Origin of the sequence: Mongoliimonas terrestris (assembly GCF_001927285.1) — a bacterium.
Classification (GTDB): domain Bacteria; phylum Pseudomonadota; class Alphaproteobacteria; order Rhizobiales; family Pleomorphomonadaceae; genus Chthonobacter; species Chthonobacter terrestris.
Window position 1 is genome coordinate 1 of the sequence record NZ_MSIG01000024.1, and the last position, 45,781, is coordinate 45,781.

Genomic DNA, 45,781 nt, shown 5'->3' on the forward strand with positions numbered 1-45,781 from the left:
GACCATGACGAGCGAGGAGGAGGGGAGGGGAGGGGAGGGGCTGTGTTCGGGCTGGGCTCTGGTGATGGCTCGGCGATCGGCGCCGCTTTACGGGGCCGGCGGGGTCGTCTAGAGGCGGGGTTGGCCGGGGCGCGCCGGGTGGTAGCCCCAGGTCCAGACGTCGCGACTGCCATTCTTCGATCCGCAACCCACACCCATCGGGAGCCTTCATGGGACCGCCGCTCGACTTCGTTCCGTCCGACGACACGCTGCCCGCGTCCGCCGATGTGGTGGTGATCGGCGCGGGGATCGTCGGGATCGGGACCGCGCTGGCGTTGGCCGAGAGCGGGGTGGACGTGCTGGTGCTGGAGAAGGGTGTCGTCGCGGGCGAGCAGTCCAGCCGGAACTGGGGCTGGATCCGCGTGATGGGGCGCGATCTCCGGGAGGTGCCGCTCATGCTGGAGGCCCAGCGCCTCTGGGATCATCTGGCGCCCCGGCTCGACGTCGACATCGGCTACCGCCGGTCCGGCATCCTCTACGTGTCGGCGACCGAGGCGGAGGTGGCGAACCGGGAGGCCTGGGTGGCGGCGGCGCGGCCGTTCGGCGTCTCCAGCCGGCAGATCGGGGCGGACGCCGTGCTGGCCCTCATGCCGGGCCTGGCGCGCCGGCCGATGGGCGCGCTCCACACGCCGACCGATGCCCGCGCCGAACCTCAGAAGGCGGCCCCGGCGCTCGCACGGCTGGCGCGCAGTCTGGGCGCGCGCATCGTCACGGGCTGCGCCGTGCGCGGCTTCGACCGCATGGGGGGGCGGATCGCCGGCGTGGTCACCGAGCGCGGTGTCGTCCGCGCCGGTGCGGTGGTGGTGGCGGGCGGCGCCTGGTCGCGGCTGCTCCTCAAAGGCGTCGGCGTAACGCTGCCGCAGCTGAAGGTGCGCAACAGCGTCGCCCGCACCCGGCCGGTCGCCGGCGGGCCGGACGGGGCGGCGGCGCTCGCCGGGTTTGCCTATCGGCGCCGGCTCGACGGCGGCTTCACCGTGGCGGACGGCGACCGCAACGTCCACACCCTGGTGCCGGACAGCTTTCGATTCCTTCGCGCCTTCGTGCCGGCCTTCCGGGCCGAGGGCGAGAGCGTGCAGATCGGCTTTGGCCGTCGCTTCCTCGACGAGCTGCGCGAGATCCGCCCAGTGCCGCTCGACCGGCCGGGTGTCTTCGAGCGCACGCGCGTGCTCGATCCGGAGCCCGACATCGGCGCCGCCAACCGGGCGGTGGCGGCGATGGCGCGCGCCTTCCCGGGCCTCGGTCCGCTCGCGGTGGAGCAGATCTGGGCGGGTCTCATCGACGTCACGCCGGACGCGATGCCGGCGATCGGCACCGTGGAGGCCGTGCCGGGGCTGGTGGTCGCCACGGGCTTTTCCGGCCACGGCTTCGGCATCGGGCCAGGCGCCGGCCGGCTCGCCGCCGACCTCGTCACCGGCGCGCCGCCGGTGGTCGACCCGGCGCCCTTCCGCCTGTCGCGCTTCCTCGACGGCACGCCGGTCACCCTGGCGCCGCCGGTCTGAGGCCGGAGACACGACGTGCGTGTCGCCGGGCCGTCGTGGACCGGACGGCAGGGTTGAGGCCGCCCTCCGCCGCGGTGGCTCCTGGACGCGGCGCGTGCTCAGCGACGCGGGATCGGATAGGCCCGGGAGAGGGCGTGGGTGACGACGGCCGCGAGAGCGATCTTGATGAGGTCGCCCGGGATGAACACCGCCATGCCGAGGGTGGTCTTCACCAACCGCTCGCCGAGCGGCAGGCCCGCCTCGTTGGGCGCGACCGCCAGCAGCCATGCGATGCCCGCCGCGTAGTCGAGCACGATGGCGCCGAGAATGCCGCCGAGGCCGACGCCGAGGAGGGTCCGCCCCAGGCTGCTGCCGGCCGGGGCGATCCGCTCCGCCACGAGGCCGGTGACGAAGGCGGCAAGGATCCAGCCGAAGATGAAGCCGCCGGTCGGTCCGAGGAGCACGCCGAGGCCGCCGCGTCCGCCGGAGAGCACCGGCAGGCCGATCGCCACCAGGATCACCAGGAGCATCGCCACCGCGGCCCCCCGCCGGGCGCCGAGGATGGCGCCGGCGAGCACGATGCCGAGGTTCTGCAGCACGATCGGCACCGGCAGGGCGGCGACCGGGATGCCGGGGATGACCCCGAGGGCCACCACCAGGGCGGTGAAGAGGGCGACGAGCACGAGGTCGCGGGTGGTCATGAAGCAGGGTCCTTGCGGGGTTCAGGGAGGGGAGGGGACGAAGGGCCGGCGGCCGGCGTCGGCGGTGCCGGGTGAACCGGCGCGCGCGACGGGCCGGTGCCCGGATAGCCGCGGGCGTCGAGCGCCTCGGCGACCGCGTCGGCGGTGCGCAAGGTGCGCACCAGGAGCGGCACCAGCAGGCGCGGCGCGGAGGCCTTGAGGCCGCGCGCCTTGCGCGCCTCGTCGAGGGCGCCCGCGTGGGCGACGAGTTCCGGCACGAAGCGGATCACCAGCGCGATGGCAAGGCCGAGCCGCTCGGCCCCACGACGGCCGGCCGGTCCGAACCGCGTGAGGCCGTCCTCGATCAGGTCCTGGATGGCGCTGGTGCGCGTGGTCACGGTCACGGCGGTGGCGAGCGACACGAGGGCGACGACCCTCAGAACGAAGATCACGCCGTCGCGCCAGACGCCCGCAAGGGCCGAGAGCGCGAGGATCAGTGCCGTCACGAAGGCAAGGCCGATCGCCTGGCTGCGGATGAGGCCGGCCGGCGGGCGGGCGACAGCCAGGATCGCGAGGGCGAGAAGCGCCGCCGCGCCGAGCCAGCCGAGCCCGGTGGTGAGCGTCACCGCGACGCCGGCGACGAGGAGCGCGGCGAGCTTCGGCCCCGCGCCCAAGCGGTGCAGCACCGTGTCGCCCGGCTGGTAGAGCGAGATCACGCGTAGCGCTCCCGGTAGAAGGCGACCGCCGGGCCGGGCGGTCCGTCGAACGCCAGCCCGCCGTCCGCCATCACCAGGCAACGGTCAAAATCCGCCACCAGGGGCAGGTCGTGGGTGATCACCAGGGCGGCGGCGTCCATCGCGGCGATCGCCCGGGCGACGGTGTTGCGGTTGCGCAGGTCGAGCTGTGTCGTCGGCTCGTCGAACACCACCAGGGCGGGTTCCGTGACAAGGACGGCGGCCAGCGCCACCAGCTGGCGCTGGCCGCCGCTGAGGGTATGGCTGGACCGGTCGTGGAGGGCGCCGAGGCCGAAGCGCTCCAGCGCCGCCCGGGCGCCGGCTTCCGCCGCCTTGCGGCCGTGGCCGCGCATCTTCAGGCCGAGCGCCACGTCCTCGCCGACGATCGGCAGCACGATCTGGTTCTCCGGCGCCTGGAAGACGAACCCCACGGTGCGGCGGACGGCGGCGCCCTCGCGCGCCGTATCGAGGCCGTCCACGGTCACCTGGCCGCGGGTCGGCGTCACCAGGCCGTTCACCAGCCGGCCGAGGGTGCTCTTGCCGGATCCGTTCAGGCCGAGCACGCCGATGCGGCGCTCCCTCAGCGTCAGGGTGAGGTCGCGGATGACCGTCGCGCCGCCGAGGTCCACCGAGACCGCGTCGAAATGCACGATCGGGGGCGGCCGTCCGGATTCGGACGGCGCGTCCGGCGCCCCGTCTGCCGGCATTCCGCGTCCCTTGGTGTGCAACCCGTGTCCTCCCCACCCGCCGACGGGCGAACCGGGCGCGGGATAGCAGCGCGCCCGGCGCTTGTCCATCGGGAGTGTCGGCGCAAGGGACGGCGGCTCCCCGGCCGGCGGGCGGTCGCCGTCACCAGGCGAGCGGCGTCGCCTCCATCCGTTCGCCGCGGATCACCCCGCGCCCGACGGGAAGCGCGCGCGCCGGGCCGAGCGGCCGGGTGCCCGGAAGGACGACGGAGCGGTTGGGCGCGGTCACCAGGAGGCCCGGCGACGGCCGGTCCACGTCGAACGGGCGGGTCATCTCGTAGTGGTCGAGCGGCGGCCGGGTCGGGTCGCGCTCCACCGCGATGGCAAGGTCGCTGTCGCGGAGATAGTAGAGCACCGCCGCCACGTCGGAGCGTCGGTCGAGCACCACCGTGCGGCTGCCGGTCTCCACCGCCGCCTGCCGCACCGCCTCGGCGAAGGCGCGCCAGCCGAGCACCCGCTCGAACGGCCGCGCGCCCGTCGGCAGGCGGATCTCCGGCGCGAAGGCGGGCGCCACCAGGAGCACCAGCGCCACCGCCCCGTGGAGGGCCGTGGAGGCCTTCAGCAGCCGCTGCCGGCCATAGATCAGCAGCGCCACCGCCAGCACCGTGGCGCCTGGGTAGGCGGTCGCGGCCCAGTTGGCGTTCGCCCGCGAGATCAGCGCCTGGGCGGTGAAGATCAGGATGATGGGCACCGAGGTCGCGATCAGCAGCCGGTCGGCGAGCGGCCGGTCCGTGCGCCAGCGGCCGAGCGCGGCGATCAGCAGCACCCCGAACAGGATGGGCCCGAACACCCCCGCCTGGGCGGCGAAGAAGGCCAGCGCCTCGTCCGGATTGAACAGCGACCCCGACCATTTGGCGTTGTCGCGGGTGTGCATCAGCGTCACGAAGTCGTTCTGCGCGTTCCAGACGGCGTTCGGCACGAGGCCGACGACGCCGCCGGCGAGCCCCACCCAGACGGGCGGGGCGGCAAGGCGCCCGCGGGCCGCGGGGGTTGCGAGGAGGAAGAGGAAGAGGAGCCCCGGCAGGAGCAGCATCGGGTACTTGGCGTTCACGCCCACCGCCACCGCCGCCGCCAGACCGAGCGCCGGACCGTAGGCGGGCCGGTCGATCAGCCGCACGGCGAAGAGGAGGCCGGCGGCCCAGGCGAGCAGCAGCGGCACGTCGGTGGAGACGAGCGTCGCCGACAGGCTCACCGCCGGCAGGGTGGCGAAGGCGAGGGCGCTCCACGCGCCCACCCGGTCGCCGTAGAGCCGGGCGCCGAGCCGCCAGAGCACCAGCGCGGTCAAGGTGTGCAGGATGGGGCTCGACAGGCGCACCGCCCACTCGGCGCTCCCGAACACGTCGGTGGTCGCGCGGATCAGGAGGGCGACCAGCGGCGGCTTGGAATAATAGCCCCAGTCCAGCGCCTGCGACCACGTCCAGTACTGCGCCTCGTCGAAATAGAGGTCGGTCCGGTTGAAGACGAGCGCCGCCACCCGCAGCGCCCCGAGCGCCACCACCGCCAGGATCAGGCGGCGGACGAGCGGCGCATCGGCTTCGGACGTGGGCGGCAGGGCGAACAGCATGATGGCTCCGGCTTGCGCATTCTCTCACCGATCAAGTTGCACGAGCTGATCGATGAGAGAATGCTCCAGGCTTTTGAATCTGGGGCGATTTCCTGTCGACCTGACAATGCCGTCAGGTCGACAGGAAATCGCTCTAGCGGGAAAACCGCGGCATTCTCCGCTTTCCACAGCGTCCCACTCGCATGCAAGCTTGAGATGACAAAAAAATGTCGCCGCAGGGGTTTCAATCGCGATCTCAAGAAGCTATATGAGCCTCGTCGCCGCGAAACACCGGCGACTGTGACGCGGGGTGGAGCAGCCCGGTAGCTCGTCAGGCTCATAACCTGAAGGTCGTCAGTTCAAATCTGGCCCCCGCAACCAAAACTTTTACGTCGATCGTAGAAAAAGTCCTGACCGCAAGGTCTGGGCTTTTTCGCGTTCTTATCGGCTACTTTGGCTGATCTCCGCGAGGACGCCGCCAAAAACACCGCGACGCGGCCCGGATGCCGGCTTCACCTTGGCCGCAGCGGACCACGCGGCCCGATCCGCCCGCCCTCCGATCCCGCCCAGCTGCCCGATCCGCCCGCCCGGCGGGTCCCAGCCGCCACGCCCCGGCTTGACCTTGGCGGCGGCGCGGCTTAGGTCCCCCGCGATGCCGCAGCGCCGGAGGGCCCGTTGATCCGCCACATCGTCTTCTTCACGGCCCGCGATCCGGCCGATGTGGGGCGCATCGTCGAGGGGCTCTCCATCCTCAGGGACATCCCCCACGCGCGTGTCCTGGAGGTCGCCCCGAACGGCCGCATGGATCAGATCCTCAACGCGGTCGACGTGGTGGTCTACGGCGAGTTCGACGACGAGGCGGCGCTCGCCGCCTACAAGGCCCACCCGCTCTACGCGGAGGCGATCCGCCGGGTCCGGCCGCTCCGGGACCTTCGCTACGCGGCCGACTACGCCGTCACCGCCGCGCACGCCGGCCGCTAGCGCCTGCAAAGGAGCCTGACCGGTCTGCGCCCGCTCGGGCTTGACGTCATCCTGCCGTCGCGCGTCCCCGCGTCACTTCCTGAACGCCTCGCACGGGTCGCCCCGCTCCGGCGGGGGGCCGGTGCGCACCGTGCCGTCGAAGGCAGCGTCGCCCGGATCCGCCCCGTCGGCGGCCAGCGCGAAGGCCCGCACGGTCAGCGTCGGCGCCTGCCGGGCGAGCACCGCCGGCACGCCCCAGTCCCGGCGTGCGTGCCCCTGGCCGGCGATCAGCACCACCGGCCCCTCGGCGGCCGCTGCCATCACGGCGGCCGCCATGGCGCCATCGCGCGCCCGCTGCACCCGGATCATGGGCGCGATGGCGGTCTCCGGCAGCATTCCGCAGTGGGAGACCCGGAGCGTCTCGGCAAGGTCCGCCTCCGCGGCCGGGTCGAGGTCCTGGTCGAGGCCGAGCGCGGCGGCCCGGGCCGGGTCCAGCCCGTCCGCGCCCGTGCGCCCTGCCGCCCGCTTCTCCGCGTCCTCAAGGTCGCCCGCCCGGATCGGCAGGCCCGCCGAAACAGCAGCGCCGAACACCGGCGCGAAGAGGGCGAAGTCGCCCCAGCCCCGGTCGGTCCAGCGCAGCACGGCGCTGAGCCCGTCCACGTCCTCGGGCGCCGCCGCCCGGTGCGCGTCGAGGGCCGGCTGCAGGTCGGCCGGGATCATCTCGAACACCACTGTCGGGCGCCGGCCGAGCGCCACCATGTGGTCGATGGCGGCGGCCTGCAGCGCATGATGCGCCGGATCGTCGTGGATCTCGCCGAGCACCACCACGTCGGCGCCGGCGAGCGCGTCGGCAAGCGCGCTGCCGGGCGGGATCGGCTCCGGCGGTGTCGCCGCGAGCGCGCCGCCGGCAAGCGCCAGGGCGACCAGGCCGGCCAGCCAGCCCGCCAGCGCCGGCCGCGGCCCGCGAACCAACCGGCCCGCGTCCGCGCGGCCGGTTCCGCCCGGCACCGTCCCTGGGCGTCCGATCGCCGTCACGCGCGGAGCCGTCCGGTCTGTCCAATTTCCTGATTCCACCGCCATGCCGTCCGTCCTTTTCGTTCGCGACAGACATCGGCCGCGGCAAGCCTCGATCAAGCCCGCCGTCGCAATTTGGCGTGTAATGTCCTGTCTTCAACCGATTTAGGATTGCCATATAGATTTTTTAACAGGGTCGTGGCTTGATTATCCGGCTGGAGGAACGATGCCGTCCGAATCGCCGATCGAAGAGCGCAGGCTGAAGGAACTCTATCGGTTCCAGATCCTCGACACGCGCCGGGAGTCGACGTTCGACGACCTTTGCGAACTCGCGCGCGCGGCGCTCGACGTTCCGGTCGCCGGCATCGCCTTCGCCGATCGGAACCGGATCTGGTTCAAGTCCGTGATCGGCCTCTCCCTCGTGGAAATCCCGCGCGAGGGCTCCCTGGTGGATGCCGCCGTTCGGGCCGGCCACGCCACCGAGGTGGAGGACGCCTCGGTTCATCCGGATTTCGCCGGGCACCCGCTCGTGACCGGGCCGGAGCGGCTGCGCTTCTTCGCCGCCATGCCGCTCATGGTGCGCGATGGGCTGGTGATCGGCGTCCTCGCCGTCGGCGGACCCGTGCCGCATCGGCTGACCGAAAACCAGCGCTTCGTGCTGGAGCGGATCGCCGAGACGGTGGTCGACAAGCTCCGCCTGCACCGGCTCAGCCTGGAGCGCACCCGCGACAACGTCCGCAAGAAGGCCCGCAACGCCAAGATCGCCGAGCAGAAGTCGGAGATCGGCAAGCAGCGGCGCCTCCTGGAGCAGACCTCCCGCATCGCCCGCATCGGCGGCTGGGAGTATGACGTGCGCAACCGCCGTCTGGTCTGGTCCGACGAGATCTTCCGCCTTCTCGACATGCCGGTCGGCGCCCCGCCGGAGTTCGACGAGGTGGCGCGCTTCTACCGCGCGGACGTGCGCGACCATGTGATCGCCCACATGCGCGGCGCCTTGAAGCACGGCACCGCCTTCGAGATCGAATATCCGGTGACCACCGAGGAAGGGCGCGAACGCTGGGTCCGCTGCCTCTGCGAGGCGGAGTGCGACCGGGGCGGCGTCGCCCGCCTGATCGGCACCATCCAGGACGTGACCGAGCAGCGCGCCACCGAGCACGAGGTGCAGTACATCGCCACCCACGACGTGCTGACGCGCCTGCCGAACCGGGCGGTGTTCCAGGACCGGCTGGAGGCCGTCCTGGCGCCTGCCGCCAAGAGCGCCGACCACGGGCTGCTCCTCATCGACATCGACCATTTCAAGGACGTCAACGACACCCTCGGCCACCACGCCGGCGACGCCCTCCTCTCCGAGGTCGCGCGCCGGCTCGTCGGCGCCGTCGGTCCCGGCGTGATGGTGGCCCGCCTCGGCGGCGACGAGTTCGCCGTGCTCATTCCCAACCTGTCGGATCCGTCCGACCTCACGGCGGCGGCGGACCACATCATCGCCTCCCTCGGCGCGGTGGTGCTCTACGAGGACGAGTCCATCCCGGTCACCGGCAGCATCGGCGCCGCCATCGGGCGGAGCGGCGAGGCCGCCGAACAGCTCCTGAAGGACGCCGACATCGCCCTCTACGAGGCGAAGGCCGCCGGCCGCAACCGCATCGTCCGCTTCGACCGCTCCATGCGCGACGAGATGGAGCTCCGCCAGTCCATCCTGCGGGCCATGCGCCAAGCCATCATCCGCCGGGAGCTCCTGCTCTACTACCAGCCGAAGGTCTCCCTGGGCACCGGCGCGCTGGTCGGGTTCGAGGCGCTGATCCGCTGGAAGCGGCCGGACGGCTTCGTGGCCGGGCCGAGCTTCTTCGGCGTCGCGCTGGAGGACATGCAGCTCAGCCAGACCATCGGCGACATCGTGCTGGAGCAGGCGCTCGACCAGGCGGCGGAATGGCGGAGCGCCGGGCTGCCGTTCGGCACCATCGCCATCAACGTGGCCACCAGCCAGTTCCGCCGTGGCAATCTGGCCGAGCAGGTGCTCGCCGGCCTTGCCGCGCGGAACCTGCCGCCGTCGAGCCTCACCGTGGAGGTGACGGAGAACGTCCTTCTTGCCAAGGACATCCGCAACGTGGCCGAGACCCTTGAGGCGCTGTCGTCCGCCGGCGTCCGGATCGCGCTCGACGACTTCGGCACCGGCTACGCGTCGCTCACCCACCTCAAGGACTTCCCCGTCGATCTTCTGAAGATCGACCGGTCCTTCGTCAGCAACCTGGTCACCAGTCCGGAAAGCCACGCCATCGTGCGGGCGATGATCGGCCTTGCGCACGACCTCGGCGTGGAGGTGGTCTGCGAGGGCGTCGAGACCCAGCAGCAGCGCGACATCCTCTCCGGCCTCGGCGGCGACTACGCCCAGGGCTATCTCTACGCCCGCCCCATGCCGCCCGCCCAGGCGGAGGCGCTCTTCCAGGCAGAGCCCGCCCGCCGCGTCGGCGCCGCCTGACCGGGTCGACCGGCCGGACGGCACCCGCGGGGCCCGATGCCGCGCCTCAGCCCTTGAGGCCGGTCGCCTCGCGGGCGAGCGCCTCGATGCGGCCCCAGTCGCCCGCCTTCACGGCGTCGCCGGGCGCCACCCAGGAGCCGCCCACGCACACCACGTTCGGCAGCTTCAGGTAGTCGCGGGCGTTCTCCGCCGTCACGCCGCCGGTCGGGCAGAACATCACGTCGGCGATCGGCGAGGCGAGCGCCTTCAGGTAGGTCGGGCCGCCCGCCGGGCCGGCGGGGAAGAACTTCAGGATCTTGAAGCCGCGCTCGCGGGCCATCAGGGCCTCCGACGCGGTGGCGACGCCCGGCAGGATCGGCACGCCGAGGTCGAGCGCCGCGTCGAGGATGGCCGGCGTGGTGCCCGGGCTGACGAGGAACTTCGCCCCGGCCGCCACCGCCTCGCGCGCCTGCGACGGGTCCAGGATGGTGCCGGCCCCCACAACGCCGCCGTCGATCGCGCTCATGGCCTCCACGGCCTTCATCGCGCAGTCGGTGCGCAGCGTCACCTCCAGCGCCGGCAGCCCGCCCTTGACGAGCGCGGTGCCGAGCGGCACGGCGTCCTCCAGGCGGTCGACGATCAGCACCGGCACCACCGGGGCCCGGCGGAGGACGGCGAGAAGAGCCTCGGTATCGGTCATGGCGGGGAACTCGCGGGCGTTGGCCGGCCCTCGCGCGGCGGGCGCGGGGCGGGCGGGGAGGGGATCCCCGCACGGGTATCGCCGTTGAACTTTCGGCGCAAGGCCGATTTGCCGCAGCGCAAAGCGGCGATCGCCGCTCAGCCGTCGAGAAGGCGCAGGAAAGCGTTGGCCCAGTTGCGCGCGTCCCCTTCCACCAGCCGCGCATAGAGCGCGTCGTGCCGCGCCCGGCGTTCGTCGAGCGGCATGTCGAAGGCGGACTTGATGGCGAGCGCCACCTCGTCGGCCGCATAGGGGTTCACGATCAGCGCCTCGCCCATGGTCTCCGCCGCCCCGGCGAAGCGGGAGAGGAGGAGCACGCCCGGGTCCTCGTGGTCCTGCGCCGCCACATACTCCTTGGCGACGAGGTTCATCCCGTCGCGGAGCGGCGTGACGAGCGCAAGCCGGCTCGCCCGGTAGACGCCGGCGAGCGCCCGGCGCGGGAAGCCGCGGGTGATGAAGCGGATCGGCGTCCAGTCCACGTCGGCGAAACGGCCGTTGACGTGCCCGGCGAGGTGTTCCAGCTCCCGGCGGATGTCCATGTAGGCGTCCACCTCCGAGCGGGACGGCGGCGCCACCTGGAGCAGGCTCACCTTGCCGCGGTGCTCCGGATACTCCTCGAAGAAGCGCTCCACCGCGCGGAAGCGATGCGGGATGCCCTTGGAATAGTCGATGCGATCGACCCCGACGATCTGCCGGCGGCCGTTGAGGTGGCGCTCCAGGCGGGTGCGCTCGCGCTTGGCCTCGGGGCCTTCGGCGAAGCCGTGGAAACCCTCCGTGTCGATGCCGATCGGAAAGGCCGCCACGGTCACCTCCCGGTCGAAGGCGCGGACCCGGTGGCCGCCGAGGTCGACCCCGTTCGCCTCCTCCTTCAGGTAGTCGATGAAGTGCCGCCGGTCCCGGTCGGTCTGCAGGCCGATCACGTCGTAGGCGAGCAGCGAGCGCACGAGGTCCCGGTGACGGGGGAGGGCGCTCAGCATGTCCGGCGGCGGGAAGGGGATGTGCAGGAAGAAGCCGATCCGGTTCTCCACCCCCATCCGGCGCAGCTCCGCGCCGAGGTGGAAGAAGTGGTAGTCGTGCACCCAGATCTGGTCCTCGGCCCGCAGCAGCGGCAGGAGCCGGGCGGCGAAGCGCTCGTTCACCCGCCGGTAGCCCGCCTCGAAGGCCGGTGAGAACTCCGCGATGTCGAGCCGGTAGTGGAGCACCGGCCAGAGCGTCCGGTTGGCATAGCCCGCGTAGAACTCCGCGTTGTCGGCCGGATCGATGTCGATGGTGGCCAGATCCACCGTCTTCGATCGCTCCCGGTGCAGCTCGGAGAAGGTGCCGGCGTCCGTCACCTGGCCGGACCAGCCGAACCACACGCCGCCGCGCTCGCGCAGCATGTCGACGAGCGCGACCGCGAGGCCGCCCGCCTTGCCGGTGTCCTTCAGCGGACCGACCCGGTTCGACACCACCACGAGCCGCTTGGTCTTGGCCGCGTCCGCCATCATGCCGCCCCGTCCGCCAGTCGGGCGAGGAAGCGGTGCACGTCCGAAACGGTGCCGAGGCGGACCGGCGCCACCGTCGGCCCTTCGCCCACCTTGATGGCCGCGCCGCCGCGCGCGAGCGCCGCGCGCATGCCGTCCTCGTCGGTCACGTCGTCGCCGACGAACAGCGGCCGCCGACCCGCGAAGGCCGGCAGGGTCAGGCAGTGCTCCACCGCGGTCGCCTTGGAAAAGCCGGAGGGCTTCACCTCCACCACCATCTTGCCGGCGAGCACCGCAAGGTCTGCGTGCGGGGCGGCGAGGTCGTGGAGGAGGGTCAGCACCGCCTCCTGGGCGTCCGGCGCCTGGCGGTAGTGCACCGCCAGCGTCAGCGCCTTGTCCTCCACCAGCACCCCGTCGGTAGCGGCGATCCCGCTCGCCGCGATCCCCTGGCGCACCCGGTCGAGCGAGGCCGGCGGGGCCCGGCGCACCACCGCCCCGTCCGGCGCGTCGCGCGCCTCCAGCCCGTGCAGGCCGTTGGCGACGAAGCGGAAGGGGGCGAGGAAACCGTCCAGATCCGCCACCGGCCGGCCGCTCACCACCGCAGCCGCGCCGGCGAACAGGGCCTGGACGCGGGCGAGGATCGCCGGCAGGGCGGGGGAGACCGTCACCGCCTCGGGACGGGGCGCCAGGTCCACCAGCGTGCCGTCGAAATCGAGGAAAAGCGCAGTCTCGTCAGGCTTCAGGTCAAGCATCATCAAGGCGGCAACGCGGCGCCGCCGTGATGGTTCCGAGGCCGGACGGCCATTTGTCTGATTCTATCGGCCTCAGCCGCCGCGTGTGAACCGGGCCGGCACGGGCGTCTCCGGCACCGGCGTCAGCGGCCCACGCCCGTCGAACCAGGCGAGGAGGTTGTCCACCTGCAGCTGGCCCATGGCCTCCCGGGTCGGCACCGAAGCGCTGCCCACGTGGGGGAGAAGCACCACGTCGTCGCGGGTCATCAGGCCCGGGTGGATCCGCGGCTCCGCCTCGAACACGTCGAGCCCGGCGCCCAGAAGCCGCCCGGCCTCCAGAGCCGCCACTAGGGCGGCCTCGTCCACCACGGTGCCGCGGCCGATGTTGACGAGCACACCCTCCGGCCCGAGCGCCTCCAGGACGGCGGCGTTCACCGCGTGCCGGGTCGCGGCGCCACCGGGCGCCACCACCATCAGCGTGTCGACCGCCGCGGCGAGCCCCACCAGCGTGTCGTGGTAGGCATAGGGCGCGTCCGCCACCTTGCGCCGGTTGTGATAGGCGATGGAAAGCCCGAACGCTTCCGCCCGCCGGGCGATCGCAAGGCCGATGCGCCCCAGCCCGAAGATGCCGAGCCGGCGCCCCTTCAGCGAGCCGCGGGTCAGCCGATAGGCACCGTCGCGCTCCCAGCGGCCGGCGCGCACCCAGCGCTCAGCGGCGGACAACTCGCGCACCGCCATCAGGAGCAGCCCCATGGCGGTGTCGGCCACCTCCTCGGTCAGAACGTCCGGCGTGTTGGTCACCACCACCCCGGCGCCGGCCGCATGGTTCACGTCCACCGGGTCGTAGCCGACCCCGAAGTGGGCCACGATCTCCAGCGCTGGCAGCCGCCCCATCAGGGCGGCGTCGACCCCGGCGCTGCCGGCCGTCGCCACCGCGCGGATCGCTGGCCCCACCTTTTCCAGGAACGCGGCCTTGTCGTCGGCTCCATGCAGGTCGTGCACCTGGAACCGGGCCTCTAGCTGGTGCCGGACGAACGGCATGGAGGGGCCGGTGAGAAGCAGCGGAATGGCCATGAAAACCTCGACGGACGGGATTGCGGCGGGCGCGGATGATGATGACGCACTCATATCACGGCGCCGCTGTAGCGGAACCGGGATCCCCCGGCGTGTCGCCGAAGGCCGCCGTCGTCCCGCAGGCGACCGATGTCGTCCGTCAGCCGCCGGTGCTGGAGGCCCGCACTTCCAGGCGCGGCGGGATCAGCAGGCGCTGGAACGGCGGCTCGTCGCCCTCGATCAGCGCCTTGATGGCGCGGGCGGCCTGCAGGCCGATCTCGTCGGAGCCGTTCTTCACCGTCGTCAGCGCGGGCGCCCAGCTGGCCGAACCGTCCACGTCGTCATAGCCGGTCACGGCCATGTCCACGCCAGGCTTCAGGCCGGCCTTGGAGAGGCCCGCCATCACGCCGAAGGCGATCAGGTCGTTGAAGCACACGACGGCGGTCGGCCGCGGCGTCAGCGCCAGCAGCTGGTCGACGATGTTGCGGCCGTCTGTCAGCGTCATCAGCTCGGGAATGTCGGCCACCGGCGTCAGCCCGGCCTCGCGCATGGCGGCCAGGAAACCGCCGTGCCGGTCGCGGCCGGCGGAGGTCATGCGCCGTCCGCCCACGATGGCGAGCGACTTGTGGCCCTCGCCGATCAGGTGGGTGGCGATCTCGTACATGCCGCGGAAGTCGTCGCCGCGCACGCTTGGCGCGGTGGCGCCGTCCACGTCGCGGCAGATCACCGTCACCGGCGTGCCGGAGCGCACGATGGCGTCGATGTCGGCCGAGGTGGTGCCGAGCGAGGGGCAGATCACCAGCCCGTCGGCGTTCTGCTGCTGCAGGACCTGCACGAAGTTCCGCTGCCGGTGGATCTCGTCCCGGTGGTTGCAGATCAGGATGGTGAAGCCCTGCGCCTCCAGCTCCGCCTCCACGGCCCGGAAGACCTCGGCGAAATAGGGGTTCAGCACGTCATGGACGACCACGCCGACGATGTCGGTGCGCGACGTCCTGAGGCTCGCCGCCTGGCGGTTGTAGATGTAGCCGAGCTCCTGCGCGAGCGCCTGAACCTTCTTGCGGGTTTCCTGCGACACGGCGGGGTTGTCGCGCAGCGCAAGCGACACCGTCGCGGTGGACACGTCGAGCTGTGCTGCGAGCTGGCTCAACGTGATGCGCCGGCGGCGTGATCTCCGGACGTCGTCCGGACTGGGGGCCACCATGGTCCGTCCCTTGTTGGGATGTGTTCGGATGGTGATGGCAGGGAAGATGCGCAGTCGTCAAGACATATGGACAGGGAGGGTTGACGGAACTCCCAAGGGTGGACGTGCCTGAGGCCTGCCGTGCGGCCCTCAGGCCACCCGTCCGGTCTCCGAGCCGTGGGCTTTGCGCACCCGCTCCCGGTGCAGCAGGTAGAGCCCTGAGGCCACCACGATGCCGCCGCCGATCAGCGTGTTCGCCTGCGGCACGTCGCCGAACACCAGGAAGCCGGACAGCACCATGTAGACGATCTGGATGTAGTTGAACGGCGCCAGCGTCGCCGCGGTGGCGTAGCGGTGGGCGAGGATCACCAGGAAGTGGCCGAGCCCGCCGCAGACGCCGGTGAGGAGCAGGAGCCCCAGCATCAGCCCGCTGTCCGGCGTCACCCACACCGCCGGCACGAACGGCGCGAGCAGGAGGGTCGGCACCCCGGCGAGCACCAGGATCATGCTGCCGGGCGATTCCGTGCCGGCGAGTGCGCGGGTCATCAGCGCGTAGACCGAATAGCTGAGGACCGAGAGGAGCGAGAAGACCATCGCCGGATGGAAGGCGGCCGAGCCCGGCTGGGTCACCACCAGGATGCCGCCGAAGCCCACCAGGATGGCGGCGAGGCGCTTCGGCCCGACGCTTTCCCGGAACAGCACGAAGGAGATGCCGGCGATGAAGAGCGGCGCCAGGAAGGAGATGGTCACCGTCTGGGCGAGCTGAAGATGATTGAGCGCCACGAAGTTGAACGCCGTGCAGGCGGTCAGCGCCAGCGCCCGGATCGTCTGAAGCAGGGGCTTGCCGGTCCGCCAGGCGGTCGGCGCCAGCACCGGGTTGAGGATGAGGGCCGCCAGCACGAAGTGGATCGCATAGCGGATCCACACCACCTCCAGCACCGGCACGCCCATGGTGGAGACCACCTTGGCGGCGGTGTCGAGCCCGGTGAAGAGCAGCACCGACACCATGATGAGGCCGATGCCCTTCAGCCGCGCGCCGGCGTCGTCGTCCCGGTGAAGCGACGGAGCGCTCCGGCCACCGGAACCGCCGGCCTGGATGGGCTCGTCGTCGCTGGAAATGGTCTTCACCTCGATCGTCCCTGGCCGGAGTGTCCCCACCGACCCCTATGCTATGTCTCCCTTATGAACCAGGACGCGGTCCGCCTACAGCCGTCTGCCGCCCGAAAGGCGCCGGACAGCCATGCGCGGCGAGCATGGCTGCGGCGTTCCGGACGGGGCGCCGGCGCGGTCCAACGATCGGCTGGCGCTCCGCCGCTCAGGCGTCCACCGGGTCGGCGGACGCCACGACGGCCTTCTCGGCTGCCGCGGGGGCGGTCTCCGCGGCCGGCGGGACGGCGGCCGGCAGACCCTCCGGCTCCAGGTCCTCGTCGTCCGTCCCGGCCAGATCGTCGATGCCCGACCCCAGCGAGAGGTTGCGCTCCACGGCCCGGAGCAGCTTGCGCAGCCGCTTGCGGTCCTTGTCGTCGAGCCCGGCCAGCGCCTCCTTCTCCACCCGCTTCCAGGCGGTGTCGACGGCGGCCACGCGCTCGCGGCCGACCTCGGTCAGGTAGACGCGGGCGAGTCGCCCGTCGGAGGCGGACACCTGGCGGGTCACGAGGCCCTGGGCGCCGAGGCGCGCGATCATCTTGGTGACGGTCGGCGGCTGGACGCCGAGCGCGCCCGCGAGTTCGGACATCGACTGCCCGTCCTCGGTCTCCAGCGCCTTCAGCACGGCCTCCTGGCCCGCGTGCAGTCCGATCCGGCCGAGGTGCACGCCGGATCGCGTGCGATGGGCACGGGCGGCCTGCGCGAGCCGGAAGGTCACGCTCTTGCGGTGGTTGAAGCTCATCTCTTCCCCTCGTCGGGCTGATAGCGATGCACCCCTTCTCGCACGTCTCCATGTCACTTATTTAGGTGGTGAACAGCGGCCCGTCGGAACCGTCGTCCACCTGCCTTGCGCCGTGTCCGGGACCCTCCCGGCCCGGCGGCGCACGGGCCGGCGTGACGGCGGCGCCCGGGCCGTGCTAAGTCCGGTCCCAAAGTTGCCGGAGGGGCCCTCCAGGCGGCGCGGCGCCCGTCGGCGTCAGAAGCCCACCGGCTTTCCCAGTCTCAAGGTGATTCCATGACCGCTCAGTCCACCGGCGCCCTGGTGCCCGTCACCGTCCTCACCGGCTATCTGGGGGCGGGCAAGACCACCCTCCTCAATCGGATCCTCACCGAGGACCACGGCAAGCGCTACGCCGTCATCGTCAACGAGTTCGGCGAGATCGGCATCGACAACGACCTCATCGTCGACACCGACGAGGAGGTGTTCGAGATGAACAACGGCTGCATCTGCTGCACGGTGCGCGGCGACCTGATCCGCGTCGTCGAAAACCTCGCCAAGCGCAAAGGCAGCTTCGACGCCATCATCGTGGAGACGACCGGCCTCGCCGACCCAGCCCCGGTGGCGCAGACCTTCTTCATGGACGAGGAGGTCCGCAAGATGTCGCGGCTCGACGCGGTCATCACCGTGGTCGACGCCAAGCATCTCCTCGACCGTCTCGCCGACGCCCCGGAGGCGGAGGACCAGGTGGCCTTCGCCGACGTCATCCTCCTCAACAAGACCGACCTCGTCACGCCCGAGCATCTGGCCGAGGTGGAGGCGACGATCCGCCAGCTGAACCCCTATGCGCGCATCCACCGCACCACCCGCTCGGCGGTGCCGCTCGACGCCATCCTCGACAAGGGCGCGTTCGACCTCGACCGCATCCTCAGCCTCGACCCGCACTTCCTCGACGCCGACGACCACGGCCACGACGACCACGTGTGCGGCCCCGACTGCGACCACGACCACCATCATCACGACCACGCGCACGACCACCACCACGGTCACGACCACGCCCACCACCACCGCCACGACACGGAGGTCACCTCCATCTCGCTGAAGGGCGGCGAAGTGGATCCGGAGCGCTTCATCCGCTGGATCGGCGAGGTCACCCAGGCGCAAGGCCCGAACATCCTCCGCCTCAAGGGCATCATGGCGTTTGCCGACGAACCCAAGCGCTACGTGGTGCAGGGCGTCCACATGATCGTGGAGGGCGACCTGCAGCGCGACTGGCGCGCCGACGAGCCGCGCGAGAGCCGTCTCGTCTTCATCGGCCGCAAGCTCGACCGGGCCGCCCTGGAGGCCGCCTTCCGCGCCTGCCTCGCCTGACGGCGCTCCACCCCGCCCGCCTTCACGAGGACCTTGCCTCTTGCCCACCGTCACGCCCGTCACCGCCGCCGGCTACGTGCTCTACGCCGGCTATCTCGCCGACGCCCCGGTCTTCCTGTCCGCCGACGGCTCGGTGGTGCTCGGCACCGAGGGCCAGAGCGGCCAAGAGGGCCAGAGCCGCCCGGAGGGCCAGAGCGGCCCGGAGGGCCAGGGCGGCCCGCAGGGCCGCCGCGAGAGCATCGGCGGCGGCGTGCTGGCGGCGGTCCGCGACCTCGACGGCCGCTCCCTCGTCACCGGCGGCGACGACGGCCGGGTCTGCCGGCTCCATGCCGACGGCACGGTCACGGTGATCGCCGAGAAGCCCCGCAAGTGGATCGACCAGGTGGCCGTAGGCCCGTCCGGCGCGGTCGCCTTCGCGTCCGGCCGCACGGTCTGGGTGCGCGAGGCGTCGGCCAAGGAGCACGAGCTCGTCCGCCCGCGCGCCGTCGGCGGCCTCGCCTTCTTTCCCAAGGGCCTGCGCGTCGCCATCGCCGGCTACAACGGCGTCGGCCTCTGGTTCCCCGGCGCCACGGCACCGCCGCAGGAGCTGGAGTGGAAGGGCTCGCACATCGCCGTCACCCTGTCGCCGGACGGCGCCAACGTGGTCACCTCCATGCAGGAGAACGCCCTCCACGGCTGGCGCCTGAAGGACGGCCAGCACATGCGCATGTCCGGCTATCCGGTGAAGGTGAAGTCGCTCTCCTGGTCCATGAAGGGCCGCTACCTCGCCTCGTCCGGCGCCGGCGCCGCCATCTGCTGGCCCTTCCACTACAAGGACGGCCCCATGGGCAAGCGCCCGCTGGAGCTCGGCCCCCGCCAGGAGCTCGTCACCCAGGTCGCCTGCCACCCGTCCGAGGAGATCGCCGCCCTCGGCTACGAGGACGGCATGGTGCTCCTCGTCCGCTTCTCCGACGGCGAGGAGGTGCTGATGCGCCGCCCCGGCGACGGCGGTCCCGTCACCGCGCTCGGCTGGAACCGCACCGGCCTGGAGCTCGCCTTCGGCACCGAGGCGGGCGCCGCCGGCGTCATCGACCTCGCCGGCTGACATGTCCGCCCTTCCGTCCGCCATCGCCAACGCCCCCCCGGGCACCAGCCCGGCGCCCCCGGGCACCAGCCCGGCGGAGCAGGCCGCGCTCGACGCCCGCTACGACGCGCTCGCCCGGGCCGAGCGCCTGCTCCCCATCAAGATCACCGGCTTCTACGCCCGCAAGCTCGACGCCGAGGTCGCCGCCCTCGGCCACACGGACGGCCCGCTCAACCGCGCCGCCCGGCCGCCGCGCGAGCGGTTCGATCTTGCCGCCGGCCACGAGGTCGCCGACTGGGTGGACGACCGCTCCAACATGCCGGTGCCGGGCTCGACCGCCATCATCCACAAGTACCCGGACCGGGTGCTCTTCATGCCGACGTCCGTCTGCGCCGGCCACTGCCAGTACTGCTTCCGCCAGGACGTGCTCACCGACCAGCACGAGGCCGGCCGCACGCGCGTTCCCGCCGAGCTCGACGCCCTCGTCGCCTACCTCGCCACCCGGCCGCTGGTGCGCGAGGTCATCCTCTCCGGCGGCGACCCGATGACGCTGCCGACCCGCGACCTCGCCCTCATCCTCCGCACCCTCAAAGCCCTGCCGCGCCCCCCGGCGATCCGCATCCACACCCGCACCCCGGTGTTCGCCCCGAAGGCCGTCGCCGATCCGGAGCGCGTCGCGCTCCTCGCCGAGGCCGACGTGCGGCTCGTCCTCCACGTCATCCACCCCTACGAGATCTGCGCCGAGGTGGAGGCCGCCCTTCTGGCCCTCCGCCGGGCGGACGTGCGGCTCTACAACCACTTCCCGCTCCTTCGCGGCGTCAACGACGACCCGGACCTCCTCGTCGACCTCATCACCCGCCTCGACGACAACCGGGTGCGCACCCTCTCGGTCTACGTGCCGGAGCCGATCCGCTTCTCCGCCCCCTACCGGATCGGCCTCAAACGCCTGTTCGCCCTTCAGGACGCGTTCGTGGCGGCGGCGCCGAGCTGGGTCAACGCCGTCCGCTTCACCCTCGACTCGCCGCTCGGCAAGGTCCGGCGCGAGCATATCGAGGCTTGGGACGAGGCTCGCGGCCTCGTCACCTTCGCCCGCGAGGGGCGGCGCTTCGTCTACCCGGACTTTCCCGCCCACCTGGACGTGCCGGGCGATCCGGACGTCATGCGGTGGAGGCAACCCGGCCGACCGGCGGGGTGAGCGCCGCGCGCGCCGGGCGGAACACCGTCACGGCGAACAGGATGGCCGCCACGAAGGCCGCGATCGACGCGAGCGCCACCAGCGGCTCCAGGGCGGTGTTGCCGAGGAGGAGGAAGCTGAGCGCCGGGAAGAACACCACGATGGCGGCGGTGTGCAGGCCCCAGATCGCCTTCGGCACGAGGCCCACCGCCTTCTCCGGCACCAGCGCGAAATAGGTGCCGTAGCCCACCGACAGCACGAAGCCGAGCAGGATCAGGTGCGCATGCGCCGGTGCGATCGCGTGGTTGTGGCTGGCCGACATGCCGATGCCGGTCGCCATGCCGGCCAGCAGGAAGACGGCCCCTGACTTGAAGAACAGGTTGGACACAGTATTCATAGCGTTATCCCTCACAATCGACCCCGTCGTCGATCGACGAAGTCTATCACAGCCTCCACACTGACTGGATCCGGTCAGGTCTGCTGTGCGAATTCGCACATCACGTGGAAACATGTCGGGACTATCGGCTGAAAACGGTCTAACGCTTTGCTATCCAATGAAAAAGGCCGGTCGCAAGACCGGCCTTCATGGATGGACGCGGGCAGCGTGCCGGTCAGCGGACCAGCACGTTGCGGAAGCTCCAGGGCTCGTCGAGATCCAGGTCCTCGGGGAAGAAGCCCGGCCGGTCGGTCAGCGGCGTCCAGTCGGTGTAGATGGCTTCCACCGAACCGAGGTAGGGCTTCTGCACCTCCAGGCAGCGGGCGTGGTCCATCTCGTCCGCCTCCACGATGCCGGCCTCGGGGTTCTCCAGCGCCCAGACGATACCGGCGAGCACCGCCGACGACACCTGCAGGCCGGTGGCGTTCTGGTAGGGGGCGAGCGTGCGCGCCTCCTCGATGGTCAGGCGCGAGCCGTACCAGAGGGCGTTGCGCGCATGGCCGTAGAGAAGCACGCCCAGTTCGTCCCGCCCGTCCACGATCTCGTGCTCGTCCAGCACGCGCTGGGTCGCCTGGGCGACGCCGGCGCGGCCGAACATCTCGTGCAGCGACAGCACCGCCACGTCCGAGGGGTGGTAGGCATAGTGGCAGGTCGGCCGGAATTCCGGCGTCTCGCCCGATCCGACCGTGTAGTAGTCCGAAATCGAGATCGCCTCGTTGTGGGTCACCAGAAAGCCGAACTGCGGGCCCGGCGTCGGGCACCAGGTGCGCACCCGCGTGTCCGCGCCCGGCTGCAGCAGGTAGATGCCCGCCTTGTTTCCGGTGGCATGGCCGCGGGCGTTCTCCGGCTTCCACGTCTCGAAGCTGCCCCAGCCGAGTTCGGCCGGCTGCAGGCCCTCGGAGATGAAGCCTTCCACCGACCAGGTGTTCCAGAAGGTGTCGCGCGGCTTCGGCGCCTTGACGCGCTGGGTGTCGCGCTCGGCCACGTGAACGCCCTTCACGCCCACCGCCTGCATCAGCGCCGCCCAGCCGGCCCGGTCCACCGGCACGGCGTCGACCGCCACGCCGGTGTCACGCGCGATGGTGAGAAGCGCCTCCTTGACGAACCAGGAGACCATGCCCGGGTTGGCGCCGCAGCACGACACCGCCGTGATGCCGCCCGGGTTCGAGCGCTTCTCCGCCAGCACGGTCTCGCGCAGCGCATAATTGGTGCGCGCGCCGGCATCGGCCGACTTGTCGAAGTAGAAGCCGGGCCACGGCTCCGTGACCGTGTCGATGTAGAGCACGCCGAGCTCGCGGCAGAGCCGCATGATGTCGAGCGAGGAGGTGTCCACCGACAGGTTGATGCAGAACCCCTGGCCTTCGCCGGCGGTCAGCAGCGGCGTCAGCAGCGCCCGATGGTTCTCCCGCGTCACCGCCTGCTTGGTGAAGGCGATGCCCCGCTCGTCGAGAAGGTTCCGATGGGTGTCGACCGGGTCGATCACCGTCATGCGCGTTTTATCGAATGAAATGTGTCGCTCGAGGAGCGGCAAGATACCACGACCGATGGACCCGAAACCGATGAGCACCAGGGGACCGGAAATCGTGCCATGCACGAGCGATGCGTTCATTCAAACTTCTCCTATGGTTCGGATCGTCTCCGAGAGGGATGCGCGACAAGGGGCCTAATGGGGAAACGGCGCGGGTTCCGAACATGGCCGGACACGCCTTGCGCCAACGCCGGCCGCATCATGAGCGCCGGACGAGCGCGCCTTATAGCCGAAACGGCCCGCCAAGGAAACGAGAGTTTTGTGACAATTGAGGAGGGCGGCATGTCCGTGCGGCACAAGTCGGCGCGGCGCGGGGTCGGTCCTTACGGGATCGACGGTGGTGCTCCGTCCGCACCCCTCGCCCTCCTCGATCGTCATGGTCCGCGAAGGCGGACCACCCTCGCATTGTTTTGCAAGGTGTTTCGGCTCCCGTTCGCACCCGGCGAAAAGCGTGGGTGGTCCGCCTTCGCGGACCATGACGAGGGAGGCGGTCTTCGCGTGCGCCCGCGAAACCGCGCCGTTTTCCCTCGCCGCGTCCCCCACCCTCCTCTCCGTCATCCCGGCGAACGCCGGGATCCAGCCGACGCCAAAGGAGGGAGGAACGGTGCGGATGATGGTTCCTGCGGTTGGATCCCGGCGTTCGCCGGATTGCGATCGAGGGCACCCGTGGCCGGCGCTCGGCACCGCCGTTCCTTCCCTCAACCCCTCCGCATTTCCCCGCCCGTTGACGGCGGACGTGCTTTCGCCTATCCCCGATGGCGGGACACCCCTCCCCACCGAGGGGCGCCTATCTGAAAGGATAGCATCATGACGACGACCGCCCGCCCGGCTGAAAAGCCGGCCCGTCCGCATTTTTCCTCCGGCCCCTGCGCCAAGCGCCCAGGCTGGTCCGTTGAGGCCTTGAAGGGAGCGGCTGTCGGCCGGTCCCACCGCGCCAAGATCGGCAAGACCAAGCTCGCCGAAGCGATCGATCTCACCCGCGACATTCTCAACGTCCCCGCCGACTGGCGCATCGGCATCGTGCCGGCGTCCGACACCGGCGCGGTCGAAATGGCCATGTGGTCGCTCCTCGGCGAGCGCCCGGTCGATCTTCTCGCCTGGGAGTCGTTCGGCTCCGGCTGGGTCACCGATGCCCTCAAGCAGCTGAAGCTGAAGGATGCCCGCGAGATCAAGGCGCCCTACGGCCAGCTGCCGGACCTTGCCGCCGTGAACTTCGACCACGACGTGGTCTTCACCTGGAACGGCACCACCTCGGGCGTCCGCGTCCCGAACGGCGACTTCATCCCCGCCGACCGGCAGGGTCTCACCATTTGCGACGCCACCTCGGCGGCCTTCGCCCAGCCGCTGCCCTTCGACAAGCTCGATGTGGTCACCTTCTCCTGGCAGAAGGTGCTCGGCGGCGAGGCGGCCCACGGCATGCTCATCCTGTCGCCCCGCGCGGTGGCGCGGCTGGAGACCTACAAGCCGGCCTGGCCGCTGCCGAAGATCTTCCGCCTCACCTCCGGCGGCAAGCTGATCGAGGGCATCTTCAAGGGCGAGACCATCAACACCCCGTCCATGCTGGCGGTGGAGGACTATATCGACGCGCTCCTCTGGGCGCGGTCGGTCGGCGGTCTCGACGGCCTCGTCGCCCGCGCCAACGCCAACACGAAGGTGATCGCCGATTTCGTGGCGGCCAACCCCTTCCTCGACTTCCTGGCCGAGGCCCCGGCGACCCGCTCCAACACCTCCGTCTGCCTGAAGTTCACCGACCCCGCCGTCGCCTCCCTCGACGACGCCGGCCAGCAGGCCTTCGTGAAGGCCCTCACCGGCTTCCTGGAAAAGGAAGCCGTCGCCTTCGACATCGCCTCCTACCGCGACGCCCCGCCCGGCCTTCGCATCTGGTGCGGCGCCACGGTCGAGACCGCCGACGTGGCGGCCCTGATGCCCTGGATCGCGTTCGCGTTCGAGAAGACCAAGGCGGAGATGGCCAAGGCGGCGTGAGGGGAGGGGGCGGCGGTTTCTTGCCAGAGACGGCGGTTGCCCGTCTCCTGAACCTGCCGCAAGTCCCCCGCTCCTGATCCGACGGTGGTTCCCCCTTCTCCTGATCCGACGGCGGTTCCCCCTCTCCCCAACCCTCCCCCTCCAGGGGGGAGGGGGCCCGTCGAGGTTGAAGGGAAGGGCGGCACCTCTCCCCCCACTGCCATCCGCCCCCTCTCCCCTTGAGGGAGAGGGTTGGGGAGAGGGGTGAACCTCCGCCCCCAGCCGACATCGCCCCCTCCTCCCCAGCCGACATCACCCCCTCCGCCCCCAGCCGACATCACCCCCCATCCCATTCCGCCCAGCGCCCTCCACACCCCCGCAGGAACCTCTCCCATGGCCCCTCGCGTCCTCATCTCCGACAAGCTCTCCCCCACCGCCGTCCAGATCTTCAAGGACCGCGGCGTCGAGGTCGACTATCAGCCGGATCTCGGCAAGGACAAGGAGAAGCTCCTTGAGATCATCGGCAACTACGACGGTCTCGCCATCCGCTCGGCCACCAAGGTGACCGAGAAGGTCATCGCCGCTGCGCCGCGCCTGAAGGTGATCGGCCGCGCCGGCATCGGCGTCGACAATGTCGACGTGCCGGCGGCGACCGCCAAGGGCGTGATCGTCATGAACACCCCGTTCGGCAACTCCATCACCACCGCCGAGCACGCCATCGCCATGATGTTCGCGCTCGCCCGCCAGATCCCGGAGGCCAACGCCTCCACCCAGGCCGGCAAGTGGGAGAAGAACCGCTTCATGGGCGTGGAGCTCACCTCCAAGACCCTCGGCGTCATCGGCTGCGGCAACATCGGCTCCATCGTGGCCGAGCGGGCCATCGGCCTTCGTATGCACGTGGTGGCCTACGATCCCTTCCTCTCCGAAGAACGGGCGATCGACCTCGGCGTCACCAAGGTGGAGCTCGACGAGCTGTTCCGCCGGTCCGACTTCATCACCCTGCACACGCCGCTCACCGACAAGACGCGCAACATCATCGACATTTCGGCGCTCCTGAAGATGAAGAAGGGCGTGCGCATCATCAACTGCGCCCGCGGCGGCCTGATCGTGGAGGCGGACCTCAAGGCCGCGCTCGATTCAGGCCACGTGGCGGGCGCCGCCCTCGACGTGTTCGAGGTGGAGCCGGCGACCGAGCACCCGCTGTTCGGCCATCCGAACGTGGTGGCGACGCCCCACCTCGGCGCCTCCACCACCGAGGCGCAGGAGAACGTCGCCCTCCAGGTCGCCGAGCAGATGGCCGACTACCTGATGAAGGGCGCCGTGCAGAACGCCCTCAACATGCCCTCGATCACCGCCGAGGAGGCGCCGCGGCTGACGCCCTTCGTCAAGCTCGCCGAGCTTCTCGGCTCCTTCGCCGGCCAGCTCACCGAGACCGGCATCAAGGCCATCCGCCTGGAGTACGAGGGCGACGTCGCCGCCATGAACACCCGCGCGCTCACCGCCGCGGGCCTCACCGGCGTGCTCCGGCCGCTCCTCCAGACCGTCAACATGGTCTCCGCCCCGGTGATGGCGAAGGAGCGCGGCATCGCGGTCTCCGAGGTCCGGCGCGACACGGCGGAGAACTACGACAGCCTCGTCCGCCTCGTCGTCGTCACCGACCGGCAGGAGCGCTCGGTCTCCGGCACCGTCTTCGCCGACGGCCGGCCGCGCATCGTGGAGATCAAGGGCATCAAGATGGAGGCGGAGTTCGCCCCCTCGATGATCTACGTCACCAACGCGGACAAGCCCGGCTTCATCGGCCGCTTCGCCAGCCTCCTCGGCGACGCCGGCATCAACATCGCCACCTTCGCCCTCGGCCGCCACGCCCAGGGCGAGGACGCCATCTGCCTCGTGGAGGTGGACGGCGAGGTCCCGGCCGACGTGCTCGCCGAGATCCAGACCATCCCGGCCGTCCGCCAGGCGAAGGCGCTGCGGTTCTGACCGCTCAGCCGGCCCGCCGACGGTAGGCCGGCCCCTTCTCCGCCGCCGGCGCGTCCACCACGGGCGCTTCGGCGGCGGGCGGCGGCGGCAATGCCTCCAGCCGCCGCGCCACATCCGCGACCACCGACCGGTAGGCCGCGAGATAGCTCCGCGGCACCACGAGCACCACCCGGTCGCCGCCGCGCGCCTCCAGCCGCACCGCGAGATCCCGGTCGGCCGCAAGGTCGGCCGGCGTCAGGTCGATGCCCACCGTCTCCTCGCGCACGCATGTGCCGCCGGAGCAATCCCGGCGTTCCCGGAAGATCTTGTCCGCCCGGCGTGGCGCCCCGTGGGCGAAGCTGGCGAAGGCGTAGTCCTGGTAGGCGCGGTCGTCGTAGGTGACCTCCACGTAGAGCTGGTGCCGCTCGGTCCGCGCCGCCCGGTCGACGCCGCCGCGGAGCGCGTAGACGGCGTTGGGCCAGAGCCCCGCCCGGATGCCCGGCCCCAGCACCTGCGCCTGCGGGTCGAACACGCTGTCCACGACCTGGACGGCGGCGGCGATGTCGGCGGCCGGCCGCGCCGCATAGTCCCCTGCCGTCACGCAGCCGGCGAGCGCGAGGCCCGCCGCCGCCACAAAGCCCAGCCGTTCCGTCGCCCGCCGCACCGCCGCCTCCGCATCGGATCCGGCGGCAACAGTGTCATTTCTGCTAATGCCGCGCAAACCCCGCCATCATCCGCCGCCAGACCCGCCCGTCGATCGCCACCAGCCCCGCCATGATCAGCCCCATGCCCACCCAGTGGCGCGGCGCCAGCGTCTCGCCGAGCACCGCGACGCCGAGCAGGATGGCGCTCACCGGCACCAGGAAGGTCACCAGCATCACGTTGGAGCCGGCGAGCGTCAGGATGCGGAAGAAGAGGATGTAGGCGAGCGCCGTCGCGCCGAACGCCAGGAAGGCCACCGCGGCGATCACGTCGCCGGCCGGCAGCGGCAGCGTCCACGGCGCCTCGGCGACAAGCATCAGCGGCAGCACCATCAGGCTCGACAGCGTCAGCTGCCCCGCCGCCGTCTTAAGCGGCGGCTGGCCGCGGAAGCGGCGGCCCCAGAGGGTGGAGAAGGCGTAGGAGACGGCGGCGGCGAGGCACGCGAGCTCCGCCGTCAGGTGCCAGCCGAGGTCGGCGAGGGCACCGAGGCCCAGCATCTCGGCGACGCCGACGAACCCCAGGATCACCCCCACCGTCTTGTTCGCCGTCAGCCGCTCGTCCGTTGTGAAGGCGTGGGCGACGAGGGCGGTGAAGATGGGCGTCGTGGCGTTGAGGATGGAGGCGAGCCCGGCGCCGATGTGGGCGGTGCCGTAGAAGATCAGCGCGAACGGCACGACGTTGTTGAGAAACCCCATCCCGGCATAGTCCGCCACCTGGCGGCGCGTCCAACCGAGCCGGGTGCCGCCGAGTCTCAAAACGGCGAGGAGCACCGCCGCCGCCAGCGCGCAGCGCAGGAAGACGAGCGTGAAGGGCGGCAGAACCGGCGCCGCCACCCGCGCCGACAGGTAGGAGCCGCCCCAGAGCAGCGACAGGGTGAGGAGAAGGATCCAGGCGCTACGGGGCATCGGAGCATCGCATCGAAGAGGGGAGATCGGACCGGCCGGCAGCCATGACCGGCCGGGCGGGTGGGCGCCACCCGTTTCCCGCCGACACGGGGCGCGCGCGCATCAGGGCGACGCCGCCGCCGCCCGCGCGCGGCTCGCCCGCTCGGCAAAGAGGATGCCGCCGAGGACGAGGGCGAGCGCCGCCCCGTGATAGGCATGGAACGGCTCGCCGAGCACGCCGACGGCCAGCACCGCGGCGAACACCGGGATCAGGTTCACGAACACCCCCGCCCGGCCGGGGCCGATCAGCTCCACCCCGCGCACGAAGAAGATCTGGCTGAGTACCGACGGAAACACCCCGCAATAGGCGATGGTCGCCCAGCCGACCGCCGTCGGCGCCTGGAATTCGCCGAGCGCGATCTCGGCCGCCAGCAGCGGCAGCGTCGACAGGAAGCCCGTCACGGCGAGCCCGGCGAAGAAGGTGAGCCCGTTCACCTTCGGCCGGTCCGGCAGGAAGACCGTGTAGATGGCATAGGAGACGCAGGCCCCCAGCATCAGGATGTCGCCGACGTTGAAGCCGAGCGTGGCGATAGCCGAAACGTCGCCCCGCGTCGCCACCACGGCGACGCCGAGGAGCGTCACCATCATGCCGAAGAGCTGCGCCCGCCCGGCCTTCGTGCCGCGCGCCAGATAGGCGATCAGGAAGACGAGCCCCGGAATGCCGCCCTGGATGATGCCGATGTTCACCGCCGAGGTGTAGTGCGCCGCCACATAGTAGAAGGCGTTGAAGGCCGTGAAGCCGAGCGTCCCCATGACGGCGAGATAGCCCCAGCGCCCTTTCAGCAGCGCCCAGTCCCGCGTCACCGGTCCGCGCGCCACCGCAGCCAGGATGACCAGCGCCACCCCCCAGCGGAACGCGGTCAGCACCATGGGCGACACGTCCCCGACCGCGATCCGGCTGGCGATCACGTTGCCGGCCCAGAACAGGGTGGCGGCGGGCAGCACCACATAGGCGTTGTCGTAGAAGGACGTGAGGCGGGCGCGGGCGGCCATGGACGGCGATCTCTCGTGGGCGGCCTTCATAGCCGGGACGGCCCCGCGGTGCCATGGGCGAAAAGCACGACCCCGGGTGGCCGCCGGCCCGGCCGCCCCGCTCGCCCACGATCGCGCCGCTCAACCGGTCAGGCACCGCCCCCTCCCCATCCTCCCCGATCGTCATGGTCCGCGCAGGCGGACCACCCACGCCTTTCTCCGGACGCCACCACGCGACGATAGGCGTGGCTGGTCCGGCTGAACACTGAACCGGACCATGACGATGGAGGAGGATGAGGAAACGCTTGCGGTCGCCTGGGTACAGGAAGCTTCGCGCCCCCGACCCCTCCGCCTCCATCGTCATCCCGGCGGACGCCGGGATCCAACCGACCGTGCCGCCTCCGCAACGGCGCGGTTGTCGCCACCCCCGGTTGGGCCCCGGCGTCCGCCGGGGTGACGCCCTGGGGACGGGAATCACCCCACCGACCCACCCGCACCGCCCCCCGCGCCCGCACCGCTCGCCCCCGAACGCACCGCTCGCCCCCGAACGCGCCGGTCGCCCCCGGACGCGCCGCCGCTCTCCCATCCGCCTCCATCGTCATGGTCCGCGCAGGCGGACCACCCACGCATTCGCCCTGCACGACCGAGCGAAGGTATGCGTGGCTGGTCCGGCTGAACCGGACCATGACGATGGAGGAGGATGAAGCAACGCTTGCGGTCGCTCCGGCACCGGCACGTCCGCGCCCCCTCCCCATCCGCCCCGATCGTCATGGTCCGCGCAGGCGGACCACCCACGCTTTTCCGACCCCCCACGCTTTTCCGCGCCCCCTTTTGCACCCCCATCCATTCTCCCCGCTGAATTCGCCGCCGCCGGTTGGAATGCCCTCGCGGCCGGTCTATAGTCCCGCCGCCTCGTTGCCCAAGCCGGCATCGGGGCTTTCCGTGCGTGCGGACTGTCGGCGAAGCGATGCCGGGCGCGCCTCGTGAGGATTGAGAACAGGACCGGTCGGCCGATGGCGAACGTGGTTGTGGTGGGCTCCCAGTGGGGCGACGAGGGCAAGGGCAAGATCGTCGACTGGCTCTCGGAGCGGGCGGACGTGGTGGTTCGGTTCCAGGGCGGCCACAACGCCGGCCACACGCTGGTGATCGACGGCGTCTCCTACAAGCTCTCGCTGCTGCCGTCCGGCGTGGTGCGCGGCAAGCTGTCGGTGATCGGCAACGGCGTGGTTCTCGATCCGCACGCCTTCGTCAAGGAACTGGCCAAGCTCGCCGAGCAGGGCGTGGTGGTGACGCCGGAGAACCTGCGCATCGCCGAGAACGCCAGCCTCATCCTGTCGCTCCACCGGGAGCTGGACGAGCTGCGCGAATCATCGAACACCGGCACCCGCATCGGCACCACCAAGCGCGGCATCGGCCCGGCCTACGAGGACAAGGTCGGCCGCCGCGCCATCCGGGTGATGGACCTTGCCGACCGCGACGTGCTCACCGCCCGCATCGAACGCCTGCTCGCCCACCACAATCCGCTTCGCCGCGGTCTCGGCCAGCCGGAGATCGCCGTGGAGACGATCCACGCCGAGCTGATGGCGGTCGCCGACCAGGTGCTGCCCTTCGTGGACATCGTCTGGCGTCTGCTCGACGAGAAGCGCCGGGCCGGCGCGCGCATCCTGTTCGAGGGCGCGCAAGGCGCGCTCCTCGACAACGACCATGGAACCTATCCCTTCGTCACGTCGTCCAATACCACGGCGGGCCAGGCCTCCACGGGCTCCGGCCTCGGCCCGGGCGCGCTCTCCTACGTGCTCGGCATCACCAAGGCCTACACCACGCGGGTCGGCGAGGGGCCGTTCCCGACCGAACTCCACGACGAGGTCGGCGAATTCCTCGGCACCCGGGGCCACGAGTTCGGCACGGTCACGGGCCGCAAGCGCCGCTGCGGCTGGTTCGACGCGGTGCTCGTCCGCCAGACCGTCCGGGTCTCCGGCATCGACGGCATCGCGCTCACCAAGCTCGACGTGCTCGACGGGCTCGACGAGATCAAGGTCTGCGTCGGCTATCGGCTGGACGGCAAGGTGATCGACTACCTGCCGGCGAGCCAGGAGGCGCAGGCCAAGGTGGAGCCGATCTACGAGACGCTGGAGGGCTGGTCCGGCACCACGCGCGGCGCCCGCTCCTGGGCGGACCTGCCGGCCCAGGCCGTCAAGTACGTGCGTCACGTGGAAGAACTGATCGGCGCGCCGGTGGCGATGCTGTCCACGAGCCCCGACCGGCTCGATACCATCCTTGTACAGGACCCCTTTCAGGACTAACCCTGAAACTAGGGAAAGTTGGCGAGATTCTAATCGATGGCCGATTACTATCCGGTTCTCAAGCGCGCGATCAGTTCGTTGCAGACGAACAGCGGCGAGTCCCGTCGCGCGGTCTACGAGAAAGCGAGAACCGCCCTCGTCAGCCAGCTGAAGTCCTACGAGCCACCGCTGAGCCAGGCCGAGATCACCGACCAGCGCCTGCAGCTGGAAGAGAGCATCCGCCGCATCGAGAGCGAGGTCGCGGGCGCCGCCTTCGGCCTGCCGACGGTGGCCGAGGCGGTGGCCGCCACCCCGGTGGCCGTGCCGGCCGTGCGGATGGAGACCCGCCCCGCCGCGGATGCGCCCGAACCGCCGCCGCCCCCGAAGAAGCCCGAGCCCCAGCGCCCGCCGGAAAAGGCGCCCGAGAAGGCGCCCGAGAGGGCTCCTGATCGGGTGATGGCCGACCGCCCGGCGGAGCGCCCCGCGCCGCCGCCGGAGGCGCCGGTGCGCGCGCCGGCCGACCGGGCTTCCGCGCCCGACCGGGCTACCGCGCCCGACCGGGCGCCGGTGCCCGACCGCGCCCCCGTCGCCGACCCGAAGATCAGCGCCGGCCTGTCGTCCCTGTCGAAGACCGTGCACGAGGCCGAGTCGCTCGGGCATGCGAGCGCCAAGGCGGTGAAGACCGCCCGCGGCGCCATGGAGGAGAACGGCGATCGCCTGCCGGACGGCAAGGTCGAACCCGGCTTCATGGACACGCCCCTCGGGGCCGGCCTGCCGCCGCGCGGCGAGACCCCCTCGCCGGTGGTACCGCCGGCCGCCGCCGCAAGGCGCGATGCGCCGCGCCCGGCCCGTCTCCAGAAGGCGCCGAGCCGCGGCGGAAGCACCCGCCTTCTCGCCGGTCTTCTCCTTGCTATCGTGCTCCTGGCCGGTGCCGCCTTCGCCTTCCTCAACCGCGACGCCTTCTTCGGCACCGCCGATCCGGTCGCCGAGACCGCTGTGCCGGAGGAGACCGCGCCGGTGCCGGCGGAGACCAGCACCGACGGGTCCGAGGCTCTCGACCCGAAGATCCCCGACCGTCTGCCTCAGGACGGCGAGCCGGCCGAACCGATCGCCCCGGACGCCCGGCCGGTGCAGACCGAGCGGGTCGTGCCGCCCGGCGACGTGGACGAGGCGCCCGCGCCGGAGACGCCGGCCGCCGCCGACGCGCCGCCGGTGCCGACCGCCCCGCCGGCGGCCGAAGCACCGCCCGCCGCCGACCTGCCGGCGGTCTCGCCCGAGACCCCGGCCATCCCGGCCGAACCCGCACCGCCGGCCGCGACCACACCGCCGGCCGCCGCCGCGCCGCCCGCGGACGGCCAGGTGGTGCTCGTCGCCCAGCGGGCCATCCTCTACGAGGAGCCGATCCCCGGCTCGGAGGGCGCGCGGGCCGAAGGGCAGGTGCTGTGGCAGTTCGTCAACGAGCCGAGCCTGCCGGGCGAGCCGCCCGTGCCGCAGATCCGCGCCACCGTGGAAATCCCCGACCGGGGCATCCGCATGGTGCTGCAGATGCGCCGCAACACCGACGCCGCCCTGCCGGCGAGCCATATCGTGGAGATGCGCTTCGACCTGCCGGCGGACTTCTCCGGCCGGGCGATCGACACCACGCCGGGGCTCATCGTCAAGCAGACCGAGGACGCCCGCGGCGACCCGCTGATCGGGGCGGTCGCCAAGGTGCAGGACAACCTGTTCTGGCTCGCTCTTTCGGGTGTCGAGCAGGACACCCAGCGCAACCTGACGCTCTTGCGCGAGCGCCAGTGGTTCGACGTGCCGATCCGCTACGGCAACCGCCGCCGCGCCATCCTGACCTTCGAGAAGGGCCCGCCCGGCGAGGCCGCCTTCCAGCAGGCCCTCGCCGCCTGGGGGCCGTGATTTGGCGTCGGCCGGCCTGGACCCGGCCTTCGGGTGCGATCGCCCGAAGGCCGGGTCCGGTCAGCGGGCGATGAGGGTCGTGACGCCGATCAAGCGTCCGCTCGGCATATGGAAGAGGTGGACGGCCCGTCCGCCGGCGCCGTCCACGGTCACCGCCAGCCGCTCGCCGTCGACCGCCGTGTCCACCACGGTGGCACCGACCGGCAGTTCCACCACGGAGCGGAAGGCCTCGCCGCGCGGGGTGTCGTCCTCCAGCCGGTTCACCCGCCAGATGACGGCGAACAGCACGGCCAGGAAGCCGACGCCGAGGGTGATGCCGGAGACGAGCATCAGCTTGCGGAGCTTCTGCTGCACGCGCTCCATGGCCGGGTCGAGCGGCGCCTCGTCGTCCTTGTCGTCGCGGGCATCGGCCATGGTCCGCTTTTCCTTTGCGTCGGGATGAGCTAGTCCCGCGCCGTGTAACGCAACAGTGCGCCGCTTGTCGACGCCAACGGGAGGCAACGACGATGACGGGCGATGAGAGCGACGGGCGGGACCGCCCGGACGACGACCATGCGGACCGACCCGAAACCGCGTCCGCCGCTACGTCGGGCGACAACGGGCTACAAGACGGCTACAAGGCGGACGACATGGCGGCTACAGACGGCGACATCGACCTCGTCGACGACGACAGTAGCCTCGCCCTGGCGGCGGAGACGCTGACCGGCGTCTTCGGCCCGGAAGCGGCCGGCCAGCGGCTCGACAAGGCCCTCGCCGGGCTCTTCCCGGCGGTCAGCCGGTCCCGGCTCAAGTCCTTGGTGGAACAGGGCCATTTGACCCTCGACGGGACCGCCGTGGCGGATCCTTCGCGCAAGGCCAAGGCCGGCATCGCGGTGGTCCTCGACCTGCCGCCGGCCGAGCCGGCCGAGCCGGAGCCGGAGGACATCCCCCTGACGGTGGTCTACGAGGACGAGCACCTGATCGTCATCGACAAACCCGCCGGCCTGGTCGTCCATCCGGGTGCCGGCAACTGGACGGGGACGCTCGTCAACGCCTTGTTATTCCACTGCAAAGACAGCCTGTCGGGGATCGGCGGCGTGCGCCGCCCGGGCATCGTCCACCGCCTCGACAAGGACACCACCGGCCTCATGGTGGTGGCCAAAACCGATAAGGCCCACAAGGGCTTGGCAGCCCAGTTCGCCGACCACGGCCGCACCGGTCCCCTCGAGCGCGCCTACCTGGCGCTGGTCTGGGGAAGCCCGGAACCCTACCGCGGCACCATCGACGCCCCGCTCGGCCGTTCGCCCACCGACCGCACCCGCATCGCGGTCGTCAAGAGCGGCGGACGGGAGGCCGTCACGCACTACGAAGTCGTTGAAAGATATCCGGAAAAGGCCGGCCGGGCGGCGGTCGCCTCGTTGGTGGAATGCCACCTGGAAACCGGCCGCACCCACCAGATCCGCGTCCACATGGCCGCCGCCGGCCATCCGCTGATCGGCGATCCGGAGTACGGCCGCGGCTTCCTCACCAAGATCAACACCCTGGCGGACGAGGTCGCCGCCGTCGTCCGGCCCTTCCCCCGCCAAGCCCTCCACGCCCGCCTCCTCGCCTTCGAACACCCTGTGGATCAAGAGCTTCTCCGCTTCGAAAGCGATTTGCCGGAAGACCTCGAGGCTCTTGTCGAAGCGTTCAGGACTTTGTGAACTTGCGGCGCTCCCTCGTGTTTTGGCCATGATCGTTCTTATATCCTAACGCTGGCGCGCCGCGTTCGCGGGCGCCACCCGGACTGCCGTGCGTAACAACGGGGCCGGGGTCAAGAGGCGGGACCGAGGTCGCCGTGGGGGCGAACCACCTCAGGTCTCCAGCCCGAGAGGAGGGGTGCACCATGGCCCAGACATCACTTCCGGTCCTTGCGGCCGGTGAAGGCGGCCTCAGCCGCTATCTCGACGAGATCCGCCGGTTTCCCATGCTGGAGCCGCAGGAAGAGTACATGCTCGCCAAGCGGTATCTCGACTACGACGACCGTCAGGCAGCTCACAAGCTGGTTACGTCGCATCTGCGCCTGGTGGCGAAGATCGCGATGGGCTACCGCGGCTACGGCCTGCCGATCGGCGAGGTCATCTCCGAAGGCAACGTCGGCCTGATGCAGGCCGTCAAGCGCTACGATCCGGAAAAGGGTTTCCGGCTCGCCACTTATGCCATGTGGTGGATCAAGGCCTCGATCCAGGAATATATCCTCCGGTCCTGGTCGCTCGTTAAGATGGGCACCACGGCCAACCAGAAGCGGCTGTTCTTCAACCTCCGCAAGGTCAAGGGCCAGATACAGGCGCTCGAGGAGGGCGACCTCCGGCCGGACCAGGTGGCGACGATCGCCGAGAAGCTCGGCGTCACCCCGGAGGACGTGATCTCCATGAACCGTCGCCTGGGCGGCGACACCTCGCTGAACGCGCCGCTGCGCGCCGACAGCGAGGGCGGCGAGTGGCAGGACTGGCTCGTGGACGACCGCGAGAACCAGGAGACCGTCCTCGCTGAGAACGAGGAACTCGACCAGCGCCGCAGCATGCTCAAGAACGCCATGGGCGTGCTCAACGATCGCGAGCGGCGCATCTTCGAGGCGCGCCGCCTCGCCGACGACCCGATGACGCTGGAGGACCTCTCGACCGAGTTCGGCGTCAGCCGCGAGCGCGTCCGCCAGATCGAGGTGCGGGCCTTCGAGAAAGTCCAGGAATCCGTGCGCAAGATGGCGGCCGAGCAGGTCGCCCGCACGGTCGACGCCGACAAGCGCGTGCCCGCCTGAAACGGCGGACGCTCCCCGGCGGGCATGCCGCTGCGCGCCCATCTGACGCCCTCCGGAACGGCGCCGCAGTCAATCGCGGCGCCGTTTTCCGTGGTTGCCACAAGCTTTTGATCTCCCTGAAACGTGAAGTCGTTTCTCCTTAATCCGTGATCGGCTAAGGTCCACTTCAAGGGTCGAACGATCTCGTTGGGAGTTTCGACACGATGGCCGATTTCGCGCGCCTCATGCCCCAGGCGCCGGTTCCCCCGCTGCGGGTGGGAACGGTCGGGGGACCATGCTGGCGCCTCTGCGACCAGAAGCCGAAGAATTTTACCCTGGTGGTCTTCTACCGGGGCCTGCACTGCGATGCCTGCCGGGTCCAGCTTCAGGAGTTGGAAGCCAACATCCGCGCCTTTCGCGAGCGGGGCGTGCGGGTAATCGCCGTTTCGGCCGACAGCCGCGACCGGGCGGAACGCACGGCGGAAGCCTGGGGCATCGAGGAACTCACCCTCTGCTGGGGGCTCACGACCGATCAGGCGCGCGCTTGGGGACTTTACCTGTCCGAAGGTCGGGGCCGGACGGCCGATGGCCTCGACGAACCGGCCTTCTTCGTGGAACCGGCGCTCTTCCTGGTGCGGCCAGACAACACGCTCTACGCCAGCATTCTTCAAACCCTGCCGTTCGCCCGGCCGCACGCGGCCGACATTCTGGCCGCGCTCGACGCCATCATCGCGAGCGGGGAGGCGCCCCGCGGCAGCGCCATCGGCCCGATCCGCCACGCCGCCGAATAGCGACGGGCGGCATCGGCCCGGCCGGCCTCGTCCGCTCAGCGCACCACGCGGGCATAAGTCTCCACCGGCGGCATGCTCTCGACGAGGCCCGTATCCACCATGAAGGCGGCGAACCGCGCGTAGCGGCCGGTGTCGAGGGCGGCCGGGCGCTTGGCGAATCGCGGCAGCGTGTCCGTCCAGGCGGTGCGGTTCAGCGGATCATCAAGCTCCGGGTAAGCCTTGACGAAAAGGTCGAAGGCGGCCCCCGGATGGTTGGTGAGGAAGAGCGTCGCCTCCTCCACGGCCTTCAGGAAACGCGGCAGCCGGTCGTCGTCGGCGAGATCCCGATGGGTGACGAGGACCAGTTCGTCATAAACCGGCACCCCGTGCTCCTCCGGAAAGAAGGCCACGCCCTCCCGGCCTTCCAGCCGGATCTGGGTGAGTTCGAAGTTGCGGTAGCCGCCGATCACCGCGTCCACCTGCCCGGCAATGAGCGAGGCGGAGAGGGCGAAGTTGACGTTGACGAGTTCCACGTCGTCGAGGCCGAGCCCGACCGAGCGCAGCATCTGGCCCAGCATGGCATCCTCGAAGCCCGACACCGAATAGCCCACCCGCTTTCCCTTCAAATCGGCGAGCGTGCGGATCGGGCCGTCCTTCAGCACCGTCAAGGTGTTGAGCGGCGTTTCGATCAGCGTGCCGAAGCGGACGAGCGGCAGGCCGGCCGCCACGTCCTGCTGCAGGCTCGGCTGGTAGTGCACTGCCACCTCCGCCTGCCCGGCCGCAACGAGACGCGGCGGCTGGGACGGGTCGGCCGGCGCCACCAGCGTCACATCCAGGCCCTCGCGGGCGAAATAGCCGCCTTCCCGGGCCACCACCAGGGGCGCGTGGTCCGGATTGACGAACCAGTCGAGGAGAACGGTCAGCGTATCCGCCGCCCGGACGGGGAGGGGAGCGAAGGCCAGGAGAAGGGCGAGCACGAAGGCGGGAAGGCGCAAGGTCATGGGGGACGACTCACCTTTGGTTTTGAAAAAAAAGCGGATGGCGGGTGACGGGAAAACCGGTCGGTCATCGCGCCGCCTCCACCCAGGGGATGAGGCGGGCGGTCGCCGCGTGGACGATGGCCCGCAACACGAGCGTGGCGAGGGCGAGGAGCGCGAGCGCCGCGAACAGGAGATCGGTCTGCATGCGGGCATTGGCCTGTATCATCAGGAGACCGAGGCCCTGGGACGCACCGACCCATTCGCCGATGACCGCCCCGATCGGGGCGAACACGGCCGCCACCCGGATGCCGGTGACGAGCGCCGGCAGCGCGTCCGGCAGCCGGATCAGCACCAGCGTGCGCCAGCGGCCGGCGCCGGAGAGTCGCGCCAGGTCCAGAAGTCCGGGATCGGTGCGGGCAAGCCCGTCGGCAAGGGCCGAAGCGACCGGGAAATAGATGATCAGCGTCGCCATCACCACCTTGGAGGCGAGCCCGAATCCGAACCAGAGAACGAGGAGCGGCGCGAGCGCGAACACCGGCAGCGCCTGGCTGACGACGAGGAGCGGCGTCAGCACGCGCGCCAGCGTGGTGGAAAGCCCGACCGCAAGGCCGGTGGCGACCCCGAGGGCGGTGCCGGCCACCAGTCCGAGCAGGATTTCGGCGAAGGTGACCGCCGCTTCAGTGAGCAGCCGTTCGTGTTGGGCGATTGCCACAGCCGCCACGCGCGCCGGGCTCGGCAACATGAAGGACGGCGCGCCCGCCACAAGCACCAGCGCCTGCCAGACGCCGACCACCACGGCGATCGCCGCCAGCGCCCGGCCAAGGCGCAGTGCCAGCCGACGGCCCGTTCCGGACGGCAGCCTGCGCGTCGATCGAGGCGCCAGCCCGCCAGCCGATCCGAGCGAAAGACCCGGCGCGGTCTGGGGGGCTAGTCCGAACCTCGTTCCATGCTCCGTCTCGGGCGCAAGTGACCGGTCCGTTCGGGCTATCGATCCGTGTGTGGGTCCAGGGACCGGCTGCTGGTCGCCTTCGACGGGAGAGCCTGCCGACCGGTCGGTGGCCGTTGGGGCCGGTGCGCCCGCCGTCTCGCCGGTCTCCGTGTCCGGCACGTCCAAGTCCGAGCCTGTCGCCGGATCGGCTGCACCGCGTCGTCCTCCTGGCCTCTCCGGCACTGTCGCCATGGTCCCTCGCTGTCGCGCGGACCACCGAGGGCGACCGCGCCAGGCGGGCCGGCCGGCGTCGAGAGGGGAAAGGCATGGGCGTGCTTAGGCCGGACTTCGGCAACGCGGCGCCGCATGCGGTTCCGTCCCTTCGCCGGCATGACCCGGATCAGGTTCGAAGGGTTCGGCCTCACCGGCCATCTCAGCTCTTCGTTGCGAAGAACACCCCTCGGAACAGACGTCTCTTATGGCCCGACCCGTTCCCGCCCGCAAGACACCACGCCGGCAAATTGCCTCTTGCGCCACCCCGCCCGGACAGCTATATCCCCCGCACCGCAAGGCACCCCGGTGCCCGACGCTCCCTTCGTCTAGCGGTCTAGGACGTCGCCCTCTCACGGCGAAAACAGGGGTTCGATTCCCCTAGGGAGCGCCAATCTTTTCAGGCACTTACCCGTGAGTTGGCTGGAAGTGCCAAATATTTGTCAAATAAGTGTCTGCAGGCAGTGGTGGACGCTTGCCGACCAATCTCGAAGAGTAAAATGGGCAACGTAGGCTTTGACCTGGACTCCCATCGCTCAAAAGCACTGCGGAGAGGTGGCAGAGTGGTCGAATGTACCGCACTCGAAATGCGGCATGCTCGCAAGGGCATCTGACCTTGCCCCCTGGAATGCCCTCGCTCAGAAGCTGGGATCCGTCGATGAGGAGACGGAGAATGCGCAAGAGCCGGTTCAGCGAGGAACAGATCATCGGGATCCTGAAGCAGCACCAGGCGGGGATTGGCGTCGCCGACCTCTGCCGTAAGCACGGGATCTCCGACGCGACCTTTTACACGTGGCGATCGAAGTATGCCGGGATGGAGGTGTCCGAGGCCAAGCGGCTGAAGGCGCTCGAGGAGGAGAACGCCAAGCTGAAGAAGCTGCTGGCGGAGTCAATGCTCGACGTGTCGACACTCCGTGAGGCGCTCGGAAAAAACTTCTGACGCCCAGTTCCCGGAGGCAGTTCGTAGCCTGGGCGATCACGGAGAAGGGCTACTCGCAGCGGCGTGCCTGCGGGCTGGTCGGCCTGGAGCCGAAGACCTACCGCTATGCCTCGAGGAGACCGGACGACAGCGCTCTGCGAGAGCGGCTGAAGGATTTGGCTCGCGAGAGGCGGCGGTTCGGCTACAGGCGGCTGCTGATCCTCCTGCGCCGGGACGGCATCGAGATGAACCACAAGAAGCTTTTCCGCCTCTACAAGGAGGAGCGGCTGACGGTACGGCGGCGCGGCGGCCGCAAGCGGGCGCTCGGCACGCGAGCTCCGATGGCGCTGCCGCAGGGACCCAACCAGCGCTGGAGCCTGGACTTCGTCTCCGACGTGCTTGCCGACGGGAGACGCTTCCGGGTTCTGGTGGTGGTCGACGACTTCACGCGGGAGTGCCTGGCCCTGGTGGTCGACACCTCGCTGTCCGGTCGTCGGGTCGCCCGCGAGCTCGACCGTCTCATCGACGCCCGAGGCAAACCGCTGATGGTGGTGAGCGACAACGGCACCGAACTGACGTCTCACGCCATCCTCCGCTGGCAGCAGGACCACGGCGTCGAATGGCACTACATCGCCCCCGGCAAGCCGATCCAGAATGCCTTCGTCGAGAGCCTCAACGGCCGCTTCCGCGACGAGTGTCTCAACGAGCATCTATTCCAGGGCTTGTCAGCCGCCCGGAGGATCATCGAGGCTTGGCGCCTCGACTACAACGACGACCGCCCGCACACCAGTCTGGGCGGCCTCACCCCAAACGAGATCGCAGCCCGGTCCAGGAAGGACCAGAACCAGAACGGATTCTGGTTATGAACGAGGGCACGATGGGGGCAACGTCACATCGGGGGTTCGAATCCCTCCCTCTGCGCCATCTAACGCTTTAACGCCAATAACGTTTTTGCGGTAAGCTCGAACCTCGCAGGGCCTATCCCAAAGGCGAGATTACGGCAAGCGGTAGTAGGGCCACAACCGCGGCACGGCGGTAGGTTCGGCGGCCTTCAACGACAGCGGCTTCGCTAGCTGTGCCATTCTGCCGAAACATTAACACTCGTCACCGGAGCCTCTCGGGAAAGCCGCCGCTCGAACAGGAATAAGGCGGCAGCCTATGTGCTCAGCGTGAATTTCGTTGCGCACTCTTCCAACCCGCTACGATGAGTTAAGTCCAACCTTGGTCGCAACCGTTGCAAGGACAACTCCTATCGGGCAGCTCGACGTGGGTGCTAGGCATCGATCCTTGTGGTTGCCTCGTCGCGATCAGGATGCGAGTTATTGCATGCGCCGCCCTTTGAAACTGAGACAGTCGCCGCGCAGCGACGCTGATGAACTGGTGATAGCGCAGTATGTCAAGAGCAACTGATGGACCGCACCATCCCGCCTTCCTGACCGGCGGCGGTGAACTTGGCGCTCTTATTCGATCCCACGATTGGGCGGCCGCATCGCTCGGACCGCCAGAAGAATGGCCACAGTCGCTCCGCTCAGCAATTTCCATCTGCCTCCACTCCAGCTTCCCAACAGCGGTTTACTGGGGCCCCGAGTTGTGCCTCTTTTACAATGATACATGGGCACCGGTTCTAAGGGAGCGGCACCCATGGGCACTTGGGCGTCCAGGTGCCGAAGTCTGGGCCGATATCTGGGAACAAGTCGCCCCTCAATTTTTGCATGTAATGAGGACGGGCGAAGGGTTCTCTGTATACGATGAAATGCTCCCCATAATCCGCTGCGGTATTCGTCAACAAACCTACTGGGACTACAGTTTTACGCCGATTCGCGCCGAAGACGGCCTAGTCGCAGGGGTGTTCAACCAAGGCCGAGAAACAACTGATCGGGTGCTCAGCGAACGCCGGGGGCGGTTTCTTCTTCAGCTAAGTGATAAGCTACGCACGCAATCCGATCCTCGATTGATCATCGAGACAGCGCAGGAAGCCCTTGGTCGGTTTCTGGGTGCCAATCGTGTCGGCTATGGTGAAGTAGAGGCAACCGCACGCTACTTCACCACCGAACTCAACTGGACGGACGGGAGCGTTCCATCACGGGAAGGAACACACGATCTTGCTGCCTTCGGACCCGATGTTTTGAGCGCCCTTCGTGCGGGTATACCTCTTCTCATCCAGGACGCCGCGCAGGACCCGCGGACTAACGCGCCGGAAAGCCTGGCAGCGTTTGACGCCATCGATACTCGCGCCGTTATCACGGCATCCTTGATCAAAGAGGGACGCATGCGCGCGGCGCTCTACGTTCACGCGCAGACTGCGCAGCCTTGGATCGGGGACGATGCCGAACTGGTCACCGAGGTCGCAGATCGCACATGGGCTGCTGCGGAGCGGGCGCGAGCCGAGGCGCGCCTGCGTGAGAGCGAGCACCAGTTCAAAACACTGGCCGACCGTGTGCCGAACCTCGTTTGGTTTGCTGATGCGGCGGGTCGTATCCACTATCTGAATCGCCGCTGGCACGAGTTCACCGGGCAAACTACCGAAGAGGCGCTCGGGACGGGTTGGGCGGCGGTAATCCACCCAGATGACGCCGAGAGAACTCTCGAAGTATGGCAAGAGGCTATTCAGCGCAAAGACACTTACGAAGTCGAGTTGCGGTATCGGCGCCAAGACGGAGAATACCGGTGGCACGTTGCACGCGCTGAGCCGTTGAGAGACGAAACCGGACAGGTCACCGGCTGGTTTGGCACTTCGACCGATATTCATGAGCGCCGGCAGGCAGAAGTCGACGCTCGAGCTGAGTCTGAAGCACTTACGGTCATCAACCGCACAGGTGTCATAATTGCGTCGGAGATAGATTTAGATCGAGTGGTGCAAACAGTCACTGATGCGGGTGTTGAACTCACAAATGCACAATTTGGCGCCTTCTTCTACACTGTGCATAACAAAGCAGGCGAGGGCTACACACTCTACACGATCTCGGGCGTGCCGAGGGAACACTTTTCCAAGTTCCCGATGCCGCGAAACACGGATGTATTCAATCCAACTTTCCGGGGCGACGGGGTGGTGCGCTCCGACGACATCACCAAGGATCCTCGTTATGGCAATAACGATCCACACTGGGGCATGCCCAAAGGACACCTGCCGGTACGAAGCTACCTCGCGGTGCCTGTTGCGTCACGATCAGGGGAGGTGATCGGAGGCTTATTCTTCGGCCACTCTGATCCGGGCGTGTTTACTGAACGCAGCGAGCGGTTGATGACGGGCATAGCGTCGCAGGCGGCAGTTGCTATCGACAATGCTAGGCTTTTCCGGGCAGCGCAGCACGAGATTGCCGAACGGGTGCGCAAAGAAGCGCTACTAGAGGAAAGCGAAGAGTTTAGCCGTAGTGTGCTTCAATCGACCGCTGACTGCATTATGGTGCTGGAGCTCGACGGCTCACTTCAATTTATGAACGACAACGGCCGCCGCCTCATGGAGGTGGATGACTTTGCAACAATCTACCGAGAGCCTTGGACCAGCCTTTGGCCCAAGGAGAGCGCGGTCGAAGCCGCTGCTGCCATGCAAGCCGCACGCTCCGGAGAAACGGGCCGGTTCTCGGCGTTTTGCCCCTCCATCAAAGGCACACCGAAGTGGTGGGACGTGGTAGTAACTGCAGTTACAGGTGCCGATGACAAGCCAGTTCGCTTGGTGTCCATTTCCCGTGACGTAACAACGCAGCGTAGGTCTGAAGAAGCGCGCCAACTTTTATTGCGCGAGTTGAACCACCGGGTGAAAAATCTCTTCGCAATCGTCTCCGGAATGGTGACGATGACTGCACGCGCCGCGCCCTCCGTTGAAGAAATGGCCAGCACGCTGAAGGGCCGCTTAGGGGCTCTTGCAAAAGCCCATGAGCTTATTCGCTCTGCGATCATCCCGGAGGCAGACCACCTTGAGAAGACATCTCTTCTCACACTGATCCAAGAAATTGTCAGGCCACATCTCGATGGAAGCAAGGGCGACCAGCTTACGCTTGAGGGGCATGAACTCAGCGTGGGAGTGAGCGCCGCGACGAGCTTGGCGCTAATCCTGCACGAACTTGCGACCAATGCGGCTAAATATGGCGCACTAGCAGATGCAGACGGCCGGCTAAAGATTAAGTGGGGCGTGCTGGACGGACATCTGCAACTATATTGGGACGAGCACGTTACGGAACCGGCCGTTAGGCCCCCGAGTCGCCAGGGCTTTGGAAGCAAACTTGCGCATCTAAGCGCCACAGGTCAGCTCGGAGGTTCCATCGCTTACGACTGGCAACGGACCGGCGTTAAAATATCTCTCACGTTGCCGCTCGATCAGCTACAGCGTTAAGAGTAAAAGAGCTACTATGGCGGTTATTACGATGGCTAATATGATAAAATCTGAAGCCGATCTTAAGGGCAGGCGCGTCCTTATTGTTGAGGACGAGCCCTTTATAGCGTTTGATATAGCTGATGCGATTGAGATGGCCGGAGGCGTGGTCGTTGGCCCTGCCATGACGGTTCGCGAGGCGCTGCGACTTATCCGAGATGAAAGGCTGGAAGCGGCTATTCTGGACGTGAACCTACCGGACGGCGATATTGGGCCAGTCATTTTGGCTCTCTCGAAAGCCGGGATACCGCTGCTCATCCATACGGGGGCAGGCCTCACGCCAGAGCTGCAGCGGCGCCATCCGGGCCTGCGCGTTTTTGCGAAGCCAACGCCACCGCCGGTACTTGCATCTGTGATTGCTTCATCTTTTTAAAGGTAAGATCGCGGTTCGGCCGGGGGCTGTAATACGCGACCTTCAAAGCCGGGCAGATCGGAGCCGCGTTTCAACCAGCTGCAAGCTCTGCTGCGGTCGTGCCTTGCCGTGTCGTATTGCCGGACGCGAGCGTAGTCGCCTACACGCGCGCCCCTTACCGTGCAGCAGCAGGACGATAGCTGGCGGGGGTGCTCGTCAGCTGTTTACGGGCACCACCGGCGGCGACTGCTGTCCGTCCGCCAGCGTCTCGGACTTGCGCCCGAAGCGGGCACGCTCCATCGCCTTCAGGATGGTGGTGAGCCGCTCGATGCGGGCGTCGGCCGCCGCCTTGGCGGCGGCAAGACGGGCTGCCTCCGCCTCCAGGACCAGCCGTTCCGCCTCCAGCCGGGCGGCGAGGTCGCGCTGGTGCGCGCTCTCCGCGCGGGCCGCAAGGACCATCGCCTTCAGCGTCCCGATGTCGTCCGGGAGATCTGGCGAAGCGGTCGTCATGAGCCGGATTCAAGCACGGATCCGGCTGATTTGCGCGCTTTATGGCGCTTCGGGGCTTCTGCCGAGTCACCCTGTCGCAGCCTCAGCCGAGGCTCGTCGGCCGTCGGATGGGGACGCGGCTGACCCGCCGCCAGTCCATCCCGGCGACGAGCGCGAGAAGCTGGGCGGCATGCATGCGGACCACCCCGCCGGTGATCGGCGGCCAGTGGAAGCCGCCTTCGTCCAGCGTCTTGGCGTAGAGGCAGATCCCCGAACCGTCCCACCACACGATCTTGACCTTGTCGGCCCGCTTGGAGCGGAACACGTAGAGGGCGCCGGAGAAGGGATCGGCACCCGCCTCCCGGACCAGAGCCATCAGGCTCTCCGGCCCTTTGCGGAAGTCTACGGGCCTGGCCGCCAGCACCACCTTCGCGCCCTGCGGGATCATGCCTGTCGCACCGCCCGCACCAGGGCCGTCACCCGGTCCGGCGGCACGTCCACACCGACCCGCAGCACGACGGCCCCGACAACGATCTCGACCGTGCCGAACTCCTCGATGGAGGGAACGACCGCCACGTCGGCAAAGGCCGGGGTGACCGTGGTGTCGACCGGCGGTACCGCTGCGAGCGCCGCCGCCTTGCGACGCGACCGGCTTCGCCAGGCGAACAACAGTTGGGGGACGATGCCATGGGCGCGAGCGAGCGCCGACACGTTGACGCCCGGCTCCGAAGCCGCCGCGACCAGGCGCTCCTTGACCGCATCCGGCCAGTGCCGCCGCGGCACGCCCGGGCTTTCGTCCAAGCGAGTGACCTTGCCGTCGATCACCTGAATCACGCTGGCGGCAGATGTGTGCGCAGATGGCAATGCAATGCCCTCGGAGAAAGAGGGCGAAAGGATCACGTAGTTCGCCGCGCCCGGCTACACCGGGGTGGCTGGACGCTTACCACTCATCTGGCGCTAGCGGCAACGGGA

38 protein-coding genes, 2 tRNA genes, 1 pseudogene and 1 riboswitch are annotated in these 45,781 nt (G+C 69.6%); of the genes and pseudogenes, 18 read left to right on the forward strand and 23 right to left on the reverse strand.

Features of this window, described 5'->3' with window-relative positions; genetic code table 11:
* Window positions 1–209: 209 nt before the first annotated feature.
* Window positions 210–1,538 carry an NAD(P)/FAD-dependent oxidoreductase gene (locus BUQ68_RS20910; RefSeq protein WP_075217975.1) on the forward strand — a complete coding sequence of 443 codons (1,329 nt, stop codon included), beginning with the start codon at window positions 210–212 and terminating at the stop codon, window positions 1,536–1,538.
* Window positions 1,539–1,636: 98 nt separating this feature from the next.
* On the opposite strand, the gene BUQ68_RS20915 is transcribed toward BUQ68_RS20910, so the two are convergent.
* The 4 genes from BUQ68_RS20915 to BUQ68_RS20930 all read right to left on the reverse strand — a co-directional run bounded on the left by BUQ68_RS20915 (window position 1,637) and on the right by BUQ68_RS20930 (window position 5,241).
* The gene (locus BUQ68_RS20915) at window positions 1,637–2,218 is read right to left on the reverse strand and encodes a biotin transporter BioY (RefSeq protein ID WP_075217976.1); all 582 of its coding nucleotides are present in this window, start codon (window positions 2,216–2,218) and stop codon (window positions 1,637–1,639) included.
* Complete coding sequence (locus BUQ68_RS20920; protein ID WP_075217977.1) at window positions 2,215–2,913, reverse strand: energy-coupling factor transporter transmembrane component T family protein; 699 nt, start codon at window positions 2,911–2,913, stop codon at window positions 2,215–2,217. Before BUQ68_RS20920 ends, BUQ68_RS20915 begins: the two co-directional genes overlap by 4 nt.
* The gene (locus BUQ68_RS20925) at window positions 2,910–3,638 is read right to left on the reverse strand and encodes an energy-coupling factor ABC transporter ATP-binding protein (protein ID WP_083656778.1); all 729 of its coding nucleotides are present in this window, start codon (window positions 3,636–3,638) and stop codon (window positions 2,910–2,912) included. Before BUQ68_RS20925 ends, BUQ68_RS20920 begins: the two co-directional genes overlap by 4 nt.
* Before the next feature lie 142 nt (window positions 3,639–3,780).
* Window positions 3,781–5,241 carry an ArnT family glycosyltransferase gene (locus BUQ68_RS20930; protein WP_075217978.1) on the reverse strand — a complete coding sequence of 487 codons (1,461 nt, stop codon included), beginning with the start codon at window positions 5,239–5,241 and terminating at the stop codon, window positions 3,781–3,783.
* Window positions 5,242–5,524: 283 nt separating this feature from the next.
* On the opposite strand from BUQ68_RS20930, the gene BUQ68_RS20935 reads away from it, so the two are divergent.
* Both BUQ68_RS20935 and BUQ68_RS20940 read left to right on the forward strand, forming a co-directional pair.
* A tRNA-Met gene (locus BUQ68_RS20935) sits at window positions 5,525–5,601 on the forward strand.
* Between the two features lie 294 nt (window positions 5,602–5,895).
* Window positions 5,896–6,201 carry a Dabb family protein gene (locus BUQ68_RS20940; protein ID WP_075217979.1) on the forward strand — a complete coding sequence of 102 codons (306 nt, stop codon included), beginning with the start codon at window positions 5,896–5,898 and terminating at the stop codon, window positions 6,199–6,201.
* A gap of 72 nt (window positions 6,202–6,273) precedes the next feature.
* Here BUQ68_RS20940 and BUQ68_RS20945 read toward each other — a convergent pair whose 3' ends face one another.
* A complete protein-coding gene (locus BUQ68_RS20945; RefSeq protein WP_139315292.1) occupies window positions 6,274–7,215 on the reverse strand; it encodes a ChaN family lipoprotein in 942 nt (313 codons plus the stop codon).
* Between the two features lie 205 nt (window positions 7,216–7,420).
* Here BUQ68_RS20945 and BUQ68_RS20950 point away from each other — a divergent pair, with 205 nt between their 5' ends.
* Complete coding sequence (locus BUQ68_RS20950) at window positions 7,421–9,667, forward strand: putative bifunctional diguanylate cyclase/phosphodiesterase (protein WP_075217980.1); 2,247 nt, start codon at window positions 7,421–7,423, stop codon at window positions 9,665–9,667.
* A gap of 46 nt (window positions 9,668–9,713) precedes the next feature.
* Here BUQ68_RS20950 and eda read toward each other — a convergent pair whose 3' ends face one another.
* From eda to BUQ68_RS20985, 7 genes are all read right to left on the reverse strand, one after another.
* Window positions 9,714–10,346 (reverse strand): bifunctional 4-hydroxy-2-oxoglutarate aldolase/2-dehydro-3-deoxy-phosphogluconate aldolase, encoded by a 633-nt coding sequence (gene eda / locus BUQ68_RS20955; protein ID WP_075217981.1) that lies wholly within the window; start codon window positions 10,344–10,346, stop codon window positions 9,714–9,716.
* 137 nt (window positions 10,347–10,483) lie between these two features.
* Window positions 10,484–11,872: an alpha,alpha-trehalose-phosphate synthase (UDP-forming) gene (locus BUQ68_RS20960; protein WP_342587031.1), complete on the reverse strand. Its 1,389-nt coding sequence runs from the start codon at window positions 11,870–11,872 to the stop codon at window positions 10,484–10,486.
* Window positions 11,869–12,603: a trehalose-phosphatase gene (gene otsB, locus BUQ68_RS20965; RefSeq protein ID WP_075217982.1), complete on the reverse strand. Its 735-nt coding sequence runs from the start codon at window positions 12,601–12,603 to the stop codon at window positions 11,869–11,871. Before otsB ends, BUQ68_RS20960 begins: the two co-directional genes overlap by 4 nt.
* A 69-nt stretch (window positions 12,604–12,672) precedes the next feature.
* A complete protein-coding gene (locus tag BUQ68_RS20970) occupies window positions 12,673–13,653 on the reverse strand; it encodes a 2-hydroxyacid dehydrogenase (protein ID WP_075217983.1) in 981 nt (326 codons plus the stop codon).
* A gap of 139 nt (window positions 13,654–13,792) precedes the next feature.
* Window positions 13,793–14,779: a LacI family DNA-binding transcriptional regulator gene (locus BUQ68_RS20975; protein WP_245293336.1), complete on the reverse strand. Its 987-nt coding sequence runs from the start codon at window positions 14,777–14,779 to the stop codon at window positions 13,793–13,795.
* Window positions 14,780–14,962: 183 nt separating this feature from the next.
* The gene (locus tag BUQ68_RS20980; protein WP_083656780.1) at window positions 14,963–15,940 is read right to left on the reverse strand and encodes a DMT family transporter; all 978 of its coding nucleotides are present in this window, start codon (window positions 15,938–15,940) and stop codon (window positions 14,963–14,965) included.
* A gap of 187 nt (window positions 15,941–16,127) precedes the next feature.
* Window positions 16,128–16,700 (reverse strand): MarR family winged helix-turn-helix transcriptional regulator, encoded by a 573-nt coding sequence (locus BUQ68_RS20985; RefSeq protein ID WP_075217985.1) that lies wholly within the window; start codon window positions 16,698–16,700, stop codon window positions 16,128–16,130.
* A 273-nt stretch (window positions 16,701–16,973) separates the two neighbouring features.
* Between BUQ68_RS20985 and BUQ68_RS20990 the strand changes: the two genes are divergently transcribed.
* The 3 genes from BUQ68_RS20990 to BUQ68_RS21000 are packed head-to-tail and all read left to right on the forward strand — an operon-like array spanning window position 16,974 to window position 20,305.
* On the forward strand, window positions 16,974–18,047 hold the full coding sequence (locus BUQ68_RS20990; RefSeq protein ID WP_075217986.1) for a CobW family GTP-binding protein: 1,074 nt from the start codon (window positions 16,974–16,976) through the stop codon (window positions 18,045–18,047).
* 40 nt (window positions 18,048–18,087) lie between these two features.
* Window positions 18,088–19,131, forward strand: coding sequence for a WD40 repeat domain-containing protein (locus tag BUQ68_RS23925; protein ID WP_075217987.1), 1,044 nt, complete (start codon window positions 18,088–18,090; stop codon window positions 19,129–19,131).
* Window position 19,132: 1 nt separating this feature from the next.
* Window positions 19,133–20,305, forward strand: coding sequence for a radical SAM protein (locus tag BUQ68_RS21000; RefSeq protein ID WP_083656781.1), 1,173 nt, complete (start codon window positions 19,133–19,135; stop codon window positions 20,303–20,305).
* Here BUQ68_RS21000 and BUQ68_RS21005 read toward each other — a convergent pair.
* Window positions 20,268–20,681, reverse strand: coding sequence for a hypothetical protein (locus BUQ68_RS21005; RefSeq protein ID WP_075217988.1), 414 nt, complete (start codon window positions 20,679–20,681; stop codon window positions 20,268–20,270). The genes BUQ68_RS21000 and BUQ68_RS21005 overlap by 38 nt on opposite strands.
* A gap of 214 nt (window positions 20,682–20,895) precedes the next feature.
* Entirely contained in the window at window positions 20,896–22,329 is a 1,434-nt protein-coding gene (locus BUQ68_RS21010) for a homospermidine synthase (protein ID WP_075217989.1), read from the reverse strand.
* 726 nt (window positions 22,330–23,055) lie between these two features.
* Between BUQ68_RS21010 and BUQ68_RS21015 the strand changes: the two genes are divergently transcribed.
* Together BUQ68_RS21015 and serA are read left to right on the forward strand one after the other, a co-directional pair.
* Entirely contained in the window at window positions 23,056–24,231 is a 1,176-nt protein-coding gene (locus BUQ68_RS21015; protein ID WP_075217990.1) for a phosphoserine transaminase, read from the forward strand.
* A gap of 372 nt (window positions 24,232–24,603) precedes the next feature.
* The gene (gene serA, locus BUQ68_RS21020; RefSeq protein WP_075217991.1) at window positions 24,604–26,190 is read left to right on the forward strand and encodes a phosphoglycerate dehydrogenase; all 1,587 of its coding nucleotides are present in this window, start codon (window positions 24,604–24,606) and stop codon (window positions 26,188–26,190) included.
* 4 nt (window positions 26,191–26,194) lie between these two features.
* Here the strand turns inward: serA and BUQ68_RS21025 are convergent, their stop codons facing one another.
* The 3 genes from BUQ68_RS21025 to BUQ68_RS21035 all read right to left on the reverse strand — a co-directional run bounded on the left by BUQ68_RS21025 (window position 26,195) and on the right by BUQ68_RS21035 (window position 28,808).
* Entirely contained in the window at window positions 26,195–26,833 is a 639-nt protein-coding gene (locus BUQ68_RS21025; protein ID WP_075217992.1) for a hypothetical protein, read from the reverse strand.
* 43 nt (window positions 26,834–26,876) lie between these two features.
* A complete protein-coding gene (locus BUQ68_RS21030; RefSeq protein ID WP_075217993.1) occupies window positions 26,877–27,776 on the reverse strand; it encodes a DMT family transporter in 900 nt (299 codons plus the stop codon).
* A gap of 102 nt (window positions 27,777–27,878) precedes the next feature.
* The gene (locus BUQ68_RS21035; RefSeq protein ID WP_245293337.1) at window positions 27,879–28,808 is read right to left on the reverse strand and encodes a DMT family transporter; all 930 of its coding nucleotides are present in this window, start codon (window positions 28,806–28,808) and stop codon (window positions 27,879–27,881) included.
* Between the two features lie 992 nt (window positions 28,809–29,800).
* Here BUQ68_RS21035 and BUQ68_RS21040 point away from each other — a divergent pair.
* The gene (locus BUQ68_RS21040) at window positions 29,801–31,090 is read left to right on the forward strand and encodes an adenylosuccinate synthase (protein ID WP_075217995.1); all 1,290 of its coding nucleotides are present in this window, start codon (window positions 29,801–29,803) and stop codon (window positions 31,088–31,090) included.
* A gap of 36 nt (window positions 31,091–31,126) precedes the next feature.
* Window positions 31,127–32,977, forward strand: coding sequence for a hypothetical protein (locus tag BUQ68_RS21045; protein ID WP_075217996.1), 1,851 nt, complete (start codon window positions 31,127–31,129; stop codon window positions 32,975–32,977).
* A gap of 60 nt (window positions 32,978–33,037) precedes the next feature.
* On the opposite strand, the gene BUQ68_RS21050 is transcribed toward BUQ68_RS21045, so the two are convergent.
* Window positions 33,038–33,391 (reverse strand): hypothetical protein, encoded by a 354-nt coding sequence (locus BUQ68_RS21050; RefSeq protein ID WP_075217997.1) that lies wholly within the window; start codon window positions 33,389–33,391, stop codon window positions 33,038–33,040.
* Window positions 33,392–33,483: 92 nt separating this feature from the next.
* Between BUQ68_RS21050 and BUQ68_RS21055 the strand changes: the two genes are divergently transcribed.
* From BUQ68_RS21055 to BUQ68_RS21065, 3 genes are all read left to right on the forward strand, one after another.
* Window positions 33,484–34,659 carry an RluA family pseudouridine synthase gene (locus tag BUQ68_RS21055; RefSeq protein ID WP_245293338.1) on the forward strand — a complete coding sequence of 392 codons (1,176 nt, stop codon included), beginning with the start codon at window positions 33,484–33,486 and terminating at the stop codon, window positions 34,657–34,659.
* A gap of 182 nt (window positions 34,660–34,841) precedes the next feature.
* On the forward strand, window positions 34,842–35,753 hold the full coding sequence (gene rpoH, locus BUQ68_RS21060; RefSeq protein WP_075217998.1) for an RNA polymerase sigma factor RpoH: 912 nt from the start codon (window positions 34,842–34,844) through the stop codon (window positions 35,751–35,753).
* 203 nt (window positions 35,754–35,956) lie between these two features.
* A complete protein-coding gene (locus BUQ68_RS21065) occupies window positions 35,957–36,523 on the forward strand; it encodes a redoxin domain-containing protein (RefSeq protein ID WP_075217999.1) in 567 nt (188 codons plus the stop codon).
* A 35-nt stretch (window positions 36,524–36,558) separates the two neighbouring features.
* Here the strand turns inward: BUQ68_RS21065 and BUQ68_RS21070 are convergent, their stop codons facing one another.
* Both BUQ68_RS21070 and BUQ68_RS21075 read right to left on the reverse strand, forming a co-directional pair.
* Complete coding sequence (locus BUQ68_RS21070) at window positions 36,559–37,503, reverse strand: ABC transporter substrate-binding protein (RefSeq protein WP_075218000.1); 945 nt, start codon at window positions 37,501–37,503, stop codon at window positions 36,559–36,561.
* A gap of 64 nt (window positions 37,504–37,567) precedes the next feature.
* Window positions 37,568–38,311, reverse strand: a complete 744-nt coding sequence (locus tag BUQ68_RS21075; protein WP_075218012.1) for an ABC transporter permease — start codon at window positions 38,309–38,311, stop codon at window positions 37,568–37,570.
* 459 nt (window positions 38,312–38,770) lie between these two features.
* Window positions 38,771–38,881: riboswitch (TPP riboswitch) on the reverse strand.
* Window positions 38,882–38,998: 117 nt separating this feature from the next.
* Here BUQ68_RS21075 and BUQ68_RS21080 point away from each other — a divergent pair.
* The 4 genes from BUQ68_RS21080 (at window position 38,999) to BUQ68_RS21100 (ending at window position 44,341) form a co-directional block, all read left to right on the forward strand.
* Window positions 38,999–39,074, forward strand: a tRNA-Glu gene (locus BUQ68_RS21080).
* A 279-nt stretch (window positions 39,075–39,353) separates the two neighbouring features.
* Window positions 39,354–40,465 (forward strand): IS3 family transposase gene (locus BUQ68_RS21090; RefSeq protein ID WP_095407401.1). Its coding sequence is split into 2 segments (ribosomal slippage): window positions 39,354–39,609 and window positions 39,609–40,465, totalling 1,113 coding nucleotides; the frame shifts between segments, so codons are not numbered across the junction.
* 722 nt (window positions 40,466–41,187) lie between these two features.
* Window positions 41,188–43,929 (forward strand): PAS domain-containing protein, encoded by a 2,742-nt coding sequence (locus BUQ68_RS24035; protein WP_075218003.1) that lies wholly within the window; start codon window positions 41,188–41,190, stop codon window positions 43,927–43,929.
* Window positions 43,930–43,960: 31 nt separating this feature from the next.
* A complete protein-coding gene (locus BUQ68_RS21100) occupies window positions 43,961–44,341 on the forward strand; it encodes a response regulator (RefSeq protein ID WP_425349565.1) in 381 nt (126 codons plus the stop codon).
* Between the two features lie 240 nt (window positions 44,342–44,581).
* On the opposite strand, the pseudogene BUQ68_RS21105 reads toward BUQ68_RS21100, so the two are convergent.
* The 3 genes and pseudogenes from BUQ68_RS21105 to BUQ68_RS21115 form a co-directional block, all read right to left on the reverse strand.
* Window positions 44,582–44,830 (reverse strand): annotated as a pseudogene (locus BUQ68_RS21105) (hypothetical protein); the annotation flags it as partial.
* Between the two features lie 82 nt (window positions 44,831–44,912).
* Entirely contained in the window at window positions 44,913–45,257 is a 345-nt protein-coding gene (gene tnpB / locus BUQ68_RS21110; protein WP_075218005.1) for an IS66 family insertion sequence element accessory protein TnpB, read from the reverse strand.
* Window positions 45,254–45,709 (reverse strand): transposase, encoded by a 456-nt coding sequence (locus BUQ68_RS21115; RefSeq protein WP_083656783.1) that lies wholly within the window; start codon window positions 45,707–45,709, stop codon window positions 45,254–45,256. Before BUQ68_RS21115 ends, tnpB begins: the two co-directional genes overlap by 4 nt.
* Between the last annotated feature and the right edge of the window lie 72 nt (window positions 45,710–45,781).

Bases quoted from the DNA above. Each gene is read 5' to 3' on its own strand.
- BUQ68_RS20985 (WP_075217985.1), bottom strand. From the start codon at position 16,700: ATGAGCTTCAACCACCGCAAGAGCGTGACCTTCCGGCTCGCGCAGGCC.
- BUQ68_RS21045 (WP_075217996.1), top strand. From the start codon at position 31,127: ATGGCCGATTACTATCCGGTTCTCAAGCGCGCGATCAGTTCGTTGCAG.
- BUQ68_RS20915 (WP_075217976.1), bottom strand. From the start codon at position 2,218: ATGACCACCCGCGACCTCGTGCTCGTCGCCCTCTTCACCGCCCTGGTG.
- BUQ68_RS21070 (WP_075218000.1), bottom strand. From the start codon at position 37,503: ATGACCTTGCGCCTTCCCGCCTTCGTGCTCGCCCTTCTCCTGGCCTTC.
- BUQ68_RS20990 (WP_075217986.1), top strand. From the start codon at position 16,974: ATGACCGCTCAGTCCACCGGCGCCCTGGTGCCCGTCACCGTCCTCACC.
- serA (WP_075217991.1), top strand. From the start codon at position 24,604: ATGGCCCCTCGCGTCCTCATCTCCGACAAGCTCTCCCCCACCGCCGTC.
- BUQ68_RS21000 (WP_083656781.1), top strand. From the start codon at position 19,133: ATGTCCGCCCTTCCGTCCGCCATCGCCAACGCCCCCCCGGGCACCAGC.
- BUQ68_RS21010 (WP_075217989.1), bottom strand. From the start codon at position 22,329: ATGAACGCATCGCTCGTGCATGGCACGATTTCCGGTCCCCTGGTGCTC.
- BUQ68_RS21015 (WP_075217990.1), top strand. From the start codon at position 23,056: ATGACGACGACCGCCCGCCCGGCTGAAAAGCCGGCCCGTCCGCATTTT.
- tnpB (WP_075218005.1), bottom strand. From the start codon at position 45,257: ATGATCCCGCAGGGCGCGAAGGTGGTGCTGGCGGCCAGGCCCGTAGAC.
- eda (WP_075217981.1), bottom strand. From the start codon at position 10,346: ATGACCGATACCGAGGCTCTTCTCGCCGTCCTCCGCCGGGCCCCGGTG.
- BUQ68_RS21065 (WP_075217999.1), top strand. From the start codon at position 35,957: ATGGCCGATTTCGCGCGCCTCATGCCCCAGGCGCCGGTTCCCCCGCTG.
- otsB (WP_075217982.1), bottom strand. From the start codon at position 12,603: ATGATGCTTGACCTGAAGCCTGACGAGACTGCGCTTTTCCTCGATTTC.
- rpoH (WP_075217998.1), top strand. From the start codon at position 34,842: ATGGCCCAGACATCACTTCCGGTCCTTGCGGCCGGTGAAGGCGGCCTC.
- BUQ68_RS20925 (WP_083656778.1), bottom strand. From the start codon at position 3,638: ATGCCGGCAGACGGGGCGCCGGACGCGCCGTCCGAATCCGGACGGCCG.
- BUQ68_RS21055 (WP_245293338.1), top strand. From the start codon at position 33,484: ATGACGGGCGATGAGAGCGACGGGCGGGACCGCCCGGACGACGACCAT.
- BUQ68_RS20960 (WP_342587031.1), bottom strand. From the start codon at position 11,872: ATGATGGCGGACGCGGCCAAGACCAAGCGGCTCGTGGTGGTGTCGAAC.
- BUQ68_RS20950 (WP_075217980.1), top strand. From the start codon at position 7,421: ATGCCGTCCGAATCGCCGATCGAAGAGCGCAGGCTGAAGGAACTCTAT.
- BUQ68_RS21035 (WP_245293337.1), bottom strand. From the start codon at position 28,808: ATGGCCGCCCGCGCCCGCCTCACGTCCTTCTACGACAACGCCTATGTG.
- BUQ68_RS21100 (WP_425349565.1), top strand. From the start codon at position 43,961: ATGGCTAATATGATAAAATCTGAAGCCGATCTTAAGGGCAGGCGCGTC.
- BUQ68_RS20930 (WP_075217978.1), bottom strand. From the start codon at position 5,241: ATGCTGTTCGCCCTGCCGCCCACGTCCGAAGCCGATGCGCCGCTCGTC.
- BUQ68_RS21040 (WP_075217995.1), top strand. From the start codon at position 29,801: ATGGCGAACGTGGTTGTGGTGGGCTCCCAGTGGGGCGACGAGGGCAAG.
- BUQ68_RS21050 (WP_075217997.1), bottom strand. From the start codon at position 33,391: ATGGCCGATGCCCGCGACGACAAGGACGACGAGGCGCCGCTCGACCCG.
- BUQ68_RS20970 (WP_075217983.1), bottom strand. From the start codon at position 13,653: ATGGCCATTCCGCTGCTTCTCACCGGCCCCTCCATGCCGTTCGTCCGG.
- BUQ68_RS20910 (WP_075217975.1), top strand. From the start codon at position 210: ATGGGACCGCCGCTCGACTTCGTTCCGTCCGACGACACGCTGCCCGCG.
- BUQ68_RS21030 (WP_075217993.1), bottom strand. From the start codon at position 27,776: ATGCCCCGTAGCGCCTGGATCCTTCTCCTCACCCTGTCGCTGCTCTGG.
- BUQ68_RS21005 (WP_075217988.1), bottom strand. From the start codon at position 20,681: ATGAATACTGTGTCCAACCTGTTCTTCAAGTCAGGGGCCGTCTTCCTG.